Annotated in this window: 34 protein-coding genes and 2 pseudogenes (1 of these 36 cut by a window edge); 17 read left to right on the top strand and 19 right to left on the bottom strand. The window is 63.6% G+C overall.

The genetic code is table 11. The annotated features are described in order from the left end of the window. Positions 1 to 193 precede the first annotated feature (193 nt). The 8 genes from FFS45_RS15210 to bcsD form a co-directional block, all read right to left on the bottom strand. Complete coding sequence (locus tag FFS45_RS15210) at positions 194 to 1,279, bottom strand: diguanylate cyclase (RefSeq protein WP_249362792.1); 1,086 nt, start codon at positions 1,277 to 1,279, stop codon at positions 194 to 196. A 546-nt stretch (positions 1,280 to 1,825) separates the two neighbouring features. Next, positions 1,826 to 6,619: a cellulose synthase subunit BcsC-related outer membrane protein gene (locus tag FFS45_RS15205; RefSeq protein ID WP_137955475.1), complete on the bottom strand. Its 4,794-nt coding sequence runs from the start codon at positions 6,617 to 6,619 to the stop codon at positions 1,826 to 1,828. Continuing rightward, positions 6,610 to 7,779 (bottom strand): cellulose synthase complex periplasmic endoglucanase BcsZ, encoded by a 1,170-nt coding sequence (bcsZ, locus tag FFS45_RS15200; RefSeq protein ID WP_137955474.1) that lies wholly within the window; start codon positions 7,777 to 7,779, stop codon positions 6,610 to 6,612. The genes FFS45_RS15205 and bcsZ overlap by 10 nt, the downstream gene beginning before the upstream one ends. 1 nt (position 7,780) lies before the next feature. After that, positions 7,781 to 10,240 carry a cellulose biosynthesis cyclic di-GMP-binding regulatory protein BcsB gene (bcsB, locus tag FFS45_RS15195; RefSeq protein ID WP_249362791.1) on the bottom strand — a complete coding sequence of 820 codons (2,460 nt, stop codon included), beginning with the start codon at positions 10,238 to 10,240 and terminating at the stop codon, positions 7,781 to 7,783. 57 nt (positions 10,241 to 10,297) lie between these two features. Next, positions 10,298 to 12,508, bottom strand: coding sequence for a UDP-forming cellulose synthase catalytic subunit (gene bcsA / locus FFS45_RS15190; RefSeq protein WP_137955472.1), 2,211 nt, complete (start codon positions 12,506 to 12,508; stop codon positions 10,298 to 10,300). After that, positions 12,505 to 13,293, bottom strand: coding sequence for a cellulose biosynthesis protein BcsQ (gene bcsQ / locus FFS45_RS15185; RefSeq protein WP_137955471.1), 789 nt, complete (start codon positions 13,291 to 13,293; stop codon positions 12,505 to 12,507). The genes bcsA and bcsQ overlap by 4 nt, the downstream gene beginning before the upstream one ends. After that, a complete protein-coding gene (gene bcsP, locus FFS45_RS15180) occupies positions 13,290 to 14,147 on the bottom strand; it encodes a cellulose biosynthesis protein BcsP (RefSeq protein ID WP_137955470.1) in 858 nt (285 codons plus the stop codon). The genes bcsQ and bcsP overlap by 4 nt, the downstream gene beginning before the upstream one ends. 93 nt (positions 14,148 to 14,240) lie before the next feature. Continuing rightward, positions 14,241 to 14,696, bottom strand: a complete 456-nt coding sequence (gene bcsD, locus FFS45_RS15175) for a cellulose biosynthesis protein BcsD (protein ID WP_137955469.1) — start codon at positions 14,694 to 14,696, stop codon at positions 14,241 to 14,243. Between the two features lie 636 nt (positions 14,697 to 15,332). On the opposite strand from bcsD, the gene FFS45_RS15170 reads away from it, so the two are divergent. Continuing rightward, a complete protein-coding gene (locus tag FFS45_RS15170; protein WP_171029656.1) occupies positions 15,333 to 17,645 on the top strand; it encodes a bifunctional diguanylate cyclase/phosphodiesterase in 2,313 nt (770 codons plus the stop codon). A gap of 131 nt (positions 17,646 to 17,776) precedes the next feature. Here the strand turns inward: FFS45_RS15170 and FFS45_RS15165 are convergent, their stop codons facing one another. Beyond that, the gene (locus tag FFS45_RS15165; RefSeq protein WP_137955468.1) at positions 17,777 to 18,811 is read right to left on the bottom strand and encodes a LacI family DNA-binding transcriptional regulator; all 1,035 of its coding nucleotides are present in this window, start codon (positions 18,809 to 18,811) and stop codon (positions 17,777 to 17,779) included. A 192-nt stretch (positions 18,812 to 19,003) separates the two neighbouring features. Here FFS45_RS15165 and FFS45_RS15160 point away from each other — a divergent pair, with 192 nt between their 5' ends. The 10 genes from FFS45_RS15160 (at position 19,004) to FFS45_RS15115 (ending at position 31,609) form a co-directional block, all read left to right on the top strand. Continuing rightward, on the top strand, positions 19,004 to 20,221 hold the full coding sequence (locus FFS45_RS15160) for an ATP-binding cassette domain-containing protein (RefSeq protein WP_137955467.1): 1,218 nt from the start codon (positions 19,004 to 19,006) through the stop codon (positions 20,219 to 20,221). Between the two features lie 11 nt (positions 20,222 to 20,232). Further along, the gene (locus FFS45_RS15155; protein WP_137955466.1) at positions 20,233 to 22,218 is read left to right on the top strand and encodes a beta-galactosidase; all 1,986 of its coding nucleotides are present in this window, start codon (positions 20,233 to 20,235) and stop codon (positions 22,216 to 22,218) included. A 103-nt stretch (positions 22,219 to 22,321) separates the two neighbouring features. Further along, complete coding sequence (locus tag FFS45_RS15150; protein ID WP_137955465.1) at positions 22,322 to 23,575, top strand: extracellular solute-binding protein; 1,254 nt, start codon at positions 22,322 to 22,324, stop codon at positions 23,573 to 23,575. Between the two features lie 72 nt (positions 23,576 to 23,647). After that, on the top strand, positions 23,648 to 24,607 hold the full coding sequence (locus FFS45_RS15145; RefSeq protein WP_137955464.1) for a sugar ABC transporter permease: 960 nt from the start codon (positions 23,648 to 23,650) through the stop codon (positions 24,605 to 24,607). Positions 24,608 to 24,617: 10 nt separating this feature from the next. Then, entirely contained in the window at positions 24,618 to 25,469 is an 852-nt protein-coding gene (locus FFS45_RS15140; protein ID WP_137955463.1) for a carbohydrate ABC transporter permease, read from the top strand. A gap of 206 nt (positions 25,470 to 25,675) precedes the next feature. Next, the gene (locus tag FFS45_RS15135) at positions 25,676 to 26,260 is read left to right on the top strand and encodes a hypothetical protein (RefSeq protein WP_137955462.1); all 585 of its coding nucleotides are present in this window, start codon (positions 25,676 to 25,678) and stop codon (positions 26,258 to 26,260) included. Between the two features lie 324 nt (positions 26,261 to 26,584). Beyond that, a complete protein-coding gene (locus FFS45_RS15130) occupies positions 26,585 to 27,022 on the top strand; it encodes a MarR family transcriptional regulator (RefSeq protein WP_137955461.1) in 438 nt (145 codons plus the stop codon). A gap of 39 nt (positions 27,023 to 27,061) precedes the next feature. Next, on the top strand, positions 27,062 to 28,624 hold the full coding sequence (locus tag FFS45_RS15125) for an efflux transporter outer membrane subunit (RefSeq protein ID WP_137955460.1): 1,563 nt from the start codon (positions 27,062 to 27,064) through the stop codon (positions 28,622 to 28,624). A gap of 44 nt (positions 28,625 to 28,668) precedes the next feature. Continuing rightward, positions 28,669 to 29,946 carry an HlyD family efflux transporter periplasmic adaptor subunit gene (locus FFS45_RS15120; protein ID WP_137955459.1) on the top strand — a complete coding sequence of 426 codons (1,278 nt, stop codon included), beginning with the start codon at positions 28,669 to 28,671 and terminating at the stop codon, positions 29,944 to 29,946. Positions 29,947 to 30,049: 103 nt separating this feature from the next. Beyond that, positions 30,050 to 31,609 (top strand): DHA2 family efflux MFS transporter permease subunit, encoded by a 1,560-nt coding sequence (locus FFS45_RS15115; RefSeq protein ID WP_137955458.1) that lies wholly within the window; start codon positions 30,050 to 30,052, stop codon positions 31,607 to 31,609. Between the two features lie 42 nt (positions 31,610 to 31,651). Here the strand turns inward: FFS45_RS15115 and FFS45_RS15110 are convergent, their stop codons facing one another. Together FFS45_RS15110 and hmpA are read right to left on the bottom strand one after the other, a co-directional pair. Further along, complete coding sequence (locus FFS45_RS15110) at positions 31,652 to 31,978, bottom strand: hypothetical protein (RefSeq protein ID WP_137955457.1); 327 nt, start codon at positions 31,976 to 31,978, stop codon at positions 31,652 to 31,654. Positions 31,979 to 32,378: 400 nt separating this feature from the next. Then, a complete protein-coding gene (gene hmpA / locus FFS45_RS15105; RefSeq protein ID WP_137955456.1) occupies positions 32,379 to 33,560 on the bottom strand; it encodes an NO-inducible flavohemoprotein in 1,182 nt (393 codons plus the stop codon). A gap of 112 nt (positions 33,561 to 33,672) precedes the next feature. On the opposite strand from hmpA, the gene norR reads away from it, so the two are divergent. Together norR and FFS45_RS15095 are read left to right on the top strand one after the other, a co-directional pair. Then, positions 33,673 to 35,268 carry a nitric oxide reductase transcriptional regulator NorR gene (gene norR / locus FFS45_RS15100; RefSeq protein ID WP_137955455.1) on the top strand — a complete coding sequence of 532 codons (1,596 nt, stop codon included), beginning with the start codon at positions 33,673 to 33,675 and terminating at the stop codon, positions 35,266 to 35,268. Between the two features lie 137 nt (positions 35,269 to 35,405). Next, positions 35,406 to 36,154, top strand: a pseudogene (locus FFS45_RS15095) (SDR family oxidoreductase). Positions 36,155 to 36,279: 125 nt separating this feature from the next. Here FFS45_RS15095 and FFS45_RS15090 read toward each other — a convergent pair. Next, entirely contained in the window at positions 36,280 to 37,221 is a 942-nt protein-coding gene (locus FFS45_RS15090; protein ID WP_137955454.1) for an alpha/beta hydrolase, read from the bottom strand. Positions 37,222 to 37,403: 182 nt separating this feature from the next. Between FFS45_RS15090 and FFS45_RS15085 the strand changes: the two genes are divergently transcribed. Beyond that, positions 37,404 to 38,321 (top strand): LysR family transcriptional regulator, encoded by a 918-nt coding sequence (locus tag FFS45_RS15085; RefSeq protein WP_137955453.1) that lies wholly within the window; start codon positions 37,404 to 37,406, stop codon positions 38,319 to 38,321. A 126-nt stretch (positions 38,322 to 38,447) separates the two neighbouring features. On the opposite strand, the gene FFS45_RS15080 is transcribed toward FFS45_RS15085, so the two are convergent. After that, entirely contained in the window at positions 38,448 to 39,095 is a 648-nt protein-coding gene (locus FFS45_RS15080) for a VTT domain-containing protein (protein ID WP_137955452.1), read from the bottom strand. A 234-nt stretch (positions 39,096 to 39,329) separates the two neighbouring features. Between FFS45_RS15080 and FFS45_RS15075 the strand changes: the two genes are divergently transcribed. Next, the gene (locus tag FFS45_RS15075) at positions 39,330 to 39,875 is read left to right on the top strand and encodes a GNAT family N-acetyltransferase (protein ID WP_137955451.1); all 546 of its coding nucleotides are present in this window, start codon (positions 39,330 to 39,332) and stop codon (positions 39,873 to 39,875) included. Between the two features lie 115 nt (positions 39,876 to 39,990). Here FFS45_RS15075 and FFS45_RS15070 read toward each other — a convergent pair whose 3' ends face one another. Next, complete coding sequence (locus FFS45_RS15070; protein ID WP_137955450.1) at positions 39,991 to 41,052, bottom strand: alkene reductase; 1,062 nt, start codon at positions 41,050 to 41,052, stop codon at positions 39,991 to 39,993. A gap of 86 nt (positions 41,053 to 41,138) precedes the next feature. Beyond that, entirely contained in the window at positions 41,139 to 41,441 is a 303-nt protein-coding gene (locus FFS45_RS15065) for a metalloregulator ArsR/SmtB family transcription factor (RefSeq protein ID WP_137955449.1), read from the bottom strand. Positions 41,442 to 41,760: 319 nt separating this feature from the next. Between FFS45_RS15065 and FFS45_RS15060 the strand changes: the two genes are divergently transcribed. Continuing rightward, complete coding sequence (locus FFS45_RS15060) at positions 41,761 to 42,045, top strand: hypothetical protein (RefSeq protein WP_137955448.1); 285 nt, start codon at positions 41,761 to 41,763, stop codon at positions 42,043 to 42,045. Positions 42,046 to 42,087: 42 nt separating this feature from the next. On the opposite strand, the gene FFS45_RS15055 is transcribed toward FFS45_RS15060, so the two are convergent. The 4 genes from FFS45_RS15055 to FFS45_RS15040 form a co-directional block, all read right to left on the bottom strand. Beyond that, the gene (locus FFS45_RS15055; RefSeq protein ID WP_137955447.1) at positions 42,088 to 43,050 is read right to left on the bottom strand and encodes a spore coat protein U domain-containing protein; all 963 of its coding nucleotides are present in this window, start codon (positions 43,048 to 43,050) and stop codon (positions 42,088 to 42,090) included. Next, on the bottom strand, positions 43,047 to 45,347 hold the full coding sequence (locus FFS45_RS15050; RefSeq protein ID WP_249362790.1) for a fimbria/pilus outer membrane usher protein: 2,301 nt from the start codon (positions 45,345 to 45,347) through the stop codon (positions 43,047 to 43,049). The genes FFS45_RS15055 and FFS45_RS15050 overlap by 4 nt, the downstream gene beginning before the upstream one ends. A gap of 147 nt (positions 45,348 to 45,494) precedes the next feature. Then, positions 45,495 to 46,175 (bottom strand): molecular chaperone, encoded by a 681-nt coding sequence (locus FFS45_RS15045; RefSeq protein WP_249362789.1) that lies wholly within the window; start codon positions 46,173 to 46,175, stop codon positions 45,495 to 45,497. A 53-nt stretch (positions 46,176 to 46,228) separates the two neighbouring features. Further along, complete coding sequence (locus FFS45_RS15040) at positions 46,229 to 46,696, bottom strand: spore coat U domain-containing protein (RefSeq protein WP_249362797.1); 468 nt, start codon at positions 46,694 to 46,696, stop codon at positions 46,229 to 46,231. A gap of 300 nt (positions 46,697 to 46,996) precedes the next feature. On the opposite strand from FFS45_RS15040, the pseudogene FFS45_RS15035 reads away from it, so the two are divergent. Continuing rightward, positions 46,997 to 47,103: pseudogene (locus FFS45_RS15035) on the top strand (transposase); its annotated part runs 19 nt beyond the window's last position; the annotation flags it as partial.

Raw genomic sequence — 47,103 nt, 5'->3', positions numbered from 1 at the left:
TTCAGTACGAAGAAGAAAAAATCGACACGCACGCTGACGGATACCCGCTACTGGCGCATAGTAAGTCCCCCCAATTATGGGGTACGCAGCCATTTCTCTACAGTCCGCTATAAGAAAAGTGTGGATAACTCACCGCCACGCGGCCCATCTGGAGAACGCGGCACGCGCTTCACCGCAACAAGCGTGCTGGCTTTTAGCCAAGCGCCCTTTGGCGAGATAACCCGACGTCGTACTCCGACGTGACCAGGCAATCACGTCCATTCGCTTTGGCAGCATAGAGGCAGCGATCGGCTTCAAGCAGCCACGCGGTGATATCGCCCATTTCCGGACTGTATTCGGCGAGGCCCGCACTCGACGTGCAGCGCAGCGGTTCACCGGCGCTCCCGACGCGGGCGCGCAAATTGAACAGCAAGCGTTCCACCGTGCGCCGGGCGTCGGCGAGGCGCAGCCCCGGCATGATGACCCCGAACTCCTCGCCGCCGTAGCGGCCGGCAATGTCTTGCGGGCGCAAGCTGGAGCGCAGGAATAACGCGAAGCCGCGTAGCGCGGCATCGCCTGCCGCGTGGCCTTCGGTGTCGTTGACATCCTTGAAGTGGTCGAGATCGAACAGCACGAGGCAACAGGCTTCGCCGTTGCTGCGGCAGCGCTCAAAGGTTTCAGCAAGCCGGTCTTCCCAGTGCCGCCGGTTCCACAAGCCGGTCAGGCCGTCGGTCTGGCTCAGGCGCTCGAGTTCGCGGGCCTGTTTCGCGAGCTTTTGCGACATGCGATAGGTGAGCCAGCCGAGCGCGAGCGGATACAGGATCAGGAACGGCAGGCAGGCGAGAATGGTCGGCATTCGCGACTGCGGCGCGAACACGACGCCGAGCAGGGCGGCGCCGAGAGCCGCGCCGAGCAGTTGCGCGACAATGCCGCGTGCGAACAGCCGCACGCCGCCGGCAGCGATGTTGTCCATGCTCAGCATGGCGAGAATCAACACACTCGGCAGAATGTTGAAGCGCATGGCAATTAGCCACAGGCCGCCGAATGCGGAGTCAACCATCAGATTAAAACGTTCGCCACGATACGGCACGGTCCAGGCAAGTGCGGCGCGATATGCGAGATGTGGCCAGACAAAACCGTGAAAAACCAGCAGCGCCCATAGCCAGGGGCTGACGTGGGTTTGCGCTTGCGCAAACACCGAGGCGACGCAGAAAAACCCGATGCCGAGGCCAATCATGCGCATTCGATAAAGGCGTGCGGCGAAGCGCTTCCCTTTGCCTGCAAGGCGATTCGTTTCCAACGTGGTTCCCGTAGTTGCTTCCGTGCGTCAGCCGTGCCGCCGAAAAGAATGCCACCGTCCTCATGGCGTAAGGGCGTTCGCAGGTGTTTCGGCGTTCGAAAAAACGCACGCAACGCGCCCTGCTTTATTCAGCCCATTCGTGCATGACGGCCGATTGGTTTAAAGCAGTAGCATAAACCGGAGCCTGCCAGTGGCGGTATCGATTTTCGGGTTTATTAATCGGATTAATTGATGTGTGGCGATTTTATTAATTATCCACGCTGCGTGTAGGTTGTTCGGATTGTTAAATGCCGGGCAAAACACGTGATCTCGGGATGTTGCCCGCGCCCGCAACGGCCGGAGATAGTCGCATGGCATCAGCCACTTAGACGATGTGCCACCAGGTTGTCCACAGGCTTGTCAACGAAAAGTGGGGATAACTTCGCAGCTCGAAACGCGTCCTGCCACGGCTCAAACGCTGCGGGATGCAATGGCGGCTGCGGCCACACGTTCATGCGTAAGCGTGAACGTGTGGTTGAGCGAATGCCCAGGAGCAGGATCTGCCAACTAATTCGACAACGACAGGTAAGGAGATGCCAAAGGCGTCGGCGGGAACGGTTGCAGTCCGGTCTGCTTGGTAAAGCTATAGCGCACATATACGGCGGCCAGATATTCGCGGTACTGATAGGCGTTTCCGAGCGATGCCGTTGCGCCGACAGCAAGCTGCGGCGCGAGTTGATATTCGCCCACTGCGCTAAACGAGTAGGCGATTCCGGTCTTGCTCTGGCTTGGATAGATCGCGTTCGAATCGGGTGCTGTTCCGGCTGAAATGAGCGCGCTTCGGAGCGCCGTTGAGGTCGAGTCGCCAAGCGGGAAATACGCCGACGCGTCCTCGTGGTAATGCTGTACGCCGACCGAGCCCTTGACATCATACGTGAAGTTGCCGTTTCGGCCCGTCCATTCCACTGGTAAATTCAGAATCACATACTGTTGCGGGCTGAAATATCCACCCTGTCCATACGTGAAGTAGGAGAGGTTCCGGTTATAACCCATCAGCGTCGTATTTACGCCGACCGTCAGTGTCTGGTCAGCATCCTTCAGCAGGCGCGAATACACGCCGCCGCCGCCTTTGATGGCACTATTGGCCGCTACGTTGTAGCCATCCAGGAACTGGTATGCGGCGTTCGCATATAAGCCGCTCGTCCCGTCGTCCCAACTCAGTGTGGCGAGCGCGCCGCTGGATGTCACTCCTCCCCATTCGAGATTGGAAGACTGGTCGCGCGCACCGGCGTACGAGAGCAGGCTATCGGTGACGGCGCGTCGCGCGACGGCGAGTGAATACGACACCTGGTCATTCACAGAACCATTGTATTGCAGGCCGCCGACGGCATTGATTTCGCGAAAGCCAAGCGGTGTCACCCCGACGTCGCCACCTAGGCTTTTGTTCTGATAGCCGAGCGATAGCCCTACGCCGTTTGCGGTTTGAGAGCCATAGGCACTGGCGTTTGAGGCGGCGCCTGAACCGAAGCGTGCTAGCGTTTGGGCCTCGTTGTTCGCGGTACCCGCATCGAGCGTCACTGGTGTGGCCGTGACGATGACATGGCCGTTGCCGGCCTGGATACGCCCCTGGATGGGCGCTTCGATATCGGTCAGGTCCGACAGGCCGTCTTCGCCCGCACGATCACGAAACACAATCCCCCCCGACACCGTACTCGTCTGCTCGCGATTGACCTGAGCCAGTTCTTCCGCGACGCCTAGTGTCTGCGAGTTGGCCACGTTGGCGGGCGACGGTGCGTAGTTGCCGTTGCCGGACGGTGCGGTTTGCGCCGCAGGCGCTTGCGGGTAATACGGCTGGATGTAGCCTGCCGGCGGCTGCGGAATGTACGGCTGCTGCGCGTAGTAGCCTTGTGCCGGGTAGCCCTGATTGCCGTAGTTCTGATTCGGATAGGACTGCTGCGCATATCCCTGTTGCTGTGCATAGGGCTGTGGCGCGTACCCCTGTTGCTGCGGGTACGGTTGTTGCCCATAGGCCGGCTGCCCGTAGCCCTGTTGTTGCGGGGGATAGGGTTGCTGGCCGTAGTAAGGCTGCTGCGCGTAGCCTTGCTGCCCATACGGCGTCTGCGCATAGGCCGCGCCCTTGGCAGTACGTGTTGCTGTCTGCTTCTTGCTGCTCTTGCGCTGCGCGTTCGAAGTTTGCGCCGGGTTTGCCGCTGGGGGTGGCGGATAGTAGGCCTGCCCCTGCTGTCCAGCGGCATTGGCTTGCGCTTCGCGCGCCGCCGGTGACATCGGCCAGGGTGTGGACACATAGGGCGCCGGTGCGCCATAGGGCGGCGCAGGCTGCGGATAGGGCGCGTTATACGGCAGCGGCTGCTGCTGGACCGGCGCCTGATCCTGGCCGGGGTACGGCTGCAAGGGCGCGGCGGCGGGCGCACCGGTCTGGCTGGAGCCGTAGTTATCGGGACCGTAGCCGCCTGCCGCGTTGCTGGAGTTCGGTACGGCCGACGGACTGGCGGGCGCCACATAAGGTGTCACATACGGCGCCACATAGGGTGCGGGCTGCGAGGGCGGCGGATAGTTCGGCACGGTCTGCGTCGGGTAGGAGGGCTGCGTACTCGGGTAAGCGGCCGCCGGATAGGCGGCAGGCGCGGTGTACTGCCGGGCGGCGCCACTTGCGTTGAAGCCACCGCTTGCGCTGCTGAAGCCGGAGTTGCCGGGCGTGCCGGTGGCGTCGGCCGGCACATCGATGGCGGTTTTTCCTTCGAATGGATTGGTGCCGGGCAGGGGCGTTGCGCCAATCCGGCGCATCGCCACTTCCCAGCCCCGCGGCACGTTGCCCGCCGAGCCGGCGCGCGGCGCGCTGCTCGAGACCGGCGTATTGGCCGCGATCAGCGAGCGCTGCAGATAAGTCGAAGCGAGCGAGAGCTTGCCCTCGGCCCTATACATGCGGCCGACGGCGGCGAGCACGCCGGGGTCGTCGGGTGCGGCGTTCAGCGCCTGCGTCGCCAGCGATTCGGCGTAGCGGAAGTCTTTGCTGCCGGTCGCGGCGGGGATCGCGGCGAGCATCAGACTCAGGTCGTCGGGGCGGCGTGTCAGCGCCGCGCGGTAACTGGCGAGCGCATTGCGGTCGTCGCCCGCCGACGAGTAGAGACGCCCGAGCGCGGCCTGCAGGTCGGGATTGTCGGGCATTGCGGCGAGCCACGGCGCAATGACGTCGTAAGCGCTCGCCAGGTCGCCGCGCTGGCGCACGGCATCGCACTGCCGCACGACGATCGCCAGGTTCAGATTGCCGAAATCGGTGCGTTGCTGCGGTGTCAATTGCGTCGCGGCAAGCTGGCGCATTACGTTGCCCAGTTCGGTGTCCTGATGAGCGGCGAGCAGGATGCCGGCGTATTGCAACAGCAGGTCCGTGCTGCCAGGCGCGGCGCTCATGGCGCTGCGCACGAGCCACAGTGCGCGGTTGGAGTCTCCCGCCTGCTGGTAGGCCGAGGCCACCACGCCGATCAGTTCCGGGTTGCCGGCGGCCACCGGCTCCGCGGCGGCGAGGATCGCGAAGGCCTGCTGGCTTTGTCCGCTCTTCGCCATCTGGATCGCGAGGCTCGCCTGTTGATGCACCCACAGGCGGTGCTGCAAGGCGGTCATCGCATCGGTGCGCTGGGCGACCGGAATGCGGTCCAGTTGCGCGAGGCCGGCCGACCAGTCCTGAGTCTCCGCGGACAGCAGCGCGCTCGCATAGAGCGCATCGGTCATGTCGGGATGGCTTGCCAGCAGTCCGTCCATCATGCTGCGCGCGTTGCCGACCGCGCCCTGGCGCACATAGATGCGGGCGAGATCGAGGCGCAGCCATGGATCGTCAGGATTGCTGAGCAGCGCATCTTCGAACAGGCTGCGGGCGGCGCCCAGGTCGCCGCGTGCTTCGGCAGCGCGTGCCTGGGCGGCCTGCGCTTCACCGCGCAGACGGTCGATACCGCCTGCTTTCGCCTGCTGTTCGGTGTTGAGCTGGTTGGCGAACTGCAATGCTTCGTCGCCGCGTCCTTGCGCGGCCAGCGCGCCGACGAGGCCGCGAATCGCATCGGGGTTGTCGGCCTGGCGGCGCAACGCCATGCGGTATGCCTGTTCCGCGCCGGCGGGGTCGCCGTTGTTCAGCAGCATTTCGCCGAGCAGCACCTGGGCGGTGACATCGGACGGATTGAGCGCGATTGCGCGCTCGAACAGCGACCTGGCCTTGGCGAATTCGCCGTTGCTGCGCGCGCCGATCGCGTCGCTGGTGTAAGTCCAGTAGGTCGCGCTCAATAGCGCGTCTTTCCAGCGTGCCGGATTGCCGCTGCGCGAGGCCCGTTCGAGGTAGTCGCGCGCTTCGGAGAAATGCTCCTGCTTGAGCGCCGCGATACCCATGCCGCCGAGCGCGTCTCCATCGTTCGGACTGCTCGCCAGCACCGACGAGAATTTGCTGCGAGCGGTAGCAATGTCGCCGCGGTCGAGCGCCGCAAAGCCGTCGGCGATGGTGCGCCCGCGTGCATCGACGGCGGCGTTCTGCTGGGCGCGTTCGCGAGCGGCCGCGTCCTGCTGCACCATCGAGTCGAAGCGGGCCTTCACGGCGGCGTCATCCGGCGCGAGCTGCAGGTAGCTCTGATAGAGCGGCGCATCGGAGGCGCGCGCATCGAGCCACAGCAGCGCCTGGCGCCAGCTCTTGCGCGCCGCGGCGCCCACCGCGTTGTCGCCGGAAAGCTTCTCTAGCTGCGCGATGCCTTCGCGGCGCGTGATGTCGCGGTAGGTCAGGTGCTGGGCGTAGGCGAGCGCATAGCGCGGGTCGTCGGGATTCTGCTGCGCGAGCTGCTGCAGGCCGCGGCGCGCCTGGTCCCAGCCTTGCGGGGTGGCCGCGAGCGCCTGGTAGTACTCGAGTTGCAGCTCCGGGGTAGCAGGTTTGCCCTGCAACGCGCGCTGATATTCCTGCACGGCGCTGGCGGCCTGGCCGCTTTGCTGCAAGCGCCGCGCGTCGTTGACGGTCTGATCGCGCAGGCTGGACTCGCCAAGGCGCCGGCCCAGTTCGTCGATGTTGGGATAGTTCGGCGCGACTTCGCGCAGGCGCGCCAGATACTGTTGCGCGCCGCTGCCGTCCTTGCGGTCGGCGAGCACCATGCCCATGCCGAACAGCGCATCGGGCTGCTTCGGATCGAGGCGCAAGACCTTCTGCCAGGCCTGCTCGGCAAGGTCGCCGCGGTGGTGCGCCTGCCAGTACTTGCCCTGGTCGATCAGCACGTTGAGCGGATCGGCCGAGGCCTGCTGGGCGAGGGCGGTGGGCGGCAGCGTCGCTGTAGCGACGCTAACGAGGCTCAGCGTCAGCGCGATGGCGCTCAATCGCATGCGTTTCTCCAACTCGGCACGAGCCGGCCCGCATCGTCGAAGCGATAGCGGCCGTCGATGAATCCGGTGCCGAACAAGCCCAGCACACGATCGTAATAAACAGGTTCACGACCCGCCACGGGGCTGTCGAGCGCCGCCAGATGGGTGCGCGCGAGCCCGAGGCCGCGCTCGTCGCCGAGCGCCTTGAAGTAAGGCGCCAGCGCTCCCCAGTAGCTGAGCGGCCCTTCGCCGCTCACCGTGCCGGTGGTCGCGGCAACCTTCTCGGGCGGAAAACCGCTTTGCGCGACCTGGTTGCGCATGCCGCCGAGCGCGGCGAGCCAGGGTTTGGCGAGCGGATCGGCGCTCGCTGTCATGCCGGCCCACAGATAGACGCGGATCGCGTCGTAGCTGCCGGTGTCGCCGCTTTTCGGATCGACCACGAACTGGCCGGCCCGCCAGGCGGCCCAGTCGGGCGCGAAGCCCTGCGGTGCGGTGGTCTTGACGAGCTGCAAGGCGTTGTCGGCCAGTTTGCTCCATGGCCCGCCAGGCTGCGCCCTGGCGAGTGCGCGCAGCACCGGCAGCGGCAGGTAGCTGGGATTGAGGCGCGTCACGCCGCCGCTCTGGAAGCCTTGCGGGCCGGGCAGCAGCATCGGGCCGAGGCCGGCCAGGCTCACGACTTCCTTGCTGGCGATCTGCGTGGCAAGCGCCTCGCCGAGTTTCGTATAGCCAGTGTCATGCCACAGGCGGCCCGCTTGCAGCAGGTCGTAGGCGATCCACAGATCGGAGTCCGAAGCAGAATTCGGATCGAGTACGCCGTAAGAGCCATCCGGCTTTTTGCCCCACTGCCACGCAGGCAGACTCAGTTTCTGCACATCGAACTGGTTGCCGGCGAGATTGGTGCGGGTCCAGCCGAGCAGCCGGTCGAAGGTGGCGCGGTCGTTTGCGACCAGCGCGAAAAACATGCCGTACGACTGGCCTTCGGAGGTGGTCTGCTGGGTCGGCGTGGAATAGTCGATCACGCGGCCGTCGGCCTGCACGAAGCGCTCGACAAAGCTGCGGTAGGCCGGCCAGTCGCATTGCGCAGCGGTAGCGGCGGCAGCCGGAGTGGCGATCGTCGAGGTCATCGAAGCCAGCAGTCCGAATGCAAGCGCCGCGGGTGCCGTGTTGAGTTTGACCGGCATATCAATCCTTCAGGCGGCGCGCCGCGATCGAGCGCAGCGCACGGTAAAACAGCGCCGCGATAATCAGCGCCGCGAGCACACCGGCGAGCAGCAGCAGAAGCGGATGCGACGACAGCGCCCAGCGCATGTATTCCTGCGGCGACAGGTGGCCGAGGTAGTACGCATCGCCGTTCGAGGTGATGGTGACGCTGCGGCCGTGGATCACGGCCATTGCACCTTGAATTTGCGGCAGCACGTCGGCGTCGAGCAGGGCCGAACTCAGGTCGGCATCCGACTGGCCGGCCGCGCTGACGAATGCCACCGCGCTGCGCTCTTTTTGCAACGGCGATTCGAAGCCGGTCAGGAGCGCCGCGCCGTTCGAACTGACCAGCGAGAGGTCGGCGCGCGCCGGTGCGCGTTCCACGCCGCGCTCGCCGTGCCACCAGTCTTCCAGCTTGAAGACGATATCGGAGAGCTCAAAGGTGCGCGAATCGCCGTCGCTCGAGAACGGCATCGCCTTGGCCCAGCGCTGCAAGAGCGGCTGGTGGCCGGGGGCGCCGAAAATCAGCAGGTCTTTGCCGGCGAACTGATCCACCTGATCGGCGCTCGTCACGGTCACGCCAGTGGCGGGATACCCGGTCGAGGCGCCCATCCGGCCCATCTCCAGCAGATACAGGCTGTAGTCGCTCGAATCGGCGTCGTTCGGCAGGATCACCGCGGTTTCGGACAGGTCGGCCATGCGCGTGAACGGGAAGCCGCTATTGGCGAACGCCGCCAGATCCGGCAAGGCCATGTAGTGCGGGAACGACGACAGGTCGATGGTCGAATTCGGATCAATCGAACCGACCACGTTATCCAGCAGCCGGCCATGGCATTCGCCGGTATTGGGAATGTCGTAGTAGAAGTGCAGCCGCAACTGGGCGCGCGGCGTCAGCAGCAGCGGAGGAATGTAGACGGTGCGCCGTGCGACGGCGCTGTTATCCGGCAGGATGCCGTTGAAGTAATGACCAAGGTCGAACACCGAGGCGGCCCGCGCCGGAATCGGCAGGGCCTGCACGAAGCCGTCGTTGATGCTGATGTTCAGCGACGAGCGGTCCGGCAATGGACGCACCGTGTAGCGGTAGCGCAGGTCGATTGGCGCGCCCTTGGTGTGCCACATGAACAGGTCGGGCGGCACGCGCAGGTTCACGCGTACCGCGTCGGCGTCGTAGCCGGATACGCTGAGGTCGCGTGCTTCCGCGAGTTCGCCGAAGCGCACCGGACGGTTGGTGGGCAGCCAGTTGGGCGCGTCGTATGGGGCGCGCGGGCCGAGTTCGTTGAGTTGCGTGATCGTCGCGCTTTCGCCGGACAGCACGCTTTGGCCTACGCCGAGCGCCTTGGCGGCGGTCTTCAGTTCTGCCTCGTTGCGCCCGAGCACCAGCAGCAGCTTGCCGCGTGCCGGCGCTTCGCGGTCCACCACCGCAATGGTCGGCCCCGAGATGGCAGGAATCGGCACGCCGGCAGGCCGTTGATCGGTGGTGGCGAACACCACCGCATTGCCCGAGAGCGGCGCTTCGTCGACCTGGGCCGGGAACAGCGCGCCGCGATAGCCGGCCAGCGCGCCAAACCAGGAGGCGACGATGCCGGCGGCTTCCAGCGTCTCCGAGCCCGGCTTGGCCGGGAACACGAACGGCAGTTCGAGGCGCCGCACGTCGCGGCGGTCGAAGAACGGTTGCGGCAGCGCTGCCAGATCCGGCTTGCTGGTGAGCGAGGCGTAGGTCAGATCGAGCGAGCTGGCATTGCTGACGGTCGCCCACAGCGACGAATTCGCGGGGTCTTCGCACTGCTGCGTGTAGTGGCCGATCAACTGCACGTTGAGGTGGTTGAACTCGGTGATGAAGCGCGGATCGATCGAGACATCGCGCGCCACCAGCATGCCGGCCTGTTCGTGCGGCACGGGCAGCGTCGCCGCCACTTCGCCGTTCACCAGTACCTTCAACTGCGAGATCGACGGCAACAGGGCCGGCGAGTAGCTGTAGATCAGATGCAGGATGGCTCCGGTCACCACCTCGTCGTTGCGCACCGAGAAGGCGATGCCGTTCTGGCCGTCGACACCGCGCAATTGCAGCGGATCGCGCGCGCCGTAGTCGGCGAAGGTCAGCGTCTGGCGGCGGCCGCCCGGCACCAGCGTGCCGGGTTCGGCCGTGGTCGGCGTCCTGATGCCAAGCGCCTTGACCGAGGACGCCGCCAGGGCCGGGGTCGGCGTGGCCAGCGCCGGCTGGGCGAGGGCCGTGGCATCGAACAGCACGGCCGGGCCAGGCGCGGGGACATTGCCTACGCCGGTTGCGACCGGCGTTCCCGGCGGCGCCACCGCCCGCGGCGAACTCGCAGCGAACCCGGCGGCGGCCGCCAACGGCGCCGCGAATGCGGTTTGCAGGGCCAGCCAGCAGGCGAGGGCGCGAACAAGGCGGCGTGAACGCAAACGCGTCGCTTCTCCCCTCATGCCGCGCTCGCCTTGCAGGTGTTGTGTGTATATTCGCGCAATCCCTTGGCCCATAGATCAGTCTTTTTTCGTTTCCAGCTTTTTGACGTCGGTCGGACGGCCACGCATCGAGCCGCGCAGGTCTTCGTAGAGATGTTCGAACAGTCCGGCGATGCCGCGTGCGCCCACCCACAAAACATGTGAGAGGCCGCGCAACGGGGTGTCCTGCGGACGGCCTTCGGCCCAGCCCATCCAGGCATCGGCGCGCGCAAAAGTGGACTTCACGAACTCGAACTCCTGCTCGCGCGACATCGCATCGAAGCGCAGGCCGACCCGGCCGGGCGCCGTGAAGCCGACCGTGGCCGGGAACGCATATTCTTCGTCGCCGCGAAACAGCGACACGGTCATGCGTTCGTGCATCGGCACCTCGATGTTGCTCGGCAGTTCGACGCCCACGCCGCCTTCCGAGTAGTCGATGGTCTGGCAGGCCAGCGTGCGGCCGGTCGAAAATTTCAGCATGACCGGCATTTTCATCGCCACGCGGTGCACAGCGCGAATCTGCCGGCGCTCGCTCGCCGCCGCCACGCTGGCGCCGAGGATCAGCATGTTGTAGGCGGTCCACGCCAGATTGAGCACCGTGGTCTGCACTTCGCTGTGTACGCCCCACTTGAAGTAGATGTGCACGAGCCCGGTGACAAAGCCGACCAGGTTCAACAGCAGCAGAAACAGATAGGGACGCGAGATGGCCCAGTCGAAGTAGTTCTTCTCGATCTGGCCGCCCTTGGCCGTGACGTTGAATTTGCCGAGCTTCGGATTGATCAGCGCGAGCAGCGTCGGCGCGGTGATGTAGGAGGCCAGCACCGACTCATACACCTCCGCCCAGAATGAATGGCGGAACAGGCGCTGCATGCGCGAGTTGGTAATGCTCGCATGCATCATGTGCGGCAGCGCGTAAATGGCGATGGCGCTGGCAGCCGCTTCGATCACGTGTGCGCCGAAGAACAGGAACGACAGCGGGGCGGTCAGGAACACGAGGCGCGGCACACCGTAGAAGAAGTGCATCATCGCGTTCAGGTAGCACAGCCGCTGGCCGAGCTTCAGGCCGCGGCCGGTCAACGGATTGTCGATGCGGAAGATCTGCGTCATGCCGCGTGCCCAGCGAATCCGCTGGCCGATGTGGCCGGAGAGGCTCTCTGTGGCGAGCCCCGCTGCCTGTGCGATGGCGAGGTAAGCGGTGGTGTAGCCGAGACGGTGCAGCTTGAGCGCGGTGTGGGCGTCTTCGGTGACGGTCTCCACCGCAATGCCGCCGATTTCCTCGACCATCGAGCGGCGCAGCAGCGCGCATGAGCCGCAGAAGAACGTCGCATTCCACAGGTCGTTGCCGTCCTGCACGAGGCCGTAGAACAGCTCGCCTTCATTTGGGACTTTGCGGAAAGTGCCGAGATTGCGCTCGAACGGATCGGCGGAGAAAAAATGGTGCGGCGTCTGCAGCATCGACAGCAGCTTGTCGCGCAGGAACCAGCCGAGGCCGATCTGCAGGAACGAGCGGGTGGGGATGTGATCGCAGTCGAAGATCGCCAGGTACTCGCCGTTGGTGATCTTCAGCGCTTCGTTGATATTGCCGGCTTTTGCGTGGCGGTTGTGGGTGCGGATCGTCCAATGCACCCCGACTTCCTCGCAGAACGCCTTGAACTCGGGGCGGCGGCCGTCGTCGAGCACGTGGATGGACAGCTTGTCGGCCGGGTAGTCGAGCGCCAGTGCCGCGTAGATGGTCGGCTTGACCACCGAGAGCGGCTCGTTATACGTGGGGATGAAGACGTCGACCGTCGGCCATGCGCTGCGGTCGGCCGGCAGCGGCATCGGCTCGCGCTTGAGCGGCCAGGCGGTCTGGAAGTAGCCGAGCATCATCACGATGGTCGAATAGACCTCGGCCGATACCAGCAGCATGCCCCAGACGGCGTCGAGCGGGTGCTCCCAGTACGTGGTGGTGGTCAGCCGCCAGTACATATAGCGGCCCGATGCGACCACCGAGAGCATGATCATCACCAGCGTCGCATAACGGCCCTGCAGGCGGCGAAACAGCAGCGCGCAGATGAAGCAGCAGGTCGCGAAGGTCAACTGCTCGTAGAACGCGAGCGGCACCGTGAACACAAAGTACAGGATCACGATCGCAAACAGCGTCAGGCAGACCACGACCGGCGTGCTGCTCCACAGGCGCGCGTCGACGATGCGTTCGAGCCGCGAGGGTGGCGCGGCGGTTTCGATGCCCTGCGGTTGCGGCGTGCTCATGCGACACTCCCCGGCGAAACGGCGATCGCGTCGACCCGCGACATCAGCCACTGGCTGCAGGAGCGGAAATCGGCGGCGGCCTGGCTAAGCGGATCGTAGTGGATTAGCGTGGTGTCGCAGGCGAGCGATTCGCTGACACCTTCATCCTGGTGTATGACTCCAGGGAACAGCTTGTCGCCCAGCAGATGGCGCAGCACCTTGAGGACATCTTTGCTCAACTGGCGCGACTGGTCGACCTGGTTGACGACGTAGCCCTCGCCGCCGAATTCGGGGCGCGGCGCGGCGTAGGCCTCGATCATCCGCTCCATTTGCGGAATCGCCGCGTAGGAGGCGGCGTCGGCGAGCACCACGTTCAGCGCGAAAGTCGCCGCGCACAGGGCGGTGCGGGTATAGACGGAGGAGCCCGGCGGTGTGTCGATAATGACGATGTCGCCTGCATCGAGTCTGAGCGTGCTGAGCGAGTGCATGAGCCACAGCGGCTCGCGGTCGAGATGCGCTTCGAAGCGGCGCCGGTCGTCTTCGACGACGGCGCCGTACGGCAGCACGGTCACGCCGTCGACGCCGTCGAACATGACGCTGCGCCATGCATCGCCGCTCAGGGTGGCGCGCGACAGGCCGTCGATGCTGTCGAGCGGCACGCCGAAATGCAGGCGCAAGGCGTTTTGCGGATCGAGATCGAGCGCGATCACGCGCCGGCCGCTGGTGGCGAGAACGGAAGCAAGGTTGGCGGCGAGGGTGGTCTTGCCGACGCCACCCTTCGCGGACACGACCGCAATGACTTTCATGAGCGACGCGGGCCGTTGGTCAGCCACGAGTGGGGAGCGGGCGCGGCCGGCTTCGCGGCGTCGCCGCGCAAACGGGCGAACAGGGAGCCGAGCGGCGCCGGTGTGGAATCGCCGGCGGCAGGCGCCGCGGCGGATGGCGCGGATTTGGGTGTAGCCGGTGCGAACAGCTTGCCGAGGATGGACGGCGGCTGGACGGCGGCCGGTGCCGCGGCGCGTGTTGCAGCGGGGGATACGGCGGGTATCGCGGACGCTGACGGTGCTGGCGGTACTGACGTTGCAACAGGCGCCACCGGCGCTATCGCTTGCGGCCGGGCGATACCGGGCACGGCCAGCTTTGCAGAAAACGCCGACATGGCGGGTGCGCGCAGCGTGGGCGCAGCGGCCGGCTCCACCGGCTCTGCCTGCGCTGGAGCCGGCGGCACGGCCTCGCGCGCAACCGGCAACGCGGAAAAGCGCTCGGCGCCGCGTGGCGCTTCGGCTGTGGCGGCTTTGCCGACCGGTGGAATGCTGCGCCGGTGCGGGCGCGTGAATAGCGGCGCCTTGCTACGCAGCAATGCGCTGCGGGTGGGTTCCGGATCAGTGGAGCCGGCCGCTGCCGCGTCGCCGCGTGGCGTCTCATCTTCGGCCTGCGCGTCAGCCTGCGCATGCGGCTCGACTGCGCCAGCCTGCTTCAAGGCGGAATCGCGCCGTTGTGCGATGGCCGGTATGGACGGCTGCTTCAGGTCCAGGGTGACGAGCAACGGCCAGCGCGTGCGTGCCGAGCTCGCTTCATTTTCGCGGCCGATTTCCTGGTAGTCGCCCGGATTGCCGCCAAAATGCCCGAAGAGTGTTTCGATGTCGCTGGAAGGACTCATGTCGCCGCCGTCTTGTTCAAGTCTGTCTGGTCCTGCATTGCCCGCTTTCCATCCGCCGTCACAGGCGGTAAGAAATCCCTCGAGCAGCAGGGCTTACGCGGGGTGGCGGCCGAGCCGGAATTCGATGGTTGCGTGCTCATCGAATTCGCTGGCCTGGGCGACCGACAGACCCTCCGCTCCCAATGCGCTGAGCCACGTCTGGTACACGCCTTCCAGGAACGCGGGCGTCCAGTTGAGCGCCGTGGCGCCGAACGCCAGCAGCGGCGCGCATGAATGGGCGATGCGCAGATACTCCGGTTCGTCCGACAGCTCGACGTAGCCCCACTCGGTTTCCTGCCAGCGCGCGTTCAACGCGTCCGCGAGATCGGCGGCCGAGCCGCACGGCGGCAAGGGGGCCGCTGCAGCAAACCGGCAACCGACCCGGTACATCAACTGCCGCAATTCATCTTGCCCAATCTGCGCTTCGAACTCTTCTGCCAGAGCGGTGAGTAAGCCCCGCCACTGAGGGGAAATCTGGCGTTGCAGCAGGTAGTCGAAGATAGGGCCCATGTTGTCCGAAAAGGATGGCCGTTTGCCGTCAAGCCGTCGTAAGACGGGTGTCTGGAACCGGACATCCGAAAGTGTTGCAGATAAGGCGCGCATTGCACGCGCCCAGTGGTTACTTTTACTGGTGCTGCTCGATGAAAGGTGGCCGACGGCTCTTTATACGCAGTCTACTGAATGAATTAACATTCCGCTACCATCGTTCTGCTCTGCGGTATATGGGCTTTCGCACGCTGCGAAGCAAGAAACGCAAATCGGGCCGGAAATTTTTCCTAATGCCCTTTGAATAGCCGCACCGCAAACGATGTCGCGGGCAGAGGGAGTCGGAACGCATTGGGCGCCGCCGTCCGTCATGCCTCGTGCAAGTGTTGTGCAGTTGCATCATCGCGCGGGGTGACCGGGTTTTCTGGGCGTGCTAAAGCGGTGGCAATCAAGCTTGCCGTAAGTAATCGGCAGTAACCGTCAGGGGCGAGTCAGGGGCGGCTTGGGGCGGGCGCGAGAGCGCTGCCGCACGGGCAACGCGCCATAAAGTTTGTTTGTGTCGTGGGCATTAATATTGGTCAGACAGTTGCCGTTATACAGCGGCAGAGTAACGGAGCTGGCCTGATATCTATCAATATACTTTCCACCGCAACGCAACACATGACCGATGCCCACTTGCGTCACCGTTTTCATCGTCGTTCGTTGGATCAGCAGCGTCCCCTGTCGACCGTCACCATGGGTTTCACAGTGGTCGCCGCGTTGCTGTTCGTGCTGGCACGGGGGCTGGTAGCGGGGCCGGCCGTCTGGCTGCCTTACAGGCTCGCCTGCATCGTTTGCCTCGCCTTGCTGGTCGCGGGTGTGCACAAGGCGCGCAGCACCTGGTGGTTCGGCGCATTCGGCGTGGCTTATACGCTGGTGCTGGTGATCGTCATTGCGCTCAACATTGCCGGTCTCGAACAGGCTTTGCTATGGGCATTGCCCGCGCTGCTCGTGATCCCGGTGTGCTCGGCGCCGCTTTGGCTGACGCCGGCCCACTTTCTGGTCGGCACGGTGGCGTTTTATGCCGCCGCGCTGCCATTGCTGTTCCGGCACCCGCAGATGCACGACGTCACGGTGGTGGCCTGGATGTGGGTGGTGGTCGGCGTGCCCACGGCGACGGTCTTCCACCTCAGCTTCTACTGGTTCCGGCGCAATCATTTCCTGCTCGAGAATCGCCTCGCGCAACTGGCCGCGACCGATCCGCTGACCGGCCTGCAAAACCGCCGCGCCTTCATGGAGCAGGCCGAGCGGCGGCTCGGCGCACTGGGCAAGGACGGCAAAGCGTGCGCGATCTTTGTCGACATTGACTATTTCAAGTCCCTGAACGACCAGTTCGGCCATGCCGTCGGCGACCAGGCGCTTTATGAAGTGGCGCAGGTACTGATGGAGCAAACGATTGCGCAGGACAGCGTGAGCCGCATCGGCGGCGAGGAGTTCGCGGTATTGCGGCGCGAGGGGCTGGCCTCTGCGCTCGAACTGGCCGAGCGGGTGCGTGGGGCCATCTCCGGCATCGCGCGGCCGGATGGTTACCTGACGGCGAGCTTCGGCGTGGCCGAGCATCGCCCCGGCGAAAGCATCATGGCGCTGCTCGACCGCGCCGACGAAGCCCTGCTGCGCGCCAAGCAGACCGGCCGCAACCGCGTCTGTGCGGAGCTGGCGGTCTCGTGCGACTCTCAGCAATTGTTATGCCTGGAATGTCTGTGCGACCCGAACGACCCATCGGGCGACGCGCGGCCGCGTTGGGAGGACTACTATCTGACCTCGCATTTCCAACCGCTCTATAGCCTGTCGCATCAGAAACAGGTCGGCTTCGAGGCGTTGTTGCGCGGCGAGCAATCCGATGGCTCGCTGGTGGCGCCGGCCGTCCTGTTCGCACCGCGGCCGCTTTCCGACGAGGGCGCGCTCGATCGCGCCAGCCATGCCGTCCATCTCGCCAATGCGCAACGGCTGATTCCCGGTGAGGCGTGGATCTTCCTCAATATCCTGCCCGCGACCTTCGTGGCGCAGGGCTATGCCGATCAGCTGGCCGGCATCGTGCGCTCGGCGGGGCTGGAGCCGGACAAGATCGTTCTGGAGATTCTCGAATCGCGCGGCGGCAGCGTCGACGAGATGTCACGCGCGGCGGCCCGCTATCGCGAGCACGGCTTTCTGATTGCGGTGGACGATTTCGGCGCCGGCCAGTCGAATCTGGACCGGCTGTTCCGGATCCGTCCGGACTTCGTGAAGCTGGACGGCGAGCTGATTCGCGCGACGATTCCGGGCACGCAGCAGTCGATCCTGCCCAAGCTGGTGTCGCTGCTGCATCAGGCGGGCATGCTGGTGGTGGTCGAAGGCGTCGAGACGACCGAGGAACTGATTCTCGCGGTCGAGTCGAACGTCGATTTCGCTCAAGGCTTTCTGCTAGGGCGGCCGGCCGCCCAGATCGCACCGCCGGATACGATCAACCGCCTGATCGACCGCTCGTTCGATGTGATCGCTCAGGGCCGGGCACATCTGCATGCGTTGTTCGAGAGCGAGGTGGAACCGTACCGCTTTGCCTTGCGCAGCGCCGCCGATGCGTTGCTCGCCGGCGTAGCCATGGCCGACGCGTTTGCCGATCTGGCGCAGCAGAAGCTTTGTATTAGCTGTTTCATCCTGGACGAGCGGGGCCGGCAGATTGGCCCCGAAGTCACCGGCGTGGCAGGCGCAAACGTGGGCGATTCGCTGGAGCCGGTGGCGGATCCGCGCGATGCGCGCTGGGATCACCGGCCGTACTTCAGGAACGCGGTCCTGCTGCCCGGTGTGCCGGTTGCCAGTAGTCCTTATCTGTCGCTCGCGAGCGGGCGGCCCTGTATCGCCGTGACGGTGGCGATACAGTCGCCGGAAATGCGCTCGGTGGTGGGCACGGAACTGGACTGGTCCTCGCCGCATCTGCCCTGGCCGGCGAGCGAGTAGGCGCTCGGGCGGTTCATCAGGCGGCTCTTCAGGCGGCTCTTCATGCGGCTCTGCATGCGGGCGCTCGCGCATGATCTCAGGCTGGTGTTCACGCAGATTTCCATGCAGGTGCTCAAGCTTGACCGGCTCGTTTAGCCGCCGGGAGCTTGCGTCGAGGCGCGCACCACGAGCCGCGGTGCTGATGCCACGCACATCCGCGGCGCTTGCGCCGTAGCTCGGGTGCCGCGCGGCGACGCCTCGATCAACTCGCGCAGCAAGGACACCGCCAGCTCAGCCGCTTCGACCGTTGGCACAGCCACGGTTGTCAGCGCCGGACGCGATTCCTGGGCTAACTGAATGTCAGTAATACCGATTACCGACAGATCGCCCGGCACCTGCAAGCCCAGATCGGCCGCCGCATGCAAGGCGCCGAGCGCGGGCAGGTCGTTGGTCGCAAAGATCGCACTTAGCTGCGGATTCCCCTGCAGCAATTCGCGGGCGGCGAGATAGCCGCCCTGGGTGGTATCCGGCGCATAACACACCGGCGAGTCCGCCACCTCGAGCCCCGCCGCGCGCAGCGCATCGAGAAAGCCTTCGTAACGCGCCGCGTGGATACCCGCCGCCTTGCTGCCGACGATGGCGCCGATCCGCCGGTGCCCCAGTTCGAGCAGATGCTGCCCGGCCAGTTCGCCGGCGAGCCGGAAATCGACCGCCACGCAGGGCAGGCCGGGCGGTTCGTGCGGACGTTCCCACATGCACAGCACAACCGGCGCGCCGCGCGCCTCGGTCTTGTGCAGGTCGGCGAAATCCAGATTCGCGTTCATCACCAGCACACCTTCCGACAGCGTGCCGGCAATCTGTTCCAGATACGCGCGTCCTGCCAGCGGATCTTCGTTCGTATTGCAGATGATCAGGAAGTGGCCGCTGCTGCGCGCCGCACGCTCGACCGCCAGCGCGAACTCGGGATAGAACGGGTTGGCGATGCTCGAGACCATCAGCGCGATGGTCGGGGCGCGGCCCTCGGCGAGCGCCCGGGCGGCCAGATGCGGCTGATAGCCGAGCGCTTCGACCGCATCGAGCACGCGTTGCCGGGTGAGGGCGCCGACCCGGCCGCGATTGCGCAGCACGTTCGACACCGTGGCGGGCGTGCAACCGGCGCGGCGCGCGACTTCACTCAGGGTTGGCATGATGTCGTCACTATTTGGGATGGTTTCTCAAAATTTGCGTCCTGCATTCAGGCGCGGCAGTATTTGACACATAGACAGCACGATTTCGGAGACGCTGCAGGCCATTGGATCGCACGCGGTCATTTTTTTCGGCCTTGAAGATTAAGCGCTTAATCTCCGACTTCGAGCCGATTAAATCACGGAGACGAAGCGATGGCGAGCATTTCGTTAAGAGGCGTCCAAAAATCGTACGGCGATGGCGCGCCGGTGATTCGCAATGTCGATCTGGAGATCGGCGAGAACGAGTTCTGCGTGTTCCTCGGGCCGTCGGGCTGCGGCAAATCCACTTTGCTGCGCATGATTGCCGGCCTCGAAGACGTGAGCGACGGCGACCTGTCGATAGGCGGGCGGCTCGTCAACGACGTGCCGTCGGCCCAGCGCGGCGTGGCGATGGTGTTCCAGAGCTACGCCCTGTTCCCGCATATGACCGTGTTCGAGAACATGGCCTTCGGCCTCAAGCTCGCCAAAACTCCCAAGGACGAAATCGACCGCAAGGTGCGGGAGGCGGCCCGCATCCTGCAGCTCGAAGCGCTGCTGGAGCGCCGGCCCAAGGCCTTGTCGGGCGGGCAGCGGCAACGGGTGGCGATCGGCCGCGCCATCGTGCGCGAACCGGGTGTGTTTCTGTTCGACGAGCCGCTCTCCAATCTCGATGCCACCTTGCGCGGCCAGACGCGGGTTGAGATCGCGCGCCTGCACAAGCAGTTTGCCAAGGCGAGTGTCGTTTATGTGACGCACGACCAGATCGAAGCCATGACGCTTGCCGACAAGATCGTGCTGCTGCATGCCGGCAAGGACACCGAGCGCTTCGGCAGCATCGCCCAGATCGGTGCGCCGCTCGAGTTGTATCACCGGCCGCGAAGCCGCTTTGTGGCGGGGTTCATCGGCTCGCCAAGAATGAATTTTCTGGCCGGCAAGGTTGCCGCGATCGACCCGCGCGGTGTCAGCGTCACGCTCAACGGCAGCGGCGAAAGCGTGCGCGTGAGCGTGGATGGCGCGGCGCTGAGCGTGGGGCAGGCGGTGACGTTTGGGGTGCGGCCCGAGCATCTGGAGCTGGCCGAGGGGGGCGCTGCCGCATCCGCGCCGACAGCCACAGGATTGGGTCAGCAGAACGGCGGCGAGGCGGCTCGCCAAACCGCATCCGATACCTCCGTGCTGACCCGCACCGTTTCGCTAGTCGAGCAGCTTGGCGAACACAGCTATGTCCATCTCGAGGAAGCCGACGGCGCGGTGCTGATTGCCAAGGCGCCCGGTGACACGCGTCTGCAGCAGGGCGAGCGCGCCGTCTTCCGCGCGCCGGCTGCTGTCTGCCATCTGTTTACCGAAGACGGCTTCGCCGTCGCTTCGCTCGAATCCGTCGAACACTACGCATAAAGGATACTGGGATGCGCCTCGGAGTTTGCTATTACCCCGAACACTGGCCGGAATCGCTGTGGGAAGATGACGCCCGCCGCATGAAAGCACTCGGCATCGAGCAGGTGCGGATTGCCGAGTTTGCCTGGAGCCGCATGGAGCCGTCGCCCGGCGAGTACGACTGGGGCTGGCTCGACCGCGCGATCGACGTGCTCGGCGCGGCCGGCCTGCAAGTGGTGATGTGCACGCCGACCGCGACGCCGCCGAAGTGGCTGATCGACCGTCATCCGGATATTTTGCCGGTCGGCGCGGATGGCCGGCCACGTGCTTTTGGCTCGCGCCGTCATTACGATTTCTCGTCGCCGTCGTATTTCGCCGCCTCCGAGCGGATCTGCACGGCGATCGCCGAGCGTTACGGCAAGCATCCTGCCGTTGCCTACTGGCAGACCGATAACGAGTTCGGTTGCCATCACACGGTGGTCAGCTACTCGCGGGCGGCGGTGGTGCGCTTTCGCGAGTGGTTGAAGGCGCGTTACCAGACGGTCGACGCGTTGAACCGTGCATGGGGCACGGTGTTCTGGAGCATGGAGTACCGCAGCTTCGATGAGGTCGACGCACCAGTGGCGACCGTCACCGAGGCGCATCCGTCGCACCGGCTCGACTATCGGCGCTTCGCCTCCGATGAAGTGGCGCGCTACAACCGCATGCAGGTCGAGATCATTCGCGCCCATTCGCCGGGCCGGCCGGTGGCGCATAACTTCATGCAGTTATTCACCGAGTTCGATCACTACAAGGTCGCCGCCGATCTCGATGTGGCCGCATGGGACAGCTATCCGCTCGGCGCGCTCGAAGAGCAATGGTTCGCGCCCGAGATCAAGGCGAAGTGGCTGCGCACCGGTCATCCGGATTTCGCCTCGTTCAATCACGATGTCTACCGCGGCATGTCGAAGCTGCCGTTCTGGGTGATGGAGCAGCAGCCGGGGCCGGTCAACTGGGCGCAATGGAATCCGGCGCCGCTGCCGGGCATGGTGCGCCTGTGGAGTTGGGAGGCGTTTGCGCACGGCGCGGGGTGCGTGTCGTATTTCCGCTGGCGCCAGGCCCCGTTTGCCCAGGAGCAGATGCATGCGGGCTTGAACACGCCTGATAACCGGCTCGATGTGGGTGGCAACGAAGCGGCTCAGGTAGCTGAAGAAATCCGCATTGTGCTGGCGGCGCAAGCCGATGCGAACGCGAGCATTCGCGCGAGGGTCGCGCTTGTCTACGACTACGAGGCCAAGTGGCTGTTCGAGATTCATCCGCAGGGTGCGGACTTCCACTATCCGCGTTTTGCCTTCGAGTACTACTCGGCGTTGCGCGGGCTCGGTCTGGATGTCGACGTGGTGCCGGTGGACGCACCGCTCGACGGCTATCAGATGATCGTGGTGCCGCCGCTGCCGGTGGTGCCCGCGGATTTTGCGGAACGTCTCTCGCGTTCGGGTGCGCAGGTGGTGCTCGGGCCGCGCAGCGGCTCGAAGACAGAGGATTTGCAGATTCCTGCAGCGTTGCCGCCTGGGACGCTCGCCGCAGTGATGCCGGTTCGCGTATGGCGCGTCGAGTCGCTGCGCCCCAACGTGACCGAACCCGTGCGGATTGCCGGCAGTGCGAGTCTCGACGATGGCGTTGGGCGGCATTGGCGCGATTTCGTCGAGCTGGATGCGGCGCAGCACGCAGCGCTGGAGATTCGCGCCCGTTTTGCGGACGGCCATCCCGCCTATGTTCGCAGCGGTACGGCTCACTACTTTGCAAGTCTCTTCGATGACGCGCTGACAACGCGGCTCTTTGCTGCGATCGCCCGCGAAGCCGGTCTTGCCGTGGTGGCGCTCGGCGACGATGTGCGCATCAGCCGGCGCGGCGCGCTGACGTACGTATTCAACTACGGCGAGCAGGTGCACACACTTACCGAGGTGGCCGACAGCGCCTTCGTGATCGGCTCGCGGGAGATCGCGCCGCAGGGTGTGGCGGTTTATCGATCGAGTTAGCAGGTTTGTGGCACTTTTCCTGGCACCCCAGGCAGCATCTGAGCAGTACCCTTCGCAGCACCCCGGCACTACCGAAAACCACGTAAAAACCAAGGAGACAGGCATGAAATTCAAACTTCGCAAGGTTCTGGTTGCCGTCGCGCTGACTGCGGCCACCGCGGCTGCATCGATGGCCGGCAGCGCGCAGGCGGGCACGCTCGCGATCAACATCGCGTTCAAGGGCGCGAGTCAGCGGGCGGTCTGGCAGCAGGTGATCGACGAGTTCAAGAAGGCCCATCCGGGCACCGACGTCAACGTGTCGTTCATCGACGAGGAAGCCTACAAGGTGCAACTGCCGGGCTGGCTCTCGACCGTTGCGCCCGACATCGTGAACTGGCACGACGGCGAACGGATGGCGTATTACGCGCAGCGTGGCCTGTTCGAAGACCTGAGCGGCGACTGGAACAAGAACGGCTGGAACAGTACCTATGCCTCGACGAAGGAGGCCTCGTCATATAAGGGCAAGCAGTACGCGGCGCCGACCGTCTACTACTCCTGGGGTATGTTCTACCGCAAGGATCTGTTCCAGAAGGTCGGGATCACAGCCGAGCCGAAGACGTGGGATGAGTTTCTCGACGCCTGCAAGAAACTGAAAGCGGCCGGCATTACGCCGATTGCCGTGGCTGGCCGCGATGCGTGGACGCTGGCCGGCTGGTTCGACTATCTGGACCTGCGCCTGAACGGCAACGCGTTCCATCAGAAGCTGATGGCAGGCGAGGTGCCCTACACCGATCCGCGCGTGAAGAAGGTGTACACCACGTGGAAGCAACTGATCGACGACGGCTACTTTATCGACAATTCGCTCTCCTACGATCTGGATGCGGCGCAGCCGTTCCTGTTCCAGGGCAAGGCCGCGATGATGCTGATGGGCACGTTTATCACCGGCGGCTTTCCGGCGAACGTGAAGCCGCAGATGGGCTACTTCCAGTTCCCGATTATCGATTCGAAGGTGCCGACCGCCGAGGACGGACCGGTCGAGTCGCTGCATATTCCGTCGAAGGCGAAGAACAAGGCCGACGCGCATGCGTTCCTGGCTTTTGTCGAGACGCCGGAAATCGGCGCGCAGCTTGCCACGGGGCTGGGTTCGCTGTCGGCGAACAGCAAGTCGCCGGAACCGGAGGATCCCATTTCGAAGATCGGCTTCCAGATTCTGGCCAACACGAAGGGCGGCATCGCGCAGTTCTATGATCGTGACATGACCAAGGAGATGGCTGACGAGGGGATGAAGGGAATGCAGCAATTCATCGCCGATCCCTCGAAGCTCGACGATGTGCTGGCGCAACTTGAGCAGACCCGCCAGCGCATCTACAAGAAGTAAGCGTGTTGCAGAAGTGAGCGCGGGCGGCCTCGCGCCGCCCGCGCCCGATCGAGATTGAGCAGGAGACTCACCGTGGTTCACTCCGTCAGCCGTCAATCCATTGGCAACGCCGGGCAGGGCGCATCGGGCCCGGCGGGCGGCGCCGCGCCGCGTGCGTCGGTGCGCCGGCGTGGTCCGTCGCCCACCGCGCGCCGCCAACGGCGTGCCGCATTCCTTTTTCTCGCCCCCGCTTGCGTGATGGTGGCGGTGTATGTTGTCTGGCCGATACTCTCGACCATCCGCATCAGCTTTTTCAACTGGGACGGCATGACCGATCCCAGCTTCGTGGGTCTCGCGAACTATGTGGAGCTGTTCCATGCGCCGACCTTCTACACCGCGCTCAAGAACAATCTGATCTGGCTGTTGCTGTTCCTGCTGGCGCCACCCATGGGGCTGGCGGTCGCGCTGTACCTGAACCAGGCCGTGGCCGGCATCCGCATTGTCAAGTCGCTGTTCTTTGCGCCATTTGTGCTCTCGGGCGTGGTGGTCGGGCTGATCTTCTCGTGGTTCTACGACCCGACCTTCGGCTTGCTCGCGCTGATACTGGGGCACGGCGTGCCGGTGCTCGGCGATGCGCGCTACGCGACGCCTGGCATCATCTTCGCGGCGCTCTGGCCGCAAACCGCGTACTGCATGATCCTGTATCTGACGGGGCTGACCTCGCTGAACTCGGAACAGGTCGAGGCGGCGCGCATGGAAGGCGCGCATGGCTGGTCCATGCTGTGGCATGTGATCCTGCCGCAACTGCGGCCCACCACGTTCATGGCAATCGTGGTCACGGTGATTGGCGCATTGCGCAGTTTCGACCTGATCTCGGTGATGACGGGCGGCGGTCCGTTCGAAAGCTCCACCGTGCTGGCTTATTACATGTACGACCAGGCGATCAAGTACTACCGGATCGGCTATTCCGCGGCGATTGCGGTGGTGCTGTTCGCGATCATGCTGGTCTACATCGTCTATCACCTGCGGCGGATGCTGCGCGCTGAGCAATAAGGAGGCCGATATGTATCCGATGCCGATTGCCAAATGGAAGCCGACCTCGCGCCGGCTCTACAAGCTTTCGCTGCCGGCGGCGTTGCTGATCTGGCTGCTGCCGATGATTGCGGTTCTGGTCACCTCGGTGCGTTCATCCGATGAACTGAGTGAAGGCAACTACTGGGGCTGGCCGAAGCAGTTCGCGATGTGGACCAACTATCACGACGCGCTGACCACGTCGCCGATGCTGCATTACTTCTGGAACAGCGTGCTGATCACGGTGCCGGCGGTGCTCGGCTCGATCACGCTGGCGGCGATGGCGGGGTTCGCGCTGGCGATTTACCGGTTTCGTGGCAACAGCACGTTGTTTGCCACCTTCGTGGCGGGCAACTTCGTCCCGGTGCAGGTGTTGATGATTCCGGTGCGCGATCTGTCGTTGAAGCTTGGGCTCTTCAACACGGTGGGCGCTTTGATCCTGTTTCATGTGGCGTTTCAGACGGGCTTCTGCGCGCTGTTCCTGCGTAACTTTATCAAGCAGTTGCCGTTCGAACTGGTCGAGGCTGCGCGGATCGAGGGGGCTAACGAGTGGACCGTGTTTTTCCGGATCGTCTTGCCGCTGATCCGCCCGGCGCTTGCGGCGCTTGCCATTCTGGTGTTTACGTTTGTCTGGAATGACTACTTCTGGGCGCTGTGTCTGACTCAGGGAGACGAGGCGGCGCCGATCACAGTTGGCGTGGCCGCGCTGAAGGGGCAGTGGACGACGGCGTGGAATCTGGTGTCGGCGGGGTCCATTCTCGCCGCGTTGCCTTCGGTGGCAATGTTCTTTGCCATGCAGAAGCATTTTGTCGCGGGGCTGACGTTTGGTGCGACGAAGGGGTAGTTAGCGGGCGGTTGCCATGCGCTAGGGTCGGTTTGATGTTCCGTGTTCTCCCCCGAGAGGGTTGCCCGCTGATGCGGGCTTTTTTTTGTCGGTACGTGGCGTGGTTCGTTCCAATTATTGCGATTGCCCCTGTCCATTTGGCCGATATGGCTATCGATCTACTGGCCACATAAAATGATCAGTTCTTCGAAAAAATTCAGGGAAATTTGGAACTCGAACTTCAACCCGTCGATTCACCACCAGAACCTACGCACCGTTTTTCGGGAATTGCCTATCGCGGAATTCAGTGGGATTTAAGCCATCTTGATTCGTTTTCCTTCAAGGTGGACCTCGGGATCGGCAGTGACATCACCGTACTCGTCCTGTTTTCATGCCATTGCTTCTCACACAGTTTTCAGTGGGACGGCCGCTCCCGCCATGTCATACCGGCGCGTGAAATATACAGCGATGGTAAGGAGCATCGGGTGTTGGACCCTCAGCGATACGAACTATCACGCCGGTTCCTGCGGGAGATTGTTGTCAACCTTTCCGGCCGACACATCACCGTCGCCGACGAGAAGCAACCGAACTTCGTCACGCTTGAACATCTGAATGCGGATGGGACCAGCTCGCTTTACGCGGTCTTTTTTGAGGTCAAGAAGGACAGTAGCCGCAGGCGTCGACTCGTGCTGCGCGTGCAGTCTGCATATTTGCTGGATAAGGGACTGACGCGACGCCAGGCCAAGGGAGGGAAGGTTGCGTTTGAGACGCTGTTACGTGCCACCTACCTTGGGAAGCCGATTCGCGGATAGGGACGTGCAGAAAAACCAACGGCCACCTTTCGGCGGCCGTCGCATGCGGGGCTCTCTATCTGTTCTTCAACAGAATTCCCACTCCAGGTGGGACCCGGTTTCCCGGGCGGCTCTACGTTTTTTGCACCCGCTTGTACGTAGTCTTGAACCATCAATAGTAGCTCCGTCGTAAGCCCCGGTCAAGCCTTGCAGCGTCTTTCCTCTGACGAAAGCGCCTGGAGCGCTCCTCCGTGCTTGCCGCCCGACCTTCAAGAAATCAAAAATCTAACTTGACAGTATTTGACCTGTCAGCTAATCTCCTTTCCAACGATCAAGGAGTCAGACATGGATCACTACACGAGAGAGAGTTTCAACAGCGAAGTCAGCGTGGGTTTCTCCATCAACAAGGCCCGCAACGTCATGGTGGCCGAAATGGACAACGCATTGAAAGGGCTGGACATCACCAGCCAGCAAATGGGCATCCTGCTGTCCTTGCAACGCGGCACCGCGGACACGCCGTTCGAGTTGTCGAAGCTGCTGGGTATCGATACGGGCCTCATGACCCGCATGCTCGACAAGCTGGAAGCCAAAGGGCTGCTGCAACGCTCGCGCAACCTAGAAGACCGCCGGGTGGTCAACCTGATGCTCACCAGGAAGGGCATAGAGGTCGCTAACCAGGTTCCTGATGTCGCGCCCAGCGTGCTGAATGCACGCCTCAAACGCTTTACGAAGGAAGAGTTCAAAGAGTTCGGCCGCCTGCTCAAGAAATTTCTCGAAGATTGAGTGGCATTTTTTTTACCCATATATCTGACAGGTCAGAAAATGGCACCGCAGCTAACTAAGAAAGGCACCGCAGCGCGTTTCGCGAAGGCTGGTGTGACACTCATCTGCGCGGCCGTGCTGTCGGCGTGTGTTAACTACGCGGGCATCACGAGCGACAAGCAGATGGCGCAACCCCAGAGTTTCGCGAGCCAGCAGAGCATTCCGGCTGACCACGGCCGTTGGCCTGCGGCGAATTGGGCCGACCAGTTTGGCGACGCCCAACTCAAGGCGCTGTTGGCCGAAGCGTTGCAGGGCAGTCCGACAATTGAGCAGGCGAGGGCCCGCGTCGCTGCCGCCGCTGCATATACGGAAACCGCAAAGGCGAGCACGCTGCCGAAGGTCGGCGCCAGCTACTCGTTCACTCGCGAGCAATATTCAGGCAACGCCCTGATCCCGCCGCCGTATGCCGGCTCGTGGCAGTCGGAAAACGAGGGGCTGCTATCAGCTTCCTACGACCTCGATCTGTGGGGCAAGAACCGCGAGGCGCTCAAGGCGTCCATGTCGCAGTTGCAGGCGAGCGAGGCCGATGCCGAAGTCGTCAAGCTGACGCTTACCTCGGCTATCGCCCGCAGCTACAACCAGCTCGCCCGTCTCTATGCGTTGCGCGACATCGCGCAACAGGAAGTGGGGCAGCGTGAGCAGATCGACAGCATTACGGCCGGACGCATTGCTAACGGACTGGATACCGAAGTCGAGCGCAAGACCGCCCAGGCCAACCTGGCCAGCAGCCGGGCCGCGCTGGCTTCGCTCGACGGCAGCATCGTCACGACGCGCTATCAACTGGCCGCGCTCCTCGGCGCCGGTCCGGACCGCGGCCTGTCGATTGCCCGGCCTGCGCTTGGCATCGGTGACGAAGTGCTGCTGCCCGATAACCTGCCGGCTGATCTCGTCAGCCGCCGCCCGGATCTGGTCGCGGCCCGCTGGCGCGTCGATGCGCTTACGCATGACGTCAAGGAAGCCAAGGCCGAGTTTTACCCCGACATCAACCTGAGCGCCGCCATCGGTCTGGATGCGTTCGGCTTTGGCCGCTTCCTGAGCGCCGCCAGCCGCACCGCCAACGCCGGGCCGGCAATCCATCTGCCGATCTTCGACGGCGGCGAACTGCGGGCGCAGTTAAAAGGCCGTTATGCCGACTTCGACAATGCCGTGGCCGGCTACAACCAGACGCTAGTCACGGCGCTGTCGGAAGTCGCCACGCAACTCGCCGAGATCCGTTCGACCGACGCCCAGCTCGGCGATGCAGAAACCGCCCAGGACGCCGCACGCAGTGCCGACCAGTTAGCGCTTACGCAATACAAGGGCGGCCTCACGAACCAGCTCACCGTGCTGAATGCGGACACCACCGCGCTCGCGGCTGACGAGGCTGTGGTCAACCTGAAGATGAACCGTCGCGATCAGCAGATTGCACTCGCGCAGGCGCTAGGCGGTGGCTACACCGAAGACGCCGGCGCAAGCAGCGAGGCGAATGCGGGCACGATCGTGACTACGCCGGCAAGCGCGAGCACGAGTAGCGCAGCCAACTCATCTGTACTTCGAACCAACCCAACTGTCGCCGCGCGCTAAAGCGTTTCTCGCGACACCTTAATTCTTTGCCTGGAGTCATTGAAATGAGCGATACCACCATCGAGCGCACGACGGCTCAAGCCAAACCCCGTGAACAGGTCGAACAGGCTGAACAAACTGAACAGGCGGATCCGCCGAAGCGCAAGCTGATGCTGACGCTGCTGGCCGCCGCCATCGCGGTGTCCGGCGCAGCGTACGGCGCCTACTATTTCACGATTGGGCGTTTCCATCAGTCCACCGACGACGCCTATGTCAGCGGCAACCTCGTGCAATTGACCCCGCAGGTTAGCGGCACGGTGGTCGCCGTCAACGCGGACGACACGCAGATCGTCAAGCAGGGCGACCCGGTGGTCACGCTCGACGGCGCTGACGCAAAAGTTGCGTTGTTGAACGCCGAAGCGACGCTCGGTCAGACCGTGCGGCAGGTTAGCGGTCTCTACGTGAACAACGAGTTCTATGCCGCCAACATTGCCCAGCGTGAGGCTGACCTGGCGCGCGCGAACGATGACCTGAAGCGGCGCGAAGCGGTGGCCGGAACGGGGGCGGTATCGGGCGAAGACATTAGCCACGCGCACGACGCGGTCGACTCCGCCGAAGCCGCGCTCGAAGCGGCGCGTCAGCAGGCCGAAGCCAATCACGCCTTGACCGATCGCACGACAGTCGCCGGGCATCCCGATGTGCAGGCAGCCGCCTCGAAGGTGCGCGACGCCTACCTCGAATACGCACGCGACACCTTGCCCGCACCGGTGACGGGCTATGTGGCGCAGCGTTCGGTGCAGGTGGGCCAGCGCGTCGCCCCCGGTACACCCTTGATGGCGATCGTGCCGCTCGACGGCGTGTGGGTCGACGCCAACTTCAAGGAGGGCCAGCTGCGCCATATGCGCATCGGTCAGCCCGTCATGCTGACAGCCGACGTCTATGGTTCCAGCGTCAAGTATCACGGCAAGGTGGTGGGTTTCTCGGCGGGCACGGGTGCGGCCTTCGACGTGTTGCCGGCACAAAACGCCACCGGCAACTGGATCAAGGTGGTGCAACGCCTGCCGGTGCGCGTGCAACTCGACCAGCATGAACTCGACACACATCCGTTGCGGATTGGCCTGTCGATGCAGGTCGACGTGGACACGCATGACCAGTCGGGCACGCAGTTGGCCGCCGCAACCAACACGTCGTATCGCACCGATGTGTTCGCCCAGTATGGCGCTGCGGCGGACGCGGAAATCGCGCAGATCATTGCGCAGAACATGCCGCTTGGCCGCGACGCAACTGCGAGTGCTCCGCAAAAGACCGCCGCCCGCCACGATGCCGGCCGCAATGCCGGTTGACTCGAATGCGCATGCATGGTCACAAAATTTTTTACCCAATTAGCTGACAGGTCAGATAGAAATCCGATCGCTCTGACCGTCATCCCCTTCTAACGGTGATGAAATGAATCAATCGACCCAACCAGCCGCACTCGCGCCGCTTTCCGGCGGCAAACTGGTGCTGGCGACCCTTGCGGTGGCGTTGGCCACTTTCATGAATGTGTTGGATTCCTCAATTGCCAATGTCGCGATTCCGACAATCTCCGGCAACCTCGGCGTATCGGTCGACGAGGGAACCTGGGTTATCACGCTGTTTTCCGCCGCCAACGCGATCTCGATTCCGCTCACCGGATGGCTCACGCAACGGGTCGGGCAGGTCAAGCTGTTCGTCTGGGCGATCCTGCTGTTCGTGCTGTCCTCCTGGATGTGCGGCATGGCGCCGACACTGCCGGTGCTGCTTGCCGCGCGGATCGTGCAGGGGGCGGTGGCGGGGCCGCTGATTCCGCTGTCGCAGGCGATCTTGCTGGGTTCATATCCGAAGGAAAAGAGCTCGCATGCGCTCGCCCTGTGGGCGATGACGGCAACTGTCGGCCCGATTGCCGGCCCGGCATTGGGCGGCTGGATTACCGACAGTTACTCATGGTCATGGATCTTCTACATCAACATCCCCGTGGGCATCTTTGCGGCAGCCGTCACGTGGGCGATCTATCGTGACCGCGAAACGCCGACAAGGCGCTTGCCGATCGACAAGGTGGGTCTGCTGTCGCTGATCGCCTGGGTCGGTTCGCTGCAGGTGATGCTCGACAAAGGCAAGGACCTCGACTGGTTCAACTCGCCGGTGATTGTCGCGTTGACGGTGGTGGCACTGATCAGCTTCGTCTTCTTTTTGATCTGGGAGCTGACCGAGAAGAATCCGATCGTGAATCTGCGTCTGTTCGCGGGGCGTAATTTCCTCGGCGGCACGGTGGCGATCTCCGTCGCCTATGCGGTGTTCTTCTCGAACCTCGTGCTATTGCCGCAGTGGATGCAGGAGTATCTGAACTATCGCGCGGTGGATGCCGGTTTAGCCACTGCGCCGCTTGGCATCTTCGCCGTGCTGCTTGCGCCGGTGATCGCCAAGCTGATGCCGAAATCCGATGCGCGGGTGCTCGCCACGCTGTCGTTCCTCGGTTTTGCGGGCGTGTTCTTCATGCGCTCGGGCTACACGACCGGCGTCGATACCTGGACGCTTGTTTTACCCACTTTGCTGCAGGGTTTTCCAACGGGTTTCTTCTTCGTACCGTTGACTGCAATCATTCTCTCAGGCTTACCGGCTGAAAAGATTCCCGCAGCAGCTGGCTTGTCGAACTTCGTGCGCGTATTTGCCGGTGCCGTGGGCACCTCGCTGACGAGCACTGGCTGGAACGACCGCACCATCCTGCATCATGCGCGCCTCGCTGAGCAGGCGAGCGTCAATAATCCGACTTTTGTGGCTTCGCTCAATGCCTTGCATTCGGCGCTTGGCGGCGGGTCGCAGCAGGCGCTGGCATTCTTCGAGCGTTCACTCGACACGCAGGCCGCCATGCTTGGCCTCAACGACATCTTCTGGCTGTCAGCGGTGATTTTCGTCGCGATCATTCCGCTGATCTGGGTGACCAGGCCTGGTAAGGGCGGTGCGGATGCGTCGGCGGCCGCCGCGCATTGACGAGGGACGAGTTGGCATGCGGCGCGTGCGGGCACGCGCCGCTTAATGATTTTTAACGTACCAGACCGTGTAGCTCACGACCAGCGCAACCTTGCACAGGCACTCGATCAGCGAGAGCGTGAACAGCTCATGTGAAATCGCGTATTCGAACGGCAGCGCGGAAGCGACTGCGAGCAAGCTCGCGCCGCACAGGAACGCAAACACCGAGCGTGCGTAGGGCGCGCCAAAATAGGCGGCGGCGCCTATGGCGAACAGCAGGCATTTGGCGAGCAACAGCGCGGCGATGTGAGCCATGCCGTCGCCGGGGCTGACTTCCCAAGGTGTCTCGATGAGCGACCAGATACAGACGAGCACGATGAAAACCTGCATGACGCGCCTTGCACGCGATGCAGTCTGCTGTTGCTTCCTCGTAGCGTCCACGGGCGCGCGGCGCATGTGAGCGTTCCACGTATCTTCAATGTTCACGAATTTCCCCGTCGTTCAATCGTGCGGTTTACGGAGTCTGCTCGATATAAGACGATGACCCAAATTAAATTTTGTCAAATGCCGTGAAATTGAGCCTCGTTCGTTGCGCCGATGTCGCACGTGACCTTACTGTGTCAGTGTAGTGACAGATTCATGGAGTAGTCGTTTAGTGTGACTAATCGGTGTGAGCACCTATTGCGGGTGGAAGCATAAGGATCGCCCAGGCAGCCTGATGCGAGTGCGAACCAAGAATGGTGCACAGCAGGGTTCGCACTCGGGCGCTTGCGGAGAGGGTGAGAGGGGGTTATTCGAGCGCCGCAGCCGGACCGAAGAACTCGTAACGGCTTTGTGATTCCGGCACGCCGACTGTCTTCAGATGTCGCTTCACCGCTTTCATGAATGCAACCGGGCCAAGGAAATAAACGTCCACGTCGCGTGTTTGCGGCAACCATTCATTGAGCCGGGCCGCGTCGAGATAGCCGGTTGCATCGGCGTCGGGATCTTCCGCACGCTGTTCCTCATAGCAATAGAAGCGCCTGAGCTGCGGATAGCGGGCGGCCAGCGCGTCGATGGTCGCGCGGAATGCGTGCACACCGCCATGGCGCGCCGCGTGAATGAAATGCACCGGGCGTGGCGTTTCAAGTGCAGTCTCCAGCATCGCCATGGTCGGCGTGATGCCGACACCGCCGCTGATCAGCACCAGCGGTTTGTCGCTGGGAACGAGCCTGAAGTCGCCGGCCGGTGCAAACAGTTCGAGCGTATCGCCTTCGTTCACCTGTGCATGCAGATGATTCGACACCTTCCCATTAGGCTCGCGCTTCACGCTGATGCGGTATTCGTGACCATTGGCCGCGGCCGAAAGCGAATAGTTGCGACGCATCTCTTCACCGTCGATCAGCAGCCGCACGCCGATGTATTGGCCGGGTTCGAATGCAAGCACGGGCCCGCGGTCGGCGGGGCGCAGGTAGAACGAGGTAATCTCGTCGCTCTCCCGCACTTTGCGCGCGACGCGGAATAGCCGCGTGCCGCGCCATCCACCTGGCGCCGCGGCGCGTTGCGCGTACAGTTGTTCTTCGAGTCCGCTCAGCAGATCGGCGAGTTGCTGATATGCGGCCGCCCATGCTTCGATTACCGCATCGGTGGCGATCTCTGCGCCGAGCACTTCACGGATAGCTCGGAGCAGGCACTTGCCGACCAATGGATAGTGCTCGGGCAGGATATTCAACACGACGTGCTTGTTGACGATCTGCGCGACCAGGCCGCCGAGCTGTTCAAGCTGGTCGATATGGCGCGCGTACATCAGCACGCCGTTGGCAAGGGCGCGCTGTTGCGCGCCGCTTGCCTGATTCGCGGCATTGAAGAGCGGCCGGACCTCGGGATGCTCGCTCAGGAGCAGCTTGTAGAAGTGCGTGGTGAGTGCTTCGCCGCCGCTTTCAAGCAACGGGACGGTGGCTTTGATGATGGCGCGATGTTCAGCGGAGAGCATGATGCGAATCCCTGTTTCAGTTAAGGTTCAGCCGTGTGCCGGCTGCGGTTCTCTCTATCCATCTTTCGTGCCAGGTGTAAAATCCATTTAAATCAATTGCTTAAAATATAGAATGGTTAATTCGACCCTGGTCGGATCGACTGCATCTGAGGTCAAAATGACTGCGCGCGCCTTGCTCGACGCGCTGACGCCGCTGATGCAGGATCTGTCGCGCGACCTCCCGGATACCGAGCGCTATCGCCGTTTGCTGAGCAGCCTGCGCACGTTGTTTCCAGGCGACGCCGCGGCGTTGTTGCGCCTCGAAGGCGACACCCTTGTCCCGCTCGCGATCGACGGCTTGAGCAGCGACACGCTCGGGCGGCGTTTTCGCGTCAGCGACCATCCGCGCTTTGCACAACTGCTGTCGCGCGCGGAGCCGACACGTTTTGCGGCCGACTCCGAACTGCCCGATCCGTATGACGGACTTGTGCAAGGTGTGGCTGGCCAGCTTGAAGTGCACGACTGCCTCGGTTGTCCGCTTCTCATCGCCGGACGGCCATGGGGACTGCTCACGCTCGATTCGCTCGACCCGGCACGCTTCGACGATCTCGACATGGCTTCGCTACACGCTTTCCTGAGCCTCGCGGCCGCGACCGTCAGCGTGGTGGAGCGGATCGACACGCTGGCGCGCGCAAGCGAGGAGGAACGCAGCCGCGCGGAAGCGTACCGGCAGGCGAGCGGGCAGAGCCGCCGCGAGATGATCGGCAGCAGCGCGCCGCATCAGCATCTGCTCGAAGAGATCAAAGTTGTCGCCGCCAGCGACCTGACGGTGCTGGTCACCGGCGAGACCGGTGTCGGCAAGGAACTCGTGGCCAACGCGATTCATGCACTGTCGGCGCGGGCCAACAAGCCTCTCATCAGCCTCAATTGCGCCGCGTTGCCGGATACGCTCGTCGAAAGCGAACTGTTCGGCCATGTGCGCGGGGCGTTCTCGGGCGCGTCCTCAGACCGGCGCGGCAAGTTCGAACTGGCCGATGGCGGCACGCTGTTTCTCGATGAAGTCGGCGAATTGCCGCTCGCCGTGCAGGCGAAGCTCTTGCGCGTGTTGCAGAACGGCCAGTTGCAGCGGATAGGTTCAGACCATGAACACAAGGTCGACGTGCGCCTGATTGCCGCCACCAATCGCGATCTTGCCGAGGAAGTGCGGGCAGGGCGGTTTCGCGCGGACTTTTATCACCGGCTCAGCGTTTATCCGTTACGGGTGCCGCCGCTGCGCGAGCGGGGCAGGGATGTGTTGCTGCTGGCGGGTTTTTTCCTCGAAGAAAACCGCTCGCGGCTCGGCCTGTTGAGCCTGCGCCTCGCGGCAGATGCACAAGCGGCGCTGTTACGCTATCCGTGGCCTGGCAATGTGCGCGAGCTCGAACATCTGATTGGCCGCAGCGCGCTCAAGGCGCTGGCCGCCAACCGCGAGCGGCGGCGCATCCTGACCCTGAGCGCGGCGGATCTTGCGCTCGCCGTGCCGCTTGAGACGCGTAACGAGCAGGTTGCCGACGCGAGTGCAACAGCGCCTGTTGGAGCGGATTTTCGCAGCGCTGTCACCGCGTTCGAACGGACAATGGTGCTCGATACACTCGAGCGCCACCAGCAGAACTGGGCCGCCGCGGCGCGCGAACTGGGACTCGATCGCGCGAACCTCAACCGGCTGGCCAAGAGGCTCGGCTTGAAATAGATTCAGCCAGATTTGAGCTCTGATAAATGTTCGATAATTTCGAACGACTACGTCGCTCACGTCGTACGGCAAGCGAACCGGGTCAGCGCATCATGCATTCACGGTAACTCACCGAATCCAACTCACTGGAGAGAATCATGACTCGCTTTCAAGGTAAATCTGTACTCGTCACCGGCGGCAGCAGCGGCATCGGCCTCGCAACCGCCAAGGCATTCGCTGCCGAAGGGGCACGCGTGGTCATTACGGGCCGCGATACTGCCGCGCTCGAAGATGCAAAGCGCGTGCTCGGCGCGCAAGCACTGGCCATTCGCAATGATGCCGGCTCGCTCGACGCGGCGGCAGAACTGGCGAGCACGCTCGCTCAGGCCAACATCCGGCTCGATGCCGTGTTTATCAATGCAGGCGTCGCCAGGTTCGCGCCGTTCGCAGAGGTGGATGAAGTGCTTTGGGATCTGACCTTCGACACCAACGTCAAGGGCGCTTATTTCCAGATCCAGGCGCTGCTGCCGTTGTTGAACCGGGGGCGTCGATTGTGATGAACGGTTCGATCAATGCGCGCATCGGCATGCCGGGTTCGTCGGTCTATGCAGCGAGCAAGGCCGCGCTGATCTCGCTGGCGAAGACGCTGTCGTCGGAACTGCTGCCGCGCGGTGTGCGCGTGAACGTGGTCAGCCCGGGACCGGTGCAGACGCCGATCTACGGCAAGCTGGGTTTCGACGCCGCAACGCTGGAAGCGACGGCGGCGCAAATTCTCAACCAGATTCCGCTCGGTCGTTTCGGTACGCCGGAGGAAATTGCCGCTACCGTGCTGCATCTCTCGTCTGCGGAATCGGCATTTATCGTCGGCACGGAAGTTATCGCGGATGGCGGTATGAGTCAGCTTTGAGGCAGCTTTGATGCAGCTTTGAGGCCGCGCCGCGCGGGTCCCGGCGCAGAGGGACTCGCCGCGGCGCGTGCACTGCAGGCCGCGGCGAAGGTGCCGCCGGCCTTAAGACCGGCGCGCTGCGCAGCTTACTTCGTTGCCCGCGCGTCGATAAACTGCACGATCGCCGCCATGGTCTGCTCGGGCGCTTCTTCCATCAGCCAGTGTCCCGAACCGTTGATGATCACGCCCTGCACATTCGTGTCGACCAATCGCGCCTGATCGATCAGGAAAGTCCCCGACGCCTTTTCCCCCGCGAGCACGAGCATGGGCATCGTGAGCGGTGTTTGGGCAAACTCTGCGAAATCTTTCGCATCTTGCGGGAAGGCGTGGAAGTACTCGAAGCCAGCGCGCATTCTGCCCGGCTGCGCGTAGATCGACGCATACAGTTCGCGGTCGGCCTCTGGAACCGAGTGCGCCGGGTCTGCCGCGAAGTCGTTCCAGAAGTGTTCGAAGTAGATCCGCTCGCGTCCCTCAACCAGCTTCAGCGGTGTTTCGCCGTAAAAATTGAAGTGCCACTTGTCACGCAGTAGCCAAACCTTCTGCCAGTCGCCTACGCCAGGCAGAAAGGCATCCATCAACGTGACGCTTTCGACTTCGTCCGGGTACTGCGCGGCGTACGCGTAGGCGACCATCAGACCGATGTCGTGTCCGACGATCTTCACCTTGCGATAACCGAGTTGCTGCATCATGGCGTGGATGTCCTGCGCCATGGTTTTCTTGTCGTAGCCGCTTGCCGGCATGCTGGAGGCGCCGGCGCCGGGAAGGTCCGGCGCAATCACGACGCGCCGGTCGTCGAGTCGTCCGATCAGCGGCAGCCACATATGGCTCGTTTCGGCATAGCCGTGCAGCAGCAACACCGGCGTGGCGTCGCCGTGACCCGCTTGAAGGTAATGCAGCTCGACGCCGTTTGCCGTGAGCGAATGTTCGCTGATGGCGGGACTCGTGGCGGCGTCTGCCGGGGCTTGCAGTGCGCCTGCAAGGATGAGTGCGCCGCTGATAAGCCGTGCGGTTCTGCTGATGATGCTCATGATGTACTCCTATGCAAAGGGCGTTGTGGGGCTGCCCCTGATTGCCCGGTGACATGACTGACGACCCGGCATCACCCTTGGACATGTTTGCGGATGGATCCGGATTGCCTTGTGCCATGGTGGACGCCCGGCCTTGTTTTGCCGTACGATTTGACCGAAGAACACGTTCGACGGAGTCGCACATGTTGTCGGAGGAAGAACTGGCGCTGCTCGATGCGATTCGCGAAACCGGCAGCCTGTCACGGGCCGCGGCGCGACTCGGCAAGGCGCCGTCGACGGTCTCGCATGCAGCAAGGCAGCTTGAAACGCGCTTTGACGCGCTGCTGTTCGACCGGCGCCGCTATCGCCTGCAATTGACGCCGGCGGGTCATCTGCTCGCGCAGGAGGCCGGGCGGCTGATGCAGGACATGACGCGCATGACCCAGCGCGTGCGGCAGATTGCGAGCGGCTGGGAGGACCGGCTGTGGATCGTCACCGACGAGATACTCGAGTTTGAGTCGCTGATGCCGGTGATCCGCGCGTTCGACGCTTTGCAGTCAGGCGTCAAGCTGCGGGTGACGCACGAGGTGCTGAGCGGGACATGGGAGGCATTGCGCGACGGCAGGGCCGATCTGATCGTTGGGGCAACCAATGAGCCGCCGGCAATTCCCGGCCTGCGCTGGTTCGAACTGGGCGTGATGGATTGGGTATTTGCGGTGTCGCCGCGTCATCCGCTGGCGGCCGCTCGCGGTCCGCTCAAACGCGATGCGATTTCGGCGCACCGTGGCGTGGCGGTGGCCGATTCGTCGCGCCTGACCGCAGGACGGGCGTACGGGCTCGTCGGCGGTCAGGCGGCACTGGCGGTTCCCACCATGCGTGCCAAGATCCTGGCGCAGCGTGAAGGTTTGGGTGTCGGCTGGCTGCCGCGCCATCGGGTGGCGAGCTTGCTCAAGCGCGGCGAACTGGTCGAAAAGACCACTGCCGATCCGCGCGAACCCAATGTACTGTATGTTGCATGGCGCGGCGACCAGGAAGGGCGCGCGCTGCAATGGTGGCTCGAACAGTTGCGTCAGCCGCGCCTGGCGAAGCGGCTGGTGCAGGGAATCGATGCGTTTGCGTGAGACTGCTTCGTAATCCCAGGCCCAATCTTGCCTGGGTGCCTCGTTTGTTCAACGCGCTGCTGGGAGCTTTCGATGACGCTCGCCCAGGCTAGGGAGTGCCGGCGTGCGCGAGCCGCCGTCAGAACATCACGCGCGCTGCCGCCGGTTGTTGACGAAGCGCCAGAGCGCGCTCACCAGCAGCGAACCGACGCCGAGCCCGACCCCGAGGAGAACGATCGAACTCATGTGGTCGCGCACTACCGGCACGTTGCCGAACAGGTAGCCGGCCGTCACCAGCGACACGATCCAGAGCGCCGCGCCCGCGACGACGAACGAGGTGAAGCGCACGAACGTCATGCGCGAGACACCGGCCACGAACGGCGCGAAGGTGCGTACCACGGCGATAAACGGCGAGAGCAGGAAGGTCAGGCCGCCGCGCGCCTCGTAAAAGGCGTGGGCCTTCTCGAGGGCATGCTTGTCGAGCCAGCGATACTCGGCCGTGTAGACCTTCTCGCCGATCGCCCGGCCAATCAGGAAGTTGACGATGCTGCCTGCCACGGTCGCGGCAAACAGCACGGGAATCACTAGCCAGACATTGAGCGCGCCGGTGGTCGCGAACGCGCCGCAGATGAAGATCAGCGGATCGCCCGGCAGGAAGAATAGCGGCAGGAAGCCGATTTCGACGAATACGATCGCGAACAGCATCGCGTAGACGGCGGTGCCATATTGCGCGATCAGCGCGCCCAGGTTGCGGTCGAAGTGCAGGGCGACCTGCAATAGGTGCATCAGATCCATCTTGAGGGTTGGCCGTTGAAGTAACGGGAGTGTAGCGCCGCACGCGTGCCGTGGCAGGGTTTTTCGCTGTGCTGCGCACGGCTGCAAGCGTGGCGGGTGAATGGAGCGTGAGCAATGCACGAAGGGCGCGCCCGCCTCGCCTGTCTGTTCGTTTTGCCGCAGCGATGTCAAGATTCGGGGTGGGCGCATCCTGCGGGAGGAATGCGCGAATATCCTTGCCTTGACCGGAAGCTCATGCAGGACTCTCTTGCCGTTACTTTTCGCCTTGCTGTGCCTGACGATACCGAGGCCGTGCGCGCTATCGAGTACGAAGCGGCGCAGCGCTTCGTGACAGTCGGCTTGACCGGTATTGCCGATGCCCAGCCGATGAACGCGTCCTTCGTGCGCCGCAAGATCGAGGCGGCGGAAATTATCGTCGCGGTGGATTCGGCGGGGCGCTGCGGCGGCTTCGTGATGTTCGCGCCGCTTGCCACGCGCTTCTATATCGAAGAACTCGATGTGCTCACGGCATGGGCGGGCAGGCGTATCGGCGCGGCGCTGATCGGGCAGGTGGAGCGTCTCGCAGCCCAGGCGGGAGCCCGGCAACTGGTGTTGTCCACGTTTCGCGACGTGCCATGGAATGCGCCGTATTACCGGCGGCTCGGCTTCAGCGTGATGGACGGTGCGAGCCTCGACGCGAAGTTGCGGGCGATACGCGCATCGCATGTGGCTCACGGGCTCGACGAAACGAGGCGCGTGTTCATGTGCCGTGAAGTGACGGCGGCGAGCGCGGCCGGATAATACTCCGGTCGGGCCCGCCGCGCGTTTTACGCCTGCTTGTGGCTTGTTCTACGCCTCGCGCAGGCGCTTATTGCACCGCTCGTTGCAGCGCTTATTCCACCGCTTATGCCACCGCTTATGCGGCCGCTTCCAGCGCCGGATAGTCCGTATAGCCGGTTTCGCCGGCTGCATAGTACGTAGCCGGATTCGGCTGGTTCAGCGGCGCGTCGAGTTCGAAACGGCGCGGCAGGTCCGGGTTGGCGATGAACAGCTGTCCCCATGCCACTGCGTCCGCTTCACCGGCGTCCAGCACGTGCTGTGCGGATTCCTTGGTGAACTTCTCGTTGGCAATGTACGGGCCGCCGAAGGCTGCCTTCAACTGCGGGCCGAGCCGGTTGTCGCCGAGTGCTTCACGAGCCGCGATAAAGGCGATCTTGCGCTTGCCGAGCTCGCGCGCCACATAGCCGAAGGTTGCCGCGGCGTTCGAGTCGCCCATGGTGTGCGCATCGCCGCGCGGTGCGAGGTGCATGCCGACGCGCTGGGCGCCCCACACTTCGATACATGCATCGGTTACTTCGAGCATCAGGCGAGCGCGGTTTTCAATCGAGCCGCCGTAGGCGTCGGTGCGGTGGTTGGTGCTGTCCTGCAGGAACTGGTCGAGCAGATAGCCGTTCGCGCCATGCACCTGCACGCCGTCGAAACCGGCTGCCTTGGCATTGGCGGCGCCCTTGCGATACGCGTCGACGATGGCGGGGATTTCCGCCAGATCGAGCGCACGCGGCGTCACAAACGGGCGCTGCGGACGCACGTGGCTCACATGCCCTTGCGGCGCAATCGCGCTCGGTGCAACCGGCAGTTCGCCGTTCAGGAAGATCGGGTCCGACACACGGCCGACGTGCCACAACTGCAGGAAGATCTTGCCGCCGGCAGCGTGAACCGCGCTGGTGACGAGCTTCCAGCCTTCAACCTGCTCCTGCGACCAGATGCCCGGCGTGTCGGCATAGCCGATGCCTTGCGGCGTGACCGAGGTGGCCTCGCTGATGATGAGGCCCGCCGAGGCGCGCTCGGCATAGTACCGGGCCATCAGGGCGTTCGGCACGCGGATTTCTCCGGCGCGCTGGCGCGTCAGCGGCGCCATGATGATGCGGTTCTTCAGCGTGAGATCGCCAATCTGAAGCGGGTCAAAAAGAGTCGGCATAAGAGTTCACCTTTCCTGGCGGGCGCAGTGCCCGCAACGATAAGAACAGCGTGATGAAAGAGACGCGGCGAAGCAGACGCGAAGCGTCAGAGGTCCGTGTTCATATGCTCGAGAAACGCCTGGATGACGGGCTCGTTGCGCTTGAAAAACACCCACTGGCCGACTCGCTTCGAGCTCACGAGGCCAGCGCGCTGCAAGGCGGCCAGGTGTGCCGACACGGTGGACTGCGACAGCCCGCAGCGTGCGTCGATCTTGCCGGCGCACACACCGTGGTCGAGCGTCAGCTCCTGATCGGCGAAGTGCGCATACGGCTCCCGCAGCCACGCCAGAATCTCGCGGCGGACGGGGTTGGCGAGCGCCTTGTGGATCGCGTCGATGTCGAGGGTCATCGGGTTGGTTTTCGGGGGTATGAACGGAGGACTCGGCCTTGCGGGCCGGGTGGCCTCAAGGCTGCATCGCAACAGAACGAATCATATATCGTTTTTTTACGATATGCTTGAAAGCACTACTGGCGGTGGGGGCGATGTGTCTTGACATGGTTTTCCACTTTTGGCTGCGCTCCAGCTGGCAAGCCAGGACGTAGCCACATGACCCGGACGCCGGTAGCGCTAAAGTCCCCCGACGGAATGCCGATATCAGAATTAATCCGCTCCCATTTCCGAACACGTGGGGTGTCAGTCCTATCGTTGCGCTGACATCCAGCCGCTTATGCTGCGCAAAATCACACTATCCGGGGCACTCGCGCTTGTGTTGCTGGGCGCCTTGCCGTCGTCCGTTTCATCGGCGAGCCTTGCACCGATTGCGGTCAGCCTGGTCGTCCAGGAAACCTGCGAAATACGTTCGGGCGCGGGACAGCTCGCGCCGAGTGTTTCCTGCCTGCATGGCGGCCCGTTCGGTGTCGCGCTCGCGCCGCTCGATCCGACCCAGCCGCTCTCGACCCTAAGTTTCGCTAGCCATACCGCTGAGCCAGCCGTCTGGGCTATCGCGTTTTGAGTGCGGTACCCGGCATGCAGGGATGCCGGGTGCGACAGCGCTTCAAAAGCTGATGGTCGCGGTAATCGTGTCACTGTAGCTGCCGGGCGCGGGCGTCGTTTGCGCGGGGACCTGGCCGTACACGGTCAGCACCTGCTGGCCGCCGGTGCCCGTGCCGGTTGCCATGGACGTGCCGCTGGTGCCGTCGCCCCATGCGCTCGCGTAAGCGGCATCGATATACAACTGATAGTTGACGGCACCGCCGCCGCCCGAGCGCTGCATTTGACGCGCCGCCACATTGGCACTGGAGCCGCCGTTCAGCGCAATCCGGAAGGCGTCGCCGTTGGTGCACTGCGCGGTGATTGCCCCTGTCGCGCTCAAGGCACTACTCAACACGCCCGCGGCTGGAAACGCCACGTTGGTCGCGCTGATATTGCAGTTGTTGATCACCGTGGCGCTGGCAGTGAACGGGAAGGCCCCCTGGGTCGCAGTCAGCGAAGCGCAACTTGGCGCGCCCAGCAGGTAGAACCCGTAATTGAGCGAAGTCTGGGCCGCGCTGAAGCTCTGGCTGTATAACGTGCTGCTATTGCCGACTGTGGGCACAGTCGGCTGGTTGGCGGCAATCTGTCCGTAGATCGTGACCGATCCCGTGGCCGTGGTGCCGAGGAGTGGTTTGACGAGTCCGAGCGAGATAGGCGTGGTGCCCGAATAAATCGAACCCCAGACCTGGGAGTGTGCCGAATCCTGATACAGGTCGTATTGCAACTGATTGGTGCCGTTGACCATCTGGCGCGGGCTGGTGGCCCCCAGGTTCAGGCAGACCTGCACGTTCGGGGTCAGGCTGACAGCCGGCCAGGTGCAGGTCACGCTGACGGTGCCTGTGGCGCTGACCGCGCTGCCGCTGATCGGGCTTACCGAGCCGAAGCTGAGCGCCGATGCGCTCGCCGAACAGCTCTGCGCGTGCGCCTCGGTGGCGATCCCGGAGAGCAGCCACACTACACAGAGGATCAGCAGGGTCCGCATCATGGCGCTACCCCGCTAGCGCCCGCAAGCGGCTTGCAGGTCAATGGGCCCAGCGTCGGCAGCGAGCCGTCGCGTGGCCGCGCGTAAGCAAATTCCACGCTGCAATGGAGTGCACCGCTCTCGATCAGCAGATGGTTGTCCGGCTCGAGATCTTCGATGAAGGTGAGGCCGTCGTAGCCGACGATGGTGTCCTTCCCGCTTTCCACATGATGCACGCGCGCGCCGGGCGGCAGCACTTCGCCGTTTGGCCCATGCAGGATAATCGAGGCGGCGCTGTAGCGCGTCACCCCGAAGTGCGCCAGTACGCCTGATTGCGACTGCGGCACGAAGTCCGCCGAAGTCGTGGCAATTCTCGCATCGGCCGGCAGCTTCATGCTGTCGATAGCGATCTGGTTATGCTGGTACGCGTTGAGATCGGGGATCAACAGATGGCCGCTGGAATCTGTGGTGCCGATTACCCGGTTCTCATGCAGCACCGGGATACCCGCCACGCCATCGGTCGAGACCAGTGCGAAGCCGTCGTCGATCCGGCGCGATGGCTCGATCACGCGGTCCATCAACACGAGCGCGCCGGTCACATCGAGCGAGCCGTTCGCGCGCCCGGAGAAATTCTGCGCAATCGCGGTCACTTCGCCGTCGTTGCCGAGGTACTGGAGTTGCGCCTGCTGGAACGGCACGGCGCCGGTGTCGCCTGCCTGCACGCCCCAGCCCCAGCCGCCGCTGTAGTCGGGCGGGCGGACCGTGTTGACGTTGTAGTTCGACTGGCCGCTTTGCCGGCCGACACTGGTGTTGAGCGAGGTGTTGTGACCGAGGCCGAAGCTTAAGCTCAGGAACACACCGCGCGAATCCTGCTGCCTGAAGTCCTGGTAGGCGCTGAGATTCATCGAGGCGAGATTGCCAAAGTTAAATGTGTAGGATACCGATCCAATCGCCGACGGCGGTGCGAAGGGATAGCGGTAGCCGATATAGCTCAGCGATAACGTCTGTTGGCTGAAAAGCGGCAGCGACAGCGTGACGGTGTCGGTCGCGCTCGGCACGGGCGTGCCATCCCGGGCGGCCAGGTCGCCATAGTTGCCGTAGGCTCGAATGGTCTGTGCATCCACTGAAAAACGCGGCTGGATGTACTCGTAGCCGAGGCTCACTTGCGTGCCGGCCAGCCGCCCGGTGCTGCCCGACACGGAACCGTTGACGACACCGGCCATGCCAAGTCGCACCAAGGCGCCGGCGCCTGCGTTGTAGAGCCCGCTGGTTGCTTCGGCGTGTCCTTCGAGCGTCAGCAGATTGTTCACGCCGTAGCGCGCGGACCCGCTGGCCGCCGGCCGGGAGTCGTAGTCGAACGATTCGAGGCCGTAGTTGCGGCGCAGGAACCCCGCCTCGAACGAATAGCTCGACAGGCCCGGTGTCAGCAATCGCGTATCGACATAGAGCGGCAAGGAGGTCGAGACCGTGCGGCCGAGGGCGTCGTGCGTGATGACGGTTGCCTGCCCGGCGCCGGTGATGCCTGGCACGTTGTTGACGATGAACGGGCCGCTCGGCACATTGCCGCTGTATTGCCGGACACTGTTGACGTACAGGTCCACCGATGACGGCACGACCGCCGTGCCGGCGAGAGCCGGCAGCGGGAAGGTCACGAGGTCGGGCCGCAGGGCGAAATTGCTGCGCCACTGAAAACCTCCGAGGCGGATCGAGCGTGTCCAGGAGAGCGACGACGTGATCGTATCGCCGAGCTGCGTGGTGGTGAGCGCGGCCGGATCGGAGCGGTTCCATGACGTGTCGTAGCGCGTGTACCGGTTCAGGTTGTCGTACAGGTAGGCAATGCCAGTCGTGCTGAAGACACCCTCAGGGTCGAAGTAACGCTCCTCGCTCCAGAGCGCGAGGCGTGCGCTCGCCTCGCTCTGCGCAAAGGCGTCGTAGTTGATCAGCAGACCGCGCGATGATGTTGCCGGCGGCGTCGTGCTCAACTGGCGCGTATCGAAGCGGTAGGGCGTGCGGATGCTGTCGGGAACCTGCAGGTCGATTGCTTGCGCCGACGCGTTATAGCTGTAGCGCAGGCCAGGAATCGCATCGAGCCGGACCTCGGCGGTTGGCGCGATGCCGATGCGCTCGATCGCGAGCCCGAGGTCGCTCAGATCCTTTCCGGTGGCAACCAGATGACCGTCCGTCTCACGAAAGTGGGCGATCAATGAAGTGGACTGGCCATTCAGACTCACGGCGAGATAGAGGTCATGGGGCGTGCTGGTCCTCGCGCCAGTGTCGGTGAACGCCAGTGATTCCTGTGCCGGCGCGCCTGAACAGTTCAAGGCAAATAGTCCCACCGCGAGTGCCGCAGCACGTAAGCCATGCCAATGAGGTGGCGGCCCCTGTCTGATTCTCATCAATCTGGATTCGATACATCCTGTCCGTTCCCGCGGACGCCCGTCGTCCAGCTCAGAACCCCGCAATGCTGTTTAGTCGACGTTGACCGTCGACTCGGCCGGCAGCGAGTTGATCATCGCGCGAACCTTCGCCGTGCCGCTCAGGTCTGCGTCGGCTGGGAGCGGCACTTGCCACTGGCGACCGCGTTTGGCGAGCGCATAGCCAAGCAAACCCTTATTTATTTCGTATGATTTACCCGATGCGGTGAGAATCTGGACCGCCGCAATCTGTGCGCGTTTAGCGCCGTCATTGACGACGTGCAGGGTCCAGCCTTGCTCGTCATGTGTCAGGCGCCACGTAAGCCTGGGTTGTCCGAGCGGCTTGACCGGTTCCACGAAAACCGGCACCGAATAGCGCAGCCGGATCGTCACGCCGTTGGCAACCGGCTGATCCGGTCCGGGCAACTCGTCGATCAGCAAGCGGTAGCTTTGCTCGCTGTCGGTGGGCGCGGGGATCGCCCGCACCAGGCGGATCAACTGGTCGGTGCGGGCTGGAATCTGGATCAGCGGCGGGCTGGCCACCAGTTCGCTGGTGGGCGTAAGCGCGTCCTCGCCATTGGACTGATCCCAGCGAAACACCCGTACCTGACCATAGAGCGGACTATCTCCGGGATTGCGCAGTGTGATGCCCGATGCATTCAGATCCGGTGGCAGGTCGACTGTCACGGGAGAGATTTGCAGGGTTGCCGCACGCGCCACCAGGGCAAGACTCATGAGGAGGAGGGCAACACCGCTCGCCAACTGTCTCATGGCACCGCAGCAAGCCTTCAAAAGTAGACCGTTGCGGTAACGGTGGTCTGATAGGTGTCGGGCTTCGGCGTGGTTTGCGCAGGCACCTGGCCGTACACCGAAATCGATTGTGCCGATCCGGTTCCTGTGCCCGCCACCGTGTTGGTGCCCTGGGTGTTGCCCCACACGGTCGTATGCCCTGAGTCCTGGTAGAGCTGGAAGCCGACGGTGGTGGTCGTGTTGCCGGTGGCCGTGCCCGCCATGAGCCGGGCAGTTACGGTAGAGCCCGTGACGTTTCCGCCGTCGAGGCCGACGTTGTAGGGCGTGGTGTTCGTGCAGGTAACCGAGACCGTGGTCTGCTGGTTGATTGCGGTAGCCAGCACGCCATTGGTGCCGAAGTTCAGCGGGTTGGCTGCGATGGAGCAGTTCGCCTGAAGCGTGAGCGAGACGAGGAATGTGGTGGTCGACGTGCCGTTGGAATAGACCGCGCCCTGCGCTCTAGGCATGACAGGGCCGAGCACGAGCGCGGCGGTGAGCATGCAGGAAATGATTTTCTGCTTCATTGGTCAATCCTCCGCGCATAGACCAGGATCAATCCGGTCATACATGGCATCAGTATCGTCTAATGTTTCCGATTCTAGCTCGCTTAGTGGCATTGTTATAGGAAATGATGCGCATAACTAACAGATTCAGGCCTCTTTTTTACGGGGCTTATGCGCGGTAGATAAACACTTCAGGGTTTGTGGACCGGCCAGCTTTTCGTAGACATCTTCGAGCCATGATTTACGGCAACTGAGGAGGTCAGAATGAGCAGGAAGCGGTACACGGAGGAGTTCAGGATTGAGGCAGTCAAACGGGTAACCGAACGCGGTCATTCGGTGGCGGATTTGGCGCAGCGAGTGGATATCACGAC

Origin of the sequence: Burkholderia sp. 4M9327F10 (assembly GCF_005503145.1) — a bacterium.
Lineage (GTDB): Bacteria > Pseudomonadota > Gammaproteobacteria > Burkholderiales > Burkholderiaceae > Paraburkholderia.
The sequence above is the reverse complement of the archived record's forward strand: the minus strand, read 5'-3'. Positions and strand labels throughout refer to the sequence as shown.

Bases quoted from the DNA above. Each gene is read 5' to 3' on its own strand.
- FFS45_RS15205 (WP_137955475.1), bottom strand. From the start codon at position 6,619: ATGCGATTGAGCGCCATCGCGCTGACGCTGAGCCTCGTTAGCGTCGCT.
- bcsZ (WP_137955474.1), bottom strand. From the start codon at position 7,779: ATGCCGGTCAAACTCAACACGGCACCCGCGGCGCTTGCATTCGGACTG.
- bcsB (WP_249362791.1), bottom strand. From the start codon at position 10,240: ATGAGGGGAGAAGCGACGCGTTTGCGTTCACGCCGCCTTGTTCGCGCC.
- bcsA (WP_137955472.1), bottom strand. From the start codon at position 12,508: ATGAGCACGCCGCAACCGCAGGGCATCGAAACCGCCGCGCCACCCTCG.
- bcsQ (WP_137955471.1), bottom strand. From the start codon at position 13,293: ATGAAAGTCATTGCGGTCGTGTCCGCGAAGGGTGGCGTCGGCAAGACC.
- bcsP (WP_137955470.1), bottom strand. From the start codon at position 14,147: ATGAGTCCTTCCAGCGACATCGAAACACTCTTCGGGCATTTTGGCGGC.
- bcsD (WP_137955469.1), bottom strand. From the start codon at position 14,696: ATGGGCCCTATCTTCGACTACCTGCTGCAACGCCAGATTTCCCCTCAG.
- FFS45_RS15170 (WP_171029656.1), top strand. From the start codon at position 15,333: ATGACCGATGCCCACTTGCGTCACCGTTTTCATCGTCGTTCGTTGGAT.
- FFS45_RS15165 (WP_137955468.1), bottom strand. From the start codon at position 18,811: ATGCCAACCCTGAGTGAAGTCGCGCGCCGCGCCGGTTGCACGCCCGCC.
- FFS45_RS15160 (WP_137955467.1), top strand. From the start codon at position 19,004: ATGGCGAGCATTTCGTTAAGAGGCGTCCAAAAATCGTACGGCGATGGC.
- FFS45_RS15155 (WP_137955466.1), top strand. From the start codon at position 20,233: ATGCGCCTCGGAGTTTGCTATTACCCCGAACACTGGCCGGAATCGCTG.
- FFS45_RS15150 (WP_137955465.1), top strand. From the start codon at position 22,322: ATGAAATTCAAACTTCGCAAGGTTCTGGTTGCCGTCGCGCTGACTGCG.
- FFS45_RS15140 (WP_137955463.1), top strand. From the start codon at position 24,618: ATGTATCCGATGCCGATTGCCAAATGGAAGCCGACCTCGCGCCGGCTC.
- FFS45_RS15130 (WP_137955461.1), top strand. From the start codon at position 26,585: ATGGATCACTACACGAGAGAGAGTTTCAACAGCGAAGTCAGCGTGGGT.
- FFS45_RS15125 (WP_137955460.1), top strand. From the start codon at position 27,062: ATGGCACCGCAGCTAACTAAGAAAGGCACCGCAGCGCGTTTCGCGAAG.
- FFS45_RS15120 (WP_137955459.1), top strand. From the start codon at position 28,669: ATGAGCGATACCACCATCGAGCGCACGACGGCTCAAGCCAAACCCCGT.
- FFS45_RS15115 (WP_137955458.1), top strand. From the start codon at position 30,050: ATGAATCAATCGACCCAACCAGCCGCACTCGCGCCGCTTTCCGGCGGC.
- FFS45_RS15110 (WP_137955457.1), bottom strand. From the start codon at position 31,978: ATGCAGGTTTTCATCGTGCTCGTCTGTATCTGGTCGCTCATCGAGACA.
- hmpA (WP_137955456.1), bottom strand. From the start codon at position 33,560: ATGCTCTCCGCTGAACATCGCGCCATCATCAAAGCCACCGTCCCGTTG.
- norR (WP_137955455.1), top strand. From the start codon at position 33,673: ATGGTTAATTCGACCCTGGTCGGATCGACTGCATCTGAGGTCAAAATG.
- FFS45_RS15090 (WP_137955454.1), bottom strand. From the start codon at position 37,221: ATGAGCATCATCAGCAGAACCGCACGGCTTATCAGCGGCGCACTCATC.
- FFS45_RS15085 (WP_137955453.1), top strand. From the start codon at position 37,404: ATGTTGTCGGAGGAAGAACTGGCGCTGCTCGATGCGATTCGCGAAACC.
- FFS45_RS15080 (WP_137955452.1), bottom strand. From the start codon at position 39,095: ATGGATCTGATGCACCTATTGCAGGTCGCCCTGCACTTCGACCGCAAC.
- FFS45_RS15075 (WP_137955451.1), top strand. From the start codon at position 39,330: ATGCAGGACTCTCTTGCCGTTACTTTTCGCCTTGCTGTGCCTGACGAT.
- FFS45_RS15070 (WP_137955450.1), bottom strand. From the start codon at position 41,052: ATGCCGACTCTTTTTGACCCGCTTCAGATTGGCGATCTCACGCTGAAG.
- FFS45_RS15065 (WP_137955449.1), bottom strand. From the start codon at position 41,441: ATGACCCTCGACATCGACGCGATCCACAAGGCGCTCGCCAACCCCGTC.
- FFS45_RS15060 (WP_137955448.1), top strand. From the start codon at position 41,761: ATGCTGCGCAAAATCACACTATCCGGGGCACTCGCGCTTGTGTTGCTG.
- FFS45_RS15055 (WP_137955447.1), bottom strand. From the start codon at position 43,050: ATGATGCGGACCCTGCTGATCCTCTGTGTAGTGTGGCTGCTCTCCGGG.
- FFS45_RS15045 (WP_249362789.1), bottom strand. From the start codon at position 46,175: ATGAGTCTTGCCCTGGTGGCGCGTGCGGCAACCCTGCAAATCTCTCCC.
- FFS45_RS15040 (WP_249362797.1), bottom strand. From the start codon at position 46,696: ATGCCTAGAGCGCAGGGCGCGGTCTATTCCAACGGCACGTCGACCACC.